General features: G+C 45.9%; 48 protein-coding genes and 1 rRNA gene. 22 read left to right on the forward strand and 27 right to left on the reverse strand.

Annotated elements, in window-relative coordinates:
• Window positions 1–75: ribosomal RNA gene (locus NE536_RS04580) — 16S ribosomal RNA — on the reverse strand; the annotation flags it as partial.
• Window positions 76–740: 665 nt separating this feature from the next.
• Here NE536_RS04580 and NE536_RS04585 point away from each other — a divergent pair.
• The gene (locus tag NE536_RS04585) at window positions 741–1,205 is read left to right on the forward strand and encodes an RNA-binding protein (RefSeq protein ID WP_006083618.1); all 465 of its coding nucleotides are present in this window, start codon (window positions 741–743) and stop codon (window positions 1,203–1,205) included.
• 37 nt (window positions 1,206–1,242) lie between these two features.
• Here NE536_RS04585 and murI read toward each other — a convergent pair whose 3' ends face one another.
• Window positions 1,243–2,067, reverse strand: a complete 825-nt coding sequence (gene murI / locus NE536_RS04590) for a glutamate racemase (protein WP_012588812.1) — start codon at window positions 2,065–2,067, stop codon at window positions 1,243–1,245.
• 242 nt (window positions 2,068–2,309) lie between these two features.
• Between murI and trmA the strand changes: the two genes are divergently transcribed.
• Window positions 2,310–3,407: a tRNA (uridine(54)-C5)-methyltransferase TrmA gene (trmA, locus tag NE536_RS04595; RefSeq protein ID WP_115335998.1), complete on the forward strand. Its 1,098-nt coding sequence runs from the start codon at window positions 2,310–2,312 to the stop codon at window positions 3,405–3,407.
• A gap of 125 nt (window positions 3,408–3,532) precedes the next feature.
• On the opposite strand, the gene fabR is transcribed toward trmA, so the two are convergent.
• Entirely contained in the window at window positions 3,533–4,147 is a 615-nt protein-coding gene (gene fabR / locus NE536_RS04600; protein WP_261271922.1) for an HTH-type transcriptional repressor FabR, read from the reverse strand.
• A 144-nt stretch (window positions 4,148–4,291) separates the two neighbouring features.
• Here fabR and NE536_RS04605 point away from each other — a divergent pair, with 144 nt between their 5' ends.
• From NE536_RS04605 to mnmH, 3 genes are all read left to right on the forward strand, one after another.
• Entirely contained in the window at window positions 4,292–5,398 is a 1,107-nt protein-coding gene (locus NE536_RS04605; RefSeq protein ID WP_261271923.1) for an acyl-CoA desaturase, read from the forward strand.
• A gap of 95 nt (window positions 5,399–5,493) precedes the next feature.
• The gene (selD, locus tag NE536_RS04610) at window positions 5,494–6,552 is read left to right on the forward strand and encodes a selenide, water dikinase SelD (protein ID WP_220777780.1); all 1,059 of its coding nucleotides are present in this window, start codon (window positions 5,494–5,496) and stop codon (window positions 6,550–6,552) included.
• Window positions 6,552–7,658: a tRNA 2-selenouridine(34) synthase MnmH gene (mnmH, locus tag NE536_RS04615; RefSeq protein WP_261271924.1), complete on the forward strand. Its 1,107-nt coding sequence runs from the start codon at window positions 6,552–6,554 to the stop codon at window positions 7,656–7,658. Before selD ends, mnmH begins: the two co-directional genes overlap by 1 nt.
• 76 nt (window positions 7,659–7,734) lie before the next feature.
• Here the strand turns inward: mnmH and NE536_RS04620 are convergent, their stop codons facing one another.
• The 11 genes from NE536_RS04620 to NE536_RS04670 form a co-directional block, all read right to left on the reverse strand.
• Complete coding sequence (locus NE536_RS04620; RefSeq protein WP_261271925.1) at window positions 7,735–9,597, reverse strand: MFS transporter; 1,863 nt, start codon at window positions 9,595–9,597, stop codon at window positions 7,735–7,737.
• Complete coding sequence (locus NE536_RS04625; RefSeq protein WP_261271926.1) at window positions 9,588–10,199, reverse strand: TetR/AcrR family transcriptional regulator; 612 nt, start codon at window positions 10,197–10,199, stop codon at window positions 9,588–9,590. The genes NE536_RS04620 and NE536_RS04625 overlap by 10 nt, the downstream gene beginning before the upstream one ends.
• A 298-nt stretch (window positions 10,200–10,497) precedes the next feature.
• On the reverse strand, window positions 10,498–10,941 hold the full coding sequence (locus NE536_RS04630; RefSeq protein WP_261271927.1) for a GNAT family N-acetyltransferase: 444 nt from the start codon (window positions 10,939–10,941) through the stop codon (window positions 10,498–10,500).
• Between the two features lie 7 nt (window positions 10,942–10,948).
• Window positions 10,949–11,761: a 3'(2'),5'-bisphosphate nucleotidase CysQ gene (cysQ, locus tag NE536_RS04635; RefSeq protein WP_261271928.1), complete on the reverse strand. Its 813-nt coding sequence runs from the start codon at window positions 11,759–11,761 to the stop codon at window positions 10,949–10,951.
• Window positions 11,762–11,832: 71 nt separating this feature from the next.
• Window positions 11,833–12,384 carry an ADP compounds hydrolase NudE gene (gene nudE, locus NE536_RS04640; RefSeq protein ID WP_261271929.1) on the reverse strand — a complete coding sequence of 184 codons (552 nt, stop codon included), beginning with the start codon at window positions 12,382–12,384 and terminating at the stop codon, window positions 11,833–11,835.
• A gap of 236 nt (window positions 12,385–12,620) precedes the next feature.
• Window positions 12,621–20,645, reverse strand: a complete 8,025-nt coding sequence (locus NE536_RS04645; protein ID WP_261271930.1) for an Ig-like domain-containing protein — start codon at window positions 20,643–20,645, stop codon at window positions 12,621–12,623.
• 114 nt (window positions 20,646–20,759) lie between these two features.
• A complete protein-coding gene (locus NE536_RS04650; protein WP_261271931.1) occupies window positions 20,760–21,356 on the reverse strand; it encodes a phage tail protein in 597 nt (198 codons plus the stop codon).
• A gap of 220 nt (window positions 21,357–21,576) precedes the next feature.
• Window positions 21,577–22,074 carry a GNAT family N-acetyltransferase gene (locus NE536_RS04655; protein ID WP_261271932.1) on the reverse strand — a complete coding sequence of 166 codons (498 nt, stop codon included), beginning with the start codon at window positions 22,072–22,074 and terminating at the stop codon, window positions 21,577–21,579.
• Window positions 22,064–23,224 (reverse strand): sulfotransferase domain-containing protein, encoded by a 1,161-nt coding sequence (locus NE536_RS04660; protein ID WP_261271933.1) that lies wholly within the window; start codon window positions 23,222–23,224, stop codon window positions 22,064–22,066. The genes NE536_RS04655 and NE536_RS04660 overlap by 11 nt, the downstream gene beginning before the upstream one ends.
• Window positions 23,224–25,269 carry a phytanoyl-CoA dioxygenase family protein gene (locus NE536_RS04665; protein ID WP_261271934.1) on the reverse strand — a complete coding sequence of 682 codons (2,046 nt, stop codon included), beginning with the start codon at window positions 25,267–25,269 and terminating at the stop codon, window positions 23,224–23,226. The genes NE536_RS04660 and NE536_RS04665 overlap by 1 nt, the downstream gene beginning before the upstream one ends.
• Window positions 25,247–25,846, reverse strand: coding sequence for an aspartyl/asparaginyl beta-hydroxylase domain-containing protein (locus tag NE536_RS04670; protein WP_261271935.1), 600 nt, complete (start codon window positions 25,844–25,846; stop codon window positions 25,247–25,249). Before NE536_RS04670 ends, NE536_RS04665 begins: the two co-directional genes overlap by 23 nt.
• 167 nt (window positions 25,847–26,013) lie before the next feature.
• On the opposite strand from NE536_RS04670, the gene yrfG reads away from it, so the two are divergent.
• Entirely contained in the window at window positions 26,014–26,676 is a 663-nt protein-coding gene (gene yrfG, locus NE536_RS04675) for a GMP/IMP nucleotidase (RefSeq protein ID WP_261271936.1), read from the forward strand.
• A 67-nt stretch (window positions 26,677–26,743) separates the two neighbouring features.
• Here the strand turns inward: yrfG and NE536_RS04680 are convergent, their stop codons facing one another.
• The 12 genes from NE536_RS04680 to gspC all read right to left on the reverse strand — a co-directional run bounded on the left by NE536_RS04680 (window position 26,744) and on the right by gspC (window position 38,355).
• The gene (locus NE536_RS04680) at window positions 26,744–27,505 is read right to left on the reverse strand and encodes a type II secretion system protein N (RefSeq protein WP_261271937.1); all 762 of its coding nucleotides are present in this window, start codon (window positions 27,503–27,505) and stop codon (window positions 26,744–26,746) included.
• Window positions 27,506–27,519: 14 nt separating this feature from the next.
• A complete protein-coding gene (locus NE536_RS04685) occupies window positions 27,520–27,996 on the reverse strand; it encodes a type II secretion system protein M (protein ID WP_261271938.1) in 477 nt (158 codons plus the stop codon).
• Between the two features lies 1 nt (window position 27,997).
• Window positions 27,998–29,185, reverse strand: a complete 1,188-nt coding sequence (gspL, locus tag NE536_RS04690) for a type II secretion system protein GspL (protein ID WP_261271939.1) — start codon at window positions 29,183–29,185, stop codon at window positions 27,998–28,000.
• 137 nt (window positions 29,186–29,322) lie between these two features.
• A complete protein-coding gene (gene gspK, locus NE536_RS04695) occupies window positions 29,323–30,321 on the reverse strand; it encodes a type II secretion system minor pseudopilin GspK (RefSeq protein ID WP_006084934.1) in 999 nt (332 codons plus the stop codon).
• Entirely contained in the window at window positions 30,318–31,091 is a 774-nt protein-coding gene (gene gspJ, locus NE536_RS04700; RefSeq protein WP_063881980.1) for a type II secretion system minor pseudopilin GspJ, read from the reverse strand. The genes gspK and gspJ overlap by 4 nt, the downstream gene beginning before the upstream one ends.
• The gene (gene gspI / locus NE536_RS04705; RefSeq protein ID WP_006083643.1) at window positions 31,072–31,440 is read right to left on the reverse strand and encodes a type II secretion system minor pseudopilin GspI; all 369 of its coding nucleotides are present in this window, start codon (window positions 31,438–31,440) and stop codon (window positions 31,072–31,074) included. Before gspI ends, gspJ begins: the two co-directional genes overlap by 20 nt.
• Window positions 31,427–32,002 (reverse strand): type II secretion system minor pseudopilin GspH, encoded by a 576-nt coding sequence (gspH, locus tag NE536_RS04710; RefSeq protein WP_115335981.1) that lies wholly within the window; start codon window positions 32,000–32,002, stop codon window positions 31,427–31,429. Before gspH ends, gspI begins: the two co-directional genes overlap by 14 nt.
• Before the next feature lies 1 nt (window position 32,003).
• On the reverse strand, window positions 32,004–32,438 hold the full coding sequence (gspG, locus tag NE536_RS04715) for a type II secretion system major pseudopilin GspG (RefSeq protein ID WP_006083645.1): 435 nt from the start codon (window positions 32,436–32,438) through the stop codon (window positions 32,004–32,006).
• A 63-nt stretch (window positions 32,439–32,501) separates the two neighbouring features.
• Window positions 32,502–33,725, reverse strand: coding sequence for a type II secretion system inner membrane protein GspF (gene gspF / locus NE536_RS04720; protein ID WP_115335980.1), 1,224 nt, complete (start codon window positions 33,723–33,725; stop codon window positions 32,502–32,504).
• A 3-nt stretch (window positions 33,726–33,728) separates the two neighbouring features.
• Window positions 33,729–35,294, reverse strand: a complete 1,566-nt coding sequence (gene gspE, locus NE536_RS04725; protein WP_261271940.1) for a type II secretion system ATPase GspE — start codon at window positions 35,292–35,294, stop codon at window positions 33,729–33,731.
• Entirely contained in the window at window positions 35,287–37,401 is a 2,115-nt protein-coding gene (gene gspD, locus NE536_RS04730) for a type II secretion system secretin GspD (RefSeq protein ID WP_261271941.1), read from the reverse strand. The genes gspE and gspD overlap by 8 nt, the downstream gene beginning before the upstream one ends.
• 24 nt (window positions 37,402–37,425) lie before the next feature.
• Entirely contained in the window at window positions 37,426–38,355 is a 930-nt protein-coding gene (gene gspC / locus NE536_RS04735) for a type II secretion system protein GspC (protein ID WP_261271942.1), read from the reverse strand.
• A 253-nt stretch (window positions 38,356–38,608) separates the two neighbouring features.
• Between gspC and hslR the strand changes: the two genes are divergently transcribed.
• The 4 genes from hslR (at window position 38,609) to NE536_RS04755 (ending at window position 43,441) form a co-directional block, all read left to right on the forward strand.
• On the forward strand, window positions 38,609–39,007 hold the full coding sequence (gene hslR / locus NE536_RS04740; RefSeq protein ID WP_011848177.1) for a ribosome-associated heat shock protein Hsp15: 399 nt from the start codon (window positions 38,609–38,611) through the stop codon (window positions 39,005–39,007).
• Between the two features lie 14 nt (window positions 39,008–39,021).
• On the forward strand, window positions 39,022–39,882 hold the full coding sequence (gene hslO / locus NE536_RS04745; protein ID WP_261271943.1) for an Hsp33 family molecular chaperone HslO: 861 nt from the start codon (window positions 39,022–39,024) through the stop codon (window positions 39,880–39,882).
• Window positions 39,883–40,092: 210 nt separating this feature from the next.
• Window positions 40,093–41,634: a phosphoenolpyruvate carboxykinase gene (locus NE536_RS04750; protein ID WP_261271944.1), complete on the forward strand. Its 1,542-nt coding sequence runs from the start codon at window positions 40,093–40,095 to the stop codon at window positions 41,632–41,634.
• A 247-nt stretch (window positions 41,635–41,881) separates the two neighbouring features.
• A complete protein-coding gene (locus NE536_RS04755) occupies window positions 41,882–43,441 on the forward strand; it encodes an AbgT family transporter (protein ID WP_261271945.1) in 1,560 nt (519 codons plus the stop codon).
• A gap of 107 nt (window positions 43,442–43,548) precedes the next feature.
• Here NE536_RS04755 and NE536_RS04760 read toward each other — a convergent pair whose 3' ends face one another.
• Complete coding sequence (locus NE536_RS04760) at window positions 43,549–45,012, reverse strand: OmpA family protein (RefSeq protein ID WP_261271946.1); 1,464 nt, start codon at window positions 45,010–45,012, stop codon at window positions 43,549–43,551.
• Window positions 45,013–45,225: 213 nt separating this feature from the next.
• Between NE536_RS04760 and NE536_RS04765 the strand changes: the two genes are divergently transcribed.
• The 12 genes from NE536_RS04765 to NE536_RS04820 all read left to right on the forward strand — a co-directional run bounded on the left by NE536_RS04765 (window position 45,226) and on the right by NE536_RS04820 (window position 57,345).
• The gene (locus tag NE536_RS04765; RefSeq protein WP_261271947.1) at window positions 45,226–47,433 is read left to right on the forward strand and encodes an MSCRAMM family adhesin SdrC; all 2,208 of its coding nucleotides are present in this window, start codon (window positions 45,226–45,228) and stop codon (window positions 47,431–47,433) included.
• Window positions 47,420–47,674 carry a hypothetical protein gene (locus NE536_RS04770; protein WP_261271948.1) on the forward strand — a complete coding sequence of 85 codons (255 nt, stop codon included), beginning with the start codon at window positions 47,420–47,422 and terminating at the stop codon, window positions 47,672–47,674. Before NE536_RS04765 ends, NE536_RS04770 begins: the two co-directional genes overlap by 14 nt.
• Window positions 47,675–47,676: 2 nt before the next feature.
• The gene (locus tag NE536_RS04775) at window positions 47,677–48,093 is read left to right on the forward strand and encodes a Tim44 domain-containing protein (RefSeq protein ID WP_261271949.1); all 417 of its coding nucleotides are present in this window, start codon (window positions 47,677–47,679) and stop codon (window positions 48,091–48,093) included.
• A gap of 198 nt (window positions 48,094–48,291) precedes the next feature.
• The gene (locus NE536_RS04780; RefSeq protein ID WP_261271950.1) at window positions 48,292–49,014 is read left to right on the forward strand and encodes a hypothetical protein; all 723 of its coding nucleotides are present in this window, start codon (window positions 48,292–48,294) and stop codon (window positions 49,012–49,014) included.
• Between the two features lie 380 nt (window positions 49,015–49,394).
• Entirely contained in the window at window positions 49,395–50,231 is an 837-nt protein-coding gene (locus NE536_RS04785) for a hypothetical protein (RefSeq protein ID WP_261271951.1), read from the forward strand.
• 60 nt (window positions 50,232–50,291) lie between these two features.
• A complete protein-coding gene (locus NE536_RS04790; protein WP_261271952.1) occupies window positions 50,292–50,969 on the forward strand; it encodes a hypothetical protein in 678 nt (225 codons plus the stop codon).
• Between the two features lie 270 nt (window positions 50,970–51,239).
• The gene (locus NE536_RS04795) at window positions 51,240–51,671 is read left to right on the forward strand and encodes a hypothetical protein (protein WP_261271953.1); all 432 of its coding nucleotides are present in this window, start codon (window positions 51,240–51,242) and stop codon (window positions 51,669–51,671) included.
• Between the two features lie 36 nt (window positions 51,672–51,707).
• Window positions 51,708–52,499 (forward strand): hypothetical protein, encoded by a 792-nt coding sequence (locus NE536_RS04800; RefSeq protein ID WP_261271954.1) that lies wholly within the window; start codon window positions 51,708–51,710, stop codon window positions 52,497–52,499.
• Window positions 52,500–52,501: 2 nt separating this feature from the next.
• Complete coding sequence (locus NE536_RS04805) at window positions 52,502–52,966, forward strand: hypothetical protein (RefSeq protein WP_261271955.1); 465 nt, start codon at window positions 52,502–52,504, stop codon at window positions 52,964–52,966.
• 197 nt (window positions 52,967–53,163) lie between these two features.
• Window positions 53,164–55,134 carry a hypothetical protein gene (locus NE536_RS04810; protein WP_261271956.1) on the forward strand — a complete coding sequence of 657 codons (1,971 nt, stop codon included), beginning with the start codon at window positions 53,164–53,166 and terminating at the stop codon, window positions 55,132–55,134.
• Window positions 55,135–55,358: 224 nt separating this feature from the next.
• Window positions 55,359–55,865, forward strand: coding sequence for a hypothetical protein (locus NE536_RS04815; RefSeq protein ID WP_261271957.1), 507 nt, complete (start codon window positions 55,359–55,361; stop codon window positions 55,863–55,865).
• A gap of 157 nt (window positions 55,866–56,022) precedes the next feature.
• Window positions 56,023–57,345 (forward strand): hypothetical protein, encoded by a 1,323-nt coding sequence (locus tag NE536_RS04820; RefSeq protein WP_261271958.1) that lies wholly within the window; start codon window positions 56,023–56,025, stop codon window positions 57,343–57,345.
• Window positions 57,346–57,671 lie beyond the last annotated feature (326 nt).

Consider the following 57,671-nt stretch of genomic DNA (forward strand, 5'->3'; position numbering starts at 1 on the left):
CCGCTGCCGCTCGACTTGCATGTGTTAGGCCTGCCGCCAGCGTTCAATCTGAGCCATGATCAAACTCTTCAATTAAAGTTTTGTTGCTTCGGTCTTACGACTTCAGCGGCTCAACGAATTCTGTTCGACTCCTATTTATTCGAAAATAAGTAGTAAGTCTTTGTACATATTGCTATGAACACTCATCACTCTCGTGAAAGAATTGGTTGATTTAAATTTTTGACTGCCAACCCGAAGGTTAAGCAGTTTCGATTAACTCAACACCTGTGAGTGTCCACACAGATTTGCTTGATAAATTGTTAAAGAGCGTTGACCACACACTGAGTTTTCAGCGGGTCAGGGCTGCGTATTCTACGCATTCCCGTTAGTGCGTCAAGTAGTTTTTTCAACTTTCTCAACACTCATCGTTTAGCTCGCTAACCGATGAACTGCTTGGCTTTCTTTGCTTAACTTGCGTTACGCTGTCTGCCGTGCCAGTGGATGCGCATTATAGGGAGATTGAGAAAGTCCGCAAGGGCTTTTTAGCGATCATTGAATCGTACGTCGATATTTTAAACGTTATGACCATTTTTTAGCTTGTAGACCTTATTTATCGGAGATAAGTCAGCTTTTTTAGCTAATAATTGATAATTCACGCTCAATATTTCAGCAATGGTCTAGTGTAAAAGTAAATAATTCATTACCATATACTTGCTGTTAACAGTTATTTATCAATTTTCCATTCATCAGAGAGCATTCTTATGCAAAAGTCATTTCTTATTGTTTTGATTGTCGCCATTGTTGGCGCCTTTGTGCTATTTCAGTTTGCACCTACGCTGCCGGCTTATATTGCCTTCGTTGCAGGCGTTATTGTGACTAGCCTTATCTTTAAACTTGTTCCAGAGACTTCATCATCTCATGCTACAGAAGAACAATATGTTGGTCCTACTATGACCTTATATGTAGGTAACCTGCCTTATCGTGTCCATGAAGGTGAAGTAAAAGTATTGTTTGGTGAGTTTGGCCCAGTAAACTCTGTGCGTTTAGTCAGAGATCGTAAGACTGGTCGTCGTAAAGGTTTTGGTTTTGTGGAGATGTCAGAGTCTGGCGCTCAGAAAGCCATGGTTAAACTGAATGACTATAGCTTCCAAGAAAGAACCTTAAAAGTAAGAGAAGCAAAAACACAAGATTCGGAAGCTGCCGACCGTACTGGTACTGACGAGTAGTATTGCCGTTTAAACTGTTTTGTTTGACGTTGTAAATTTAGTTGGTTGTGGTGATTCGTTCGATAGTTGAAAAGCCACAATCAATTAATGTTGTTGTTAAGCCTTCACTGATTTCCGCTTTAGTATAGAACGCCTGCATTGCTGACTCCCCTACTGCTTCTCTCTCATTTGTTACTCTGCGCTGCTCCACAATAAAATTCTGTTGCGTTAAAAGAGTCACGACTCGCTTAGCTATCGCAGCGCCAGAATCCATTAGCGTTACGCCCGCACCGAGCACTTGTTGTAATTCAGCTTGGATCATCGGGAAGTGAGTACAACCCAGTACGAGCACGTCCAATTGCGCGGCAACGACTGGCGCCAGTAAATCTGCCAGTCTGTGCATGTCCATTTCACCTGTCGCTATTTTCTGCTCCGCCATCATGACTAATTCAGAACAACCAAAGAGTTCGACATGGCAATCATCGGCAAATTGACTGATGAGCGAATGGGTATAATGACGCTTAACTGTGCCTGGTGTGGCCAAGAGTCCAATACGTTTACTCTTAGACATCTGTGCCGCGGGTTTGATAGCGGGTACAACGCCCACAACAGGAATACTGAGGTTTGCACGTAATGCCGGTAGCACAACAGTGCTCGCGGTATTGCAGGCGACGACCACTATCATTGCATTGGTGCGAGCTACAAGATCACATACTAATGCGACACAGCCAGCAATTAATACCTGCTCTTCTAACTCGCCATAGGGCAACCTAGCATTGTCGAAAAGATAACAATAATCGCTATGGGGCAAACTCTTGCGGATTTCGGCCAATACGGATAGGCCACCAATCCCTGAATCAAACACTAATATAGGTCGCGACAAGCGAGTCTCCCGTTTCGGTTATATCAAATTGGCTATACAGATTGAACGCATTGCGACATAAGTGATTCGATGTTTGATGATTGGATGAATCCAACCAAATATTCAAAGAATACCCATAGAATCACACTCAAGCGCGCGGATTTTCCCACAGCTTTGCGTAAACAGCAAAAGCAAGATGCTGGACATTCGTGTCACCTAGTATAATATTTGCGCCCCAATTTACAGCAACGGTGAATCAAACAATGAACTTAGCAGCAATGGACCCTCAGACTTATGATACGCAGTTAGAACACAAGCGTATCAAGCTAGAACAAGCCTTTGCCCAATTTGAAACACCGAGTGTTGAAGTTTTTGCCTCAGAGCCTGCCAACTACCGTATGCGTGCTGAATTCCGCATGTGGCATGACGGTGACGACTTATACTATTACATGTTCGATAAAGTATTGAATGAGAAAGTGCGATGCGATCAATACTTGCCAGCCAGCGTGCTCATCAATCAAATGATGTCGGCCTTAATCGCCGAACTAAAACCGAATCCTAGTCTAAGACATAAACTGTTCCAGGTGGATTTTTTGTCGACCTTAAGCGGCGAGATTTTAGTGTCCTTGCTTTATCACAGACAGCTTGATGACCAATGGCGCGCCGATGCGGCTGCACTAAAAGCCAAGTTAAGTAGCCAGTTTAACGTCAACATCATCGGCCGTGCCCGTAAGCAAAAAATCGATTTAGATAAAGACTTTGTGGTCGAGTCATTACAAGTAAATGATAAAACCTTCTTATATAAGCAAATCGAGAACAGCTTTACTCAACCGAATGCCAAAGTTTCCGTAAAAATGTTGGAGTGGGCTATCGATGCGACTCAAAACAGTCAGGGTGATTTACTAGAACTCTACTGTGGTAATGGCAACTTCTCTATCGCACTGGCGCAAAACTTTAATCGCGTATTGGCCACCGAACTCGCTAAGCCTTCAGTCGATGCGGCACAATACAATATCGAAGTGAATGGTATTGAGAACCTGCAGATTATTCGCATGTCGGCTGAAGACTTTAGCGATGCCATGGCGAAGAAACGCAGCTTTAGACGTTTAGAAGGTATCGATCTCGACAGCTATGTGTGCAACACCATTTTTGTCGACCCACCCCGCGCAGGGATTGATCCTGATACGTTGGCGTTAGTACAAGGTTACGAGCGGATCTTATATATTTCCTGCAACCCTGAAACCTTAAAAGACAATCTGCAGCAACTAAACGAAACCCATAAAGTCACTCGCTTCGCCTTGTTTGATCAGTTCCCTTATACCGATCACATGGAAACAGGTGTCCTACTAGAGCGTCGTTAGTCACCTCAAATACATTGAGCTCGGCTGCATAGCAGTTAAACGTAGCTAGAACTCAAACATAAACTTGCTAAAAATAATGGAGCCTCAGGCTCCATTATTTTTAGCGATTCTGAATATCATTCAGATTAGCGGTGTTCAACCTTATGCTGCAAAGCCTCGGCGCCTTTGGCGACCATACGCAGTTGCATGACTAATTGATCGGCAAGGATTTTACGATCTGCACGTTTCATATCTAATGCGGAAGCGCCGGCGTTAAACACCAAAGTGACTAAGGCTTCTGCTTGTGCCCGAGCTAATAACGGAGTTCGGCCCGCTTTCGCTTCAGTATAGTGAGCCAATTCAGAAATAAAATGTTCAATTTCGCGGGCAACCGCCGCACGGAACGCTGCCGAGGTTCCTGAACGTTCATGTAATAAGATACGGAATACGTTTGGATTAGAATCAAGCACTTCCATAAAAGTATCAACAGAAATACGGATCACACTGCCACCGGCTTCGGCTCGCTGACGGCCTTTGCGCATCATCTGCCTGAGTGCTAACCCACCCTCGTCCACCATAGTGAGACCGAGTTCGTTCATATCTTTAAAATGGCGATAAAAAGATGTCGGCGCAATATTGGCTTCCCGAGCAACCTCTCGCAAACTCAGACTTGAGAAACTGCGCTCAGCACTTAGCTGATTAAAGGCCGCATCGACTAAAGCTCGACGAGTTTTCTCTTTTTGCTGTGCTCGAATACCCATTCTTAAATCCGCTAACTGAATGTAATGACGCGATAATACCGCTTTTAGGCATTAAACACAGCCCCATCGTCCTTGACCAAACAATATAGCTAGGCTAAATTAGCTTACAGATGTACGCTCAAAAGCGAATTTTGGAAACCTATAATGAAAAAACCCCCTATCATCTGGCTTAATGTCAGTCTGTTTGCCATCACTTTCCTCAGTGCGGTGATCTTAGTTCCATGGCGCGGTATTGTTCACGGCTATGGTGCTAGTGAATGGATCGCTTTTATTGTCTTAGCCTTTGCCAGTGGTCTGTCGATCACCGCAGGTTATCACAGACTATGGTCACACAAGGCCTATAAAGCCCATTCAGCCGTGCGGTTTATGTATGCACTCGGTGGCGCTTTAGCATTACAAAACAGTGCATTACACTGGGCATCCGATCACAGAGTGCACCATAAGCACGTCGATGATAACGACAAAGATCCGTACTCAGCCAACATGGGATTCTGGTACAGCCATATAGGTTGGATGCTGCGAGAGTATCAGTCGCAACGCTATCATGATTATCAAAATGTGCGCGATCTGCAAAATGACCGTATCGTTATGTGGCAACACAAACATTACCTCGCACTTGTATTGCTGATGAACATTGGACTGCCTGCCCTGCTCGGCTGGTTAAATGGCGACGTGCTGTCTATGTTATTGATGGCGGGTTTACTGCGTTTAGTGGTGGTGCATCACTGCACTTTCTTCATCAACTCTTTAGCGCACGTGTGGGGCAGCCAGCCTTATACCGATAAGAACACCGCCCGCGATAATGGCTTTCTCGCCATGCTGACCTACGGTGAGGGCTACCATAATTTCCATCACATCTTCGAAAATGACTATCGTAATGGCATTAAATGGTGGCACTACGATCCAACCAAATGGTTGATTAAGTCATTATCTTGGTTGGGGTTAGCCAAGGACTTGCGTACGAGTCCACAGGAACGTATCGAGAGCGCACGCTTGCAGATGCAGCTGCTGCGGACCAAGAACAAAGTCGTGCACTTACCCAATGCCGATGAAATTATTGAAAAAGTCCAAGCTGAGTATGAATTACTCAAACTGCACTTAATGGATTACTACCAAGCACAGAAAACCTTGCTTGAGGCCAAACGCAAGCAACTTGTCGATCAGCAGCTATTGCAGCAAGTTGAAGAGCTAAAGGCGCGTTTTTTAGTCCAGCAAAAACATTGGCGCAGCCTAACCGCAACTTATAGCTAAACCACAATTCTGCCCGAAAGTCATACGGCCACCTTGCATGGTGGCCGTATCTGATTATGATGATGCCTTAATCACTTAAATAGGCTGTTGAGATCATGTCAGATTCCCCAGTTACACTCCCAGAATCAATCAAACTAACAGAATATAGTCATGGTGCAGGTTGTGGCTGCAAGATATCCCCTAAGGTGCTCAGCACTATATTAGCCTCGCAATTACCCGTGTTTACCGATCCTAATCTGCTGGTCGGCAATCAAAGCCGTGACGATGCCGCAGTGTATAAACTCAATGACGACATAGGCATCATCAGCACTACCGATTTTTTCATGCCAATTGTTGACGATCCCTTCACCTTTGGCCGCATCGCTGCGACCAATGCGATCAGTGATATTTATGCCATGGGCGGCACGCCTATCATGGCGATCGCTATTTTAGGCTGGCCAATCAATAAGCTACCTGCAGAAGTCGCACAACAAGTAGTCGATGGCGGCAGACAGGCCTGTATGGAAGCCGGGATCATGCTAGCCGGTGGCCACAGCATAGATGCACCCGAACCGATTTTTGGCCTCGCGGTTACCGGGCAAATTGCCTTAACTGATTTAAAACAGAATGATACTGCTAAAGCGGGCGATCGTTTATATCTCACTAAACCTATCGGCATTGGCATTTTAACCACAGCGCAAAAACAGAAAAAGCTCAAAGATGAAGACAATCTCATTGCGGTCAATGCCATGTGCCAGCTGAATACTATAGGCACGACGATTGCCAAAATTAGCGGCGTAAACGCCCTGACCGATGTCACAGGATTTGGACTAGCGGGACACCTGCTCGAAATGTGCCAAGGTGCCAAGCTCACGGCAAAACTCAAATTTGATGCGGTGCCGTTACTGCCACGCGCCTTAGATTACTTAGCCTTAGGTTGCGTTCCTGGCGGGACTCACCGAAATTACGACAGTTATGGCGAGCATCTCCCCGAGCTCAGCGAGCATCAAAAAGCGATACTGTGCGATCCGCAAACCAGTGGTGGCCTGTTAGTTGCCGTCTCGGCCGAAGCCGAAGCGGAATTGATTGCCCTTCTCGATGCGCATCACATCGCCCCAATTTGCATTGGGTCACTGGAAGCCCCCACCACTGCAGCGAATGTGGTGTTGTGCTGATGCCAAGCGCTATTGTAGCCGCAGAGCAATATCGGGAAATTTTCCTCAACCAACATCCCATCATGGATGTGCGAGCACCCATAGAGTTTACTCGAGGTGCGTTTCCCAACTCGACCAACTTACCCTTGATGCTGGATAGTGAAAGGGAAAAAGTCGGCACTTGTTATAAGCAATCAGGTCAGCAAGCCGCGATTGCATTGGGTCATTCACTGGTTAATGGCCCCATCAAGCAACAGAGAATCGAGGCTTGGGCTAGCTATGTAAAAGCCAACCCCAACGCCTACCTTTATTGTTTTCGTGGCGGCTTACGCTCGCAACTCACGCAAAAATGGCTTAAAGAAGCGGGGATCGAAGTCCCCTATATTCAAGGTGGCTATAAGGCCATGCGCCAATATCTTATTGGCGTGATTGAAGCGGCACCAGCTCAGCAACCGTTATTAAGTTTGAGCGGGATGACGGGCTGCGGTAAAACTGATTTTCTACTGCAGCGTAAAGAAGCAGTTGATCTTGAAGGGATAGCCAATCACAGAGGCTCTAGCTTTGGTAAGAATATCGACCCACAGCCAACGCAGATTAACTTTGAAAATCAACTCGCCATTGCCTTGCTACAGCACCAAACGAGTGACGCTGCCTGTTTACTGCTCGAAGATGAAAGCTTCCTGATTGGGCGTTCGGCGCTGCCGCAGACATTTTACAATGCCATGCAAGCCGCCAATGTCTTAGTGCTAGAAGAGTCAGACGATGCGAGGCTCGAACGCTTACGCAATGAATATGTGCATAAAATGTATAGTGGCTTCTGTGAGCGCCTAGGGCCAGAAGCGGGTTTTGCGGCATTTAGCGACTATCTATTGCAAAGTTTAGTGAGTATTCGTAAACGTTTAGGCGGGAAACAACATCAAGAACTGCAAGATTTGATGCAACAAGCACTCGATCAGCAAATCAACCAGAATGACACTTCGCTGCACTTAGTTTGGATAAACCTGTTATTACATAAGTATTACGACCCTATGTACCTATACCAATTAGATAAAAAGTCCGAACGGGTGCTCTTTAAAGGTTCGCACCAAGCCATGCATGAGTGGCTGGATAGCTATCAGACACGATAAATCGCCACCCTGAAATAAGATAACCGCGAACATTAGCTTCGCGGTTATCATTTTATTTCATACTGCCATAACGGATTTAAGACTTACCCAGCAGGCTCGCCACTTGGACTCGCAAAGAATCCTTATTCACAAGCTTGCCATCGACGGCATCCGTTAAATCCACCGACACCCTTGACCAAAAACGCTTGGGCATTTTAGCTAAGGCATGTCCGCCCTTGTGGCTAAAGTAAGACCCCCATAATCCGTGTAATGCCATGGGAATAACAGGCACAGGATCTCTGGCTAAGATCTTATCGATACCGGGACGGAATTCACCTAATTCACCGTCAGGGGTGAGTCGCCCCTCAGGGAAAATACACACCAATTCGCCATTTATCAGCGCTTCGTGGATAGTCTCAAACGCTTGGTTATAAGTGGTTTCACTCTGTCTAGGGGAACAGATAGGGATCACTCCAGCGTGACGGAATAAATATTTCAGCAAAGGAATTTCACTGATGGACTTATCCATTACAAAACGAATAGGCCGAGTCGATGCTCCCATAATAATCAAGGCATCCACATAGCTCACATGGTTGCAGACTATGATGCCGGCCCCTTCCTTTGGAATTCTCTCTCGGCCAGTTACAGTCACGCGGTACATAACATGACTCAATAAGTAACTGATAAATCGCTGAGTAAATTCTGGCACTTGTGAATAAACATAGAGAGCGACGACAAAGTTCATCACGGCAAGCAGTAGGAATAACTGCGGAATCGTCCAACCCGCAACGCCAAGCAGCAAGATAGATAGCAGCGCCGAAGCCACCATAAACAGAGAGTTCATAATGTTATTGGCAGCAATCGCCTGAGCACATTCGCCCTTGGCCGAACGGGACTGAATAAAGGCGTATAAGGGAACGATGAACAAGCCGCCGCTAACGCCGATCATAAAGAAATCTAGCATCACCCGATAATGTTGCGACTCGGCAATAAAGGCTTTTAATCCATAGACAAAACCAGCATCCACTGGCACAGGTGGAATCGCCCAAAGCAAATCGACACCAAAGATAGTTAATCCCAATACCCCGAATGGCAGCAAACCGAGTTCCACATGGCCGTAGGAAAAACGTTCACAGACGAAGGAGCCAACAGCGATTCCGATGGAAAACATGCCCAACAATAACGACACCACAGTCGCACCAGAATGCAGGTGCAGCTTGGCAAAGTTAGGGAATTGGGTCAGATAGGTCGCACCTAAAAACCAAAACCAACTGATAGCGAGGATAGCCATCCAGATTGAAGGTGTTTGACGGGCTTTTTTGATGCTACGCCAAGTGCCTGATAACGGTCTGAAACGTATTTTTTCGATAACGCCCTGCGGTGGTAAAGCAGGAATAGCTCGACTCGATAGGTAGCCTGCTAAGGCCAATACGGCAACGGTAATGGCAGCCCAAAGCGTACCGTTGACTTCAGAAACTAAAATCCCCGCACTCAAAGTGCCCACCAGAATAGAGAGAAAAGTGCCCATCTCAACCCAAGCATTACCTGTCACTAACTCATCGTCTTTCAAGGCTTGGGGCAGCAGGGAATATTTTACTGGACCGAAGTAAGCCGACTGACTACCGGTTAAAAATAGCAGCAATAACATCATCATGTAGTTCTCGCTCACTATCGCGATAGCGGCGCAGGACATAATAATGACTTCGAGTAGTTTTAATCGACGGATAAGTTTGGCCTTATCCATATTATCGGCAACCACACCCGCGTGGGCCGAAAACAGGAAAAACGGCAGGATAAACACCCCTGCAGCCAAATTAACAAACATATCGACGCTTATGGGCAAGTCTTTGACTTGACTGAAAGTCACTAATAGCAGCAACACATTTTTATAAATGTTGTCATTCAAGGCGCCTAAGCACTGAGTCGCAAAATAAGGTAAAAAACGTTTAGTTAGCAGCATGATAGTTCCCTCTGGTAACCCATTCCTTGTAGATAAGCCTGCACATGGCTCTCGAGTAAATCCCGCAGTGATAACGATTCAGCAAAGAGCTTATTATCGAGGGATAAAGCAGTTAGTCCATGAATCCCACCCCACAACACACGGCTCATAATGAGATGCTGCTCCGGAGTCGCCTCAGGGAAGATCTGCGCTAACTCACGTTCAATCAGTATGAATAACCCTGCGATCAATTGCCCTTGTGATTCCGGCAGCGACTCAGAATCGAGTAACTGCAATTCAAAAACCAGCTTGAAAGCTTGCCGCCGCTCATTAGCAAACTGACTATACTCCCACGCCATTGCAATGATTTTACGCAAACTGTCGGCAGCGCAAACACCCGCTAATCTGTCATGTAAAGCCCTAAGCGTTGCCTCAGAAACCGCCAGCAGCAAATAGTTATAACTACCGAAAATATTGATCAAGGTGCTAGGGACATAGCCAATTTGGCTAGCCACTTTGCGTAAGCTCAGCCCTACAACACCTTGTTCGGTCAATAACTCAGTTGCCGCTTGTATTGCCATAGCGCGAATTTCATCATGGCTGTGTTCTTTTCGCCTGGCCATAGGTCTCACTCCCTGTTGGATAGCAAGAGACTAACAGCAGTCAAAATAAAAAACAACGTTCAAAATAAGTTTGTTTTACGTACAGTCGCGGGTAAATAGTGAAGGATATCATTAAGAATGATAAATAAGGATAGACGCTCGAAATCGATTCACTCAGTAAAACTGAACTATATATGTGGGATTACACCACACAAAATAACATAAAAAACGGCGCGCTCAGTCAGCACGCCGTCCATTATTTTGGTTTAAAAATCATTCTTAATTCAAAGGTGTTTTTAATTAAAAGTGACCATGGAATTTAAGGCCTGCGATAAGTCATCACCACTCTATCTGCGCCAGCGCCAAAATAATCGGCCTCAAAAGCCGAATCAACAAAACCTAAATGCTGATATAAACCATGGGCAGGGTTACTCGGATCAACGGTTAAACACACCCGCTCAACTGACACGGGCAGCTCGGCTAAACATTGTTGCATCAAACGCTTGCCGAATCCCTTCCCGCGAGCATTTTCACTCACTGCGACAGATAATATCCACATGCAGTTAGGATCGCTACTCTGGGCACTGAGCAAATAGCCTTGTAGCTGATTATCTGCATCCACGGCAACTAAAAATTGCTCTGGCCAACAATCAAATCCCTGACGAAAGAAGAAATCAGGATAGCTGTGCTCGCCAAAAATAGCCTGTTCGAGCTGATAAACCGCGAATAACTCTGACTTTAATACCGGACGTATAGACTGCATTCGAAAATCATTCACCTATTAAAATCTTATCCCAGTCTAAGTTGGGGGCGCCCACTACGATGAAGTTAGGGTTTTCTAACGTCTCACGCTCATTGTAGGTTAACGGTTGCAGCTCAGTATCCATCAGCTGTCCACCCGCTTCCTCGACGATAATTTGCGCGGCTCCCGTGTCCCACTCACCCGTTGGTCCGACTCGTACATAACAATCGGCTCGACCTTCGGCAACGAGACAACTCTTTAACGCTGCGCCGCCCATAACAACTAACTCGCAGTGTTTGGGATGGTTGAATAGGGTCAACACAGATTGAGGGTCCTGACGGCGACTTACGGCTAATCTTAGGGATACCTTTTCACGGTGCTCAATTTGGCGGCTGCTGATCCGCACTTCCTGTTTATCCGTGCGTTTGTATGCCCCTAAACCTGCAATCGCGTAATAACACACTTGCGTCATAGGCACATACACCACGCCCATCACGGGACGATTGTGCTCCACCAGTGCAATAATCACCGAAAAATCACCACTGCCAGCAATAAACTCACCCGTGCCATCGAGTGGATCGACCAACCAATAGCGCTTCCAAGATTCACGCACGCTCAGAGGAATATCGGCCGCCTCTTCAGATAACACAGGAATATCAGGCGTTAAAGCAGTTAATCGGTCACAAATGATCTGGTTCGCCGCTAAATCTGCGGAAGTGACAGGGGTATTGTCAGACTTCATTTCTCGCTCAAAATTACCTTTGAGATAAATGTCACGGATAGTTATCCCTGCATCGGTCGCAATCGCAATAACTTCGTCGATCAACTCTTCTGGCTTCATAACAACTCCAATCGCAAAGTTCGCGAATGTTTTGCAAGCGTTTCAGCTTTGAACGCTTAAAAGGAAAAAGATTATTTAAGGTATAAATACTTTTGCGCTAAAAACAACGCACTCACACTACGGGATTCGGAAAAATCGACATCATCGAGCAGGGCCTCCCAATCGGCGAGCGCCCAAGGCACCACATGAATGGGCTCTGGCTCATCACCTTCAAGGCGACTCTCATACAAATCTTCTGCAAGAAAAATTTGCATCTTACTGGAGAAATACCCCGGCGCTAGGCTAAGTTCTTTCAATAGCGTGAGCTTATTCGCCCCAAAGCCAATTTCTTCCTGCAATTCACGGTTAGCCGCTTCGACTGGCGATTCACCTGGGTCGATAAGACCTTTAGGAAACCCGAGCTCGTAATTATCTGTTCCGGCTGCATATTCCCGCGCCAGTAGCATTTGCCCTTGATGAATAGGCACTATCATCACAGCACCACGGCTGCCGCCTTTCATACGCTCGTATTGGCGTTCGACACCATTTGAGAACTTAAGATGCACTTGCTCAATTTGAAATAATCGGCTTTTCGCGACAACTTCGGTATGCAATATTTCCGGCTTATTCTGCCGCTGCGACATAACTGCCTCTAGATAAAAAAGCGATAAATTAAATAAGATAAGTGACAATCTTACTATCCTGTCTTTAATCTACAACCTGAATTTGTTACATGCTCCTAAGGGTAAGCCACAAATCCTTTGCGACATGCATCACAAACCAAGCCCAGCCTTAAGTGAACACCTTCAAAATATTCTCAAATATGATGTTTTTATTAGAGAGTAAAAAGGGGCGAATGCCCCTTTTGATATGCTAACGCTTAAAATTGATAACGTAGATTAAGCTGGTAACTGAGGAAGTCATTCGGCTCGATATCCACATACTGATACCCCAAACCAACTGACCAAGCGTCACTCACTTGATAACTAAACCGCAAACCCGCATACCAATCAGTACCATCGAGTTCTGTGGTTAAACGGCTATTGCCCATAGTGCTACTGATATCCGCTTGCCATCGAAATAATCCAATGGGTACTTCAAACCGCCAAGCATCATGCTGCAGTAAGGTTAAACGCAATCCCAACATCACGCCATCAGCCAGTACGGGGGTCACAGCTTTGACCTGCTCATGATATTGCGCCGGAGTCAAACTTGCGCCCTCAATCCGCGCACTTCCATTACCAAAGTCGGCATAGCCTAATTCGATTGCCACCATGGGAGTCCATTGATAACCCACACTTAAGCCAAACGCAGTATCTTTGTCATCAACCGATGTCACTACGCCCGCTGCAGCGTCAGACTGTAACTCTCGTCTGCCGCTATCAACCTGAGCTTGGCCGACAAAGCCCTCGACATACCAGTTATCAGCGGCATTCGCTTGAGTCACTGTGCTGGCGAGCAACACAGCACCCAAGACCACGTTATGTAATTCACGGCGGCGAATTAAACCCGTCGCAACGATCAAGCCTAATGCCCACAAGGCCATACTACCTCCTCCCGACTTGTTATCAATCACCACTTCTTGATAGGCTTTAACAGTAATCAACACTTGTCCTATTGCCTCACCACCCAGCCCATCACTAATTCGATAGCTCACAGTATCGACACCATCGAATCCTGTTTTAGGGATATAACGCAGCTTGTTAGTCTCCATGGATACTGTCCCTTGCTGCGCGGTTGCGCTGACTAAGGTTAAAGCATTGCCATCTGGATCGCTGTCATTACTCAACACATCGAGTAGCAAGCTCGTTCTGTCGTCGGTTGCGGCGCTCTCGTTGACTGCCGTTGGCGCGGTATTGCCACTCACTATCACAGTCAACTCACTACTTGCAGTACCACCTTTACCATCAGTAATGCTATACACCAGCACATCCGTACCGATGAAATCGGTTGCTGGCGTGTAACTTAGCTGCTGATTAGCCAAGATGACGGCGGTGCCGAACTCGCTGGTCACTTGAGTGACCGTCAGCGTATCACCATCGCTATCGGTATCATTGGCGAGCACATCAACATCGAGGCTCTGATTCCAAGGTAAAGAGGCCGTATCTGGGTTCGCCACCGGTAAATGGTTGCCATTGAGTATTACTGACACGCCACTTGGATCGACGATAGTACGGTTAGCGACGCCATCGTCATCGTTTGGACCGCCATCCTCTAGGGTTAACTGCACACACCAATGGCCTTCAGTTAATCCAGAAGTCCAACGACTGTCTCCGGGTGGAGGACAGAAACCACGCTCACCTTCACTACTGGCGACACTGTTGCGCTCATTCAGGACAAAATCCTTCCAACCATTTTGGGCTTGATACTTACGATATACCGCATTGGCTGGAATTGGCGAACGTTGTGGTATCACTAGACTGTAACTCTGCCCTTGTTGTGGCAATCCCGTCGCGATGAAGTCAAAAATACCGCCGACATTGGCCGCTATGCTGTCTTCTGGGACAAGATCAGGTAATAGTTGAATACCACTTTGCTCTTGCATCAGTGCAATATTACCTAAGCGTAAGCACACGCCAGCCTGCCCTTCAGCCAAGAAGTACACAGGCTGTAATTCACCTTCGGGCATAATGTTACAGTCGTTAATCGCATCCAAGTAATCAGGAATACCGTCATCATCTGAATCAGTAAAGCCTTCTTGAACATCTGGGATCAAATCACCGTCTGTGTCTGCGCCTGTCAATATAGGTAGGCTTGAACGTACAACAATGTAGACTTGCTCTGTGGTTGACTGCGCTGGCAAACCATTATCAGTAACCGTCACACTCACAGGGTAAATGCCCGGCAGGACAGATACTGGAGAGAAGAACATGCCCGCGTCATCGGATTGTAAGTTCAGCGAACCACTTGCCCATGTTGACGTTAAGCTATCCTGCATATTGGCGTCAGTGATATCAGCATCAATGCGTACATCACCGCCATTTTGCGCCACAATAAATTGGTGTACTCCCGCTTGAGTCACATCCAACGTTACCTTAGGCGCAATATTCGCTTCGGTGATCAACACCTGGGTTTGCTGCTTACTGGCCAAGTTCAAGCTAGGATCTAGACTAATCAGCACATCCTCATCCACTTCGACCTCACCATCTTCAAAGGTGCTAAAGCGGATCTCAGCTTGTTGGCCCGATGTCACTTCGACCACCCCATCAACCAAATCATGATCACCGCTACCTGCAGAGCCTGAAACGGTATAAGGCACAGAAAGTGGATATACGGGTGCGGCGCCATTAAGGTGCACGCTCACCACCACCTCATTGCCCTCACCGACAAGTTGATCTTTACTCAAGGAAATCAAAGGATGCACTTTCACCTTTTGTGCTTTAATCGCCTTATTACCATCACGATCTACAGCTTGCCAGTAAGCTAAGTAGCTGCCGGGTGCGAAGAACAGACTCTTATTCACCAGAGAAACGGGCAATGGATGACCGTTACGATCGACCGCTTTTGCGAAGCCAAGCTTAACGCGAGTAAATAGCCCCGTTGCATTCACATCGACATCGTCAGGCAAAGTGATCACTGGCTGATTGTCCGACTCAGTGCCTTCAATCAATACATTCACTTTGGCACTTGCACGCCCCTTGTTACCATCACTGATGGTATAGCGAAGCGCCACAGGCCCGACATAGGCTTCAGGCGCAGTAAAGCTCAAGCCCTCACTGGTGATTTGCACACTGCCGATATCCGCAGCCGCACCATCAATCGTTAAGGTATCACCATCGACATCAACATCGTTCGCGAGCACCGCAAGCGCATAAATATCATTGGCGGTACTTGTTAAGGTGTAGTCGTCATCAACCGCCTGCGGATCATCATTCACTGGCGTGACATTAATAGTTACAGTTGCAGGCTCGGAACTCAGCTCGGCATCCTTAGCAATAAAGCTAAACATGTCTGTTCCATTGAAATCCTTCTCAGGGGTATACAGCCAAACAGTGCCATGTTGCTCTAAGGTGCCGGATTCTGGCTGACTCACCACTTCATAGGTGAGCGGGTCGTTATCAGCATCTACGGCCGTTAGGGTTATCGTTACAGAACCGTCTTCTACCAAGGTCACAGTTGAGCTTGTCGCTACAGGCGCATTATTGGTATTGGTCACTGTGATGCTGAAGCTTTGCTCTGCCGTTAAGCCATCCGTGTCCGTCACTCGCAGTGTCACGGGGTGTGCGCCCACATCCGCATTGCCTGGCGTGCCACTTAACAGTCCAGTGGCAGCATTGAAGTTCAACCAACTCGGTTTAGTCACCGCGCTTAATGTCAGTACATCGCCGTCATCGGTATCCTCGGCCATGAATGTGTAGCTGTACGCGGTATCTTGAGTGGCGGCTGTGATGGCTGTTGAACTGATGATCGGCGCGTCGTTGACGTTCACTACAGTTAAATTAAATGCCGGTAAACTCGCTGACAAAGTGCCATCAGAAACACTAATAACAATCCCGTTAGTTACACCAACATCTTGATTGGACGGTGTACCTGACAGAGCTCCTATTGCTGGGTTAAAAGTCGCCCACACTGGTTTATTTAGGATGCTAAAGCTTAGTGTATCTCCCGGAGAATCAGCCGCTGTAGGCGTAAACAGATACGAAGCATCTTGGTTAATGGTTAATGTGGGTGAGCCCGTAATAGTAGGGGCAGAATTGGATGGCTGAGGTGTCACACTGTTTGATGCCGCAGAAACAGCACTTGTTCCTGCAGCATTAGTTGCGGTAACGGTAAAGGTGTATGCGGTGCCATTCGTCAAGCCTGAAAACGTGATAGGCGAAGCAGTACCATTCACAGTTGCGCCCCCTGGACTCGCTATCAAGGCATAGCTCGTAATTGCAGAGCCGCCGGTAGAAATTGGAGCTGTAAACGAAACAGACGCTGAACTATCACCCGCGACCGCAGTAACAGCAGTGGGCGCGCTAGGCTGTACAGGATTAACCGCAAATGTTCTGCTCACCTGTGTAGCAGGTAAATAGCTACTATCACCTGCTTGATCTGCATTAATAGTACAGCTACCTGCCGTCACAAAGGTCAGCACACCACCGGAGGTAATAGTACAAACGCCCGTAGTGGATGAAGTAAAGACAGGTGTTAAGCCTGAATCAGCTGTCGCCGTCAGTGTTGGCGTAGTACCAAAGTTTTGTGCACTAGGAGCTGCAAAAGTAATGGTCTGGGTTGCTGCCGGAGTAATCGAGTTAGATGCAACCGATGCCGCACCTGATCCAACTATGTTATTTGCTGTTACTGTAAAAGTGTAGCCCTGACCATTAGTTAAACCCGTTATCACAATTGGAGAAGCTGTACCATTTACCGGCGCCACATGTGCTGGGTTTGTTGTCACTGTATAACCTGTAATCACAGAGCCACCAATATTTACCGGAGCCACAAACGCAATGCTGGCTAGGGTATCGCCTGCCGTAGCCACTACCGACGTCGGCACACTGGGAGCAACTGGGTTCACGCTGAAAGAGCGGCTCACTTGCGATGCAGGCAGGAAGGAGGAATCTCCGGCCTGATCGGCATTAATGGTACAGGTGCCGGCAGTAACGAATGTTAGTGCACCACCGCTGGTGATGGTACAAACAGCGGTAGTCGATGACGTGAACGTTACCGCATAGCCAGCGCCAGCTGATGACGTAGCCGTCAACGTCGGCGAAGTACCAAAATTCTGCGCGCCCGGATTATTAAAGGTTATGGTCTGTGGCGCCGCTGGTGTAATGGAGTTTGAAGCCGCAGATGCCGCGCCAGGGCCTGCTGAGTTGGTGGCCGTAACGGTAAAGGTATAGCTAACACCATTAGTTAACCCAGTTACCGTAATCGGAGATCCCGCCCCGGTGCCGGTAAAGCCGTCTGGCGAGGACGTTACGGTATAACCGGTAATATTGGCGCCCCCTGCGCTGGCGGGCGCGACAAAGCTGATACTCGCCTCGCTATCGCCTGCGGTTGCAGCGCCGATAGTCGGTGCGCCCGGAACGATGGCATTAACGGCAAAAGATTGGGTAACAGTTGTCGCCGCATTGGTTGCGGCATCACCCGCCTGGTCGGCGTCAATCGTGCAGATGCCCGCTGTTACAAAGGTTAGGGCGCCGCCGGTGGTAATAGTACAAACCCCGGTAGTTGCGCTGGTAAACGATACAGCGTATCCGATGCCTGCAGATGAAGTTGCTGTTAGTATTGGTGCTGTACCAAAGTTTTGCGCACCCGGGTTGTTAAAGGTAATAGTCTGATTTGCTTTAGGTGTGACGGCATTCGACGCTGAAGAAGCAACGCTGGGACCCACACCATTGGTTGCGGTAACAACAAAAGTATAGGCAGTACCGTTAGTCAGCCCACTTACTGTAGCGATGCAGGCAGCAGGCCCAGCACAAGAACCAAATAAGCCGCCAGGGCTAGCGGTAGCGGTATACGTGGTGATCGCCGAACCACCGTTACTGCCAGGAGCGGTGAAAGTTACATCCACCTGGCCATCACCTGCGGTGGCTGTACCTATGGTTGGAGCATCCGGTGCGGTAAGAATTGACACTGAATGAGTTGAACCACTGGAGAATGCCGCAACAGTATTACCAGCATCATCCGCAACGTTGGTTGAAGCATTCAGGTTTACTTTCAAATCACCAGTGCCAGAGATGCTGGCGATATTCACATTAATCGCCGAACCGGAAGCTGCCGACACACTGGCAATGCTGCCTGCTGCCGAACCAGTACCCACCAGGGTAAAGTCATCTGTCGATACATTCGCTACCGATTCACTGAAGTTGGCGGTAAACGCCATGCTGGTATCACCCGAACCGGGTGAACCGCTGACCACAATACTGCTTACTGATGGCGCAATATTATCAACCGTGGCGTTTGTCGTATCTGAGGTTGCGGTGGTATTACCCGCGTTATCCGCTGCCGTCACCGATACATTCAGGTTGGTCGTATCAATCGCACCAGCCACAATCGGGTAGGTCGCAGTCCAGGTCCCACTGCTATTCGTTGCCACCACTGCAGCGCCGCCGCCAAATTGTGTGAAATTAACGGTGACGGAGCTGATGGTATCGCTATTGTTGTCGCCCCCTGCAGTGTTGTTCCAGGTCGCGGTGACAGTATCGCCAATTTTATAGGCACCGCTGGTTCCTGTTGCACCGGAAATGCTGATGCGTCCGTCGGTAACGGTAGGTGCCACGTTATCGACAGTAGCATTGCTGGTATCTGCAGTAGTAGCCGAACCATTCGCATTGCTGGCGGTGATGCTGACATTACGATTGGTAGCATCAATGGCACCTGCTGCAATGTTATAAGAGGCGGTCCAGATGCTTGCGTTATTGGTTGCAGTTACGGCAGCACCGCCGCCAAACTGGGAAAAATCGACCGTAACACCGATAATGCCAGCGTTATTATCACCACCTGCGGTATTGTTCCAGGTTGCACTGACAGTATCGCCGATTTTATAAGCGCCACCGGTGCCCGTGGCGCCGGAAATGCTGATATTGCCATCGGTGACGGTTGGCGGCGGAGGGGGTAAAGCTATAAAGCTACCGCCAGCAGTTCCCACACTTGTCGTCGTAGCTCCTGTGTTGTCGCCACTCCAGTTACTCACATTGGCAACCCGGTTAAGCCAGGTAGCTTTGTCAGCAGATGTCGTTGGGCCCGTGTATTGCACGTTATCTTGCTGGCTGGCACCGCCCGGCAGCCCAATGGCGTTGGTGCCATTTGTTAGCGCATTTTGACTACCAGTACCACCTGGCAATGTTGAATCCCGGAGCAACGTAAAACTGGCTGACGTGTTCCAGTTATTTGCATCAATATTTGTACCTGAGCTGTTATTTATGCCGAAGATGAAATAGGGATTATTGTCAGAATCCTGATAGATAAAGATGCCATCGCCTGCTAAGTTCATCGGGTCAGAAACTGAGTAGCCAGTGATAGCGATATCGGTTGTAAGGTCGGTGGATGTTGTGACGTTGGTTAGGGTTGTGGTCTGAGCATCACCCGTTCCACCGAGAAACAAATTAAATATTGCCCCCGCATTAATACTGCTGCTGGTTGTCCAGGTAATCAATCCATCACCCGTTGTACTTCCGGTAAACGTATCACCGGTGGCATTCCAACCCCAATCAGTAATCTTGATCACGGTGCCAGCAGGTAAACTGACCAATGTAGCAAAAGTGACGGTGTCATTGGTAGCGTTCCAGCCCAGAACAACCATGTCGCCTGCGTTAATGGTGTTTAACAAGTGCGGATAGGACTTATTGAGAGGTATCGTACTGACCTGTACAGAACCAATAACAGTTTCCAGTTGCCAGTTCCCGCCTTGTTTTGTATCGCCGGTCCAATCATCAGAGGCGGCAACACTGGCATTGGTTATACTGGCAATATTATTTAATAATGCTTTACCTTTTACCCCGGCTGCAACCTGACAGCCATAAATGTAAATACTGCCATTGGTGGCTAAGGCTTCACCTATAAAAGCTAAGTGATTGCGGGCATTATCAATATTGTCAGCCGACAACCAGGTATTTCCCGCCTGAATTTCACCATCGCGGCCATGAGAAATTAAATGAATTTGTGCGATATGGCGCTGATCGTAAAGCTCTTCGGCAATCTGGCTAACACCGTCGCGGTCTGCTTGCAGGATTCTTAGTTCAGCATCTGCAGGCAGGTCGCCGATCAGTTGCTGATAATCTTTAACTGCCGGGTCAACAAAAACCCATGTTGTTTTGTTTGTCGGCAGGCTTGGTTCTGCAGCCTGAATAGAGAACGACATTGTTGCCAGCGACAAAATGCTAAGCAATAAATAGCAAATCAAGCCACTTATATTAAATGCGATAGCAGCAAAATTTTTCATCCGGGAACAAAAGCTGTGATCAGACCGTGACATAGTATTTCCTTAATAAACAATATAGATTTTCGCTGGCGGGTATCCTTTACCCGCCGTCAAAAAAATAAAACATAGTGTTAAAGCCACGATGTTTAAAACCGCTCTATATCAACTTTAATTACGTGATGGATAAACACCCGTTAGTGCAATGATAAAGTTCATTCCAAGGTAAGGGCTGCGTGTCGGCACAGGTTGATTTGTGCCAGTGTATGTGCCCTGCGCTATTATATTTGCATTAAATGGCGCTAAGGTAGTGGAACTACCTGAATTCAGCGGTGCATAAAGGTCAACTTCAGCGCCTACAGCGGCATCGACAGCGGTGGACAATACACTGTTACTTGTTGGAGTTTTAGATGTACCGTCACTGGTATTTGCTGGTATAGCGATAGCTGCGGTACCAGTCAGTGAGACATAAAAACTGGGAAGTTGCGTTTGGTATAGCGTTACCTGTTCTGTGCCTAACGCCTCACCAAGTTGTATATCGCTTAATCCAGAGCCTGTGGGACGTGTGCTTATACCCACTGGACTGCGGCTTTGCAGGTTCGGCAATGCAAAAGTCGTTTGGCCATCGCCACCATAAATAGTGCCTAGAATTGAAAAAAGTGCGGTATGTTGCGAGATAGAAAGTAATTGCCCATTACAAAAAGCCCAGCCACGGGGAGCAAAATTACCTGCAAACATAGTGATTTCACCAATAAATGGATCTGACATTGTTTTTCTCCTTAAAATAACGATTTTGTCTAGTTAACGATTTAATTACTCACGACATTTAATCGACAGCGAGTTCCTTTAGCTGATTGCAACATCATCCACATCAATAAGAGGACCACTTAGATTGTAAAAACAAGAATAAAACAAAATAATTACAATTAAACATACATTAAAAATTGATAAACACAATCGGGCCCCAAAAAAATCAAGGTAAATGCTTTCACGTCAGTCCATCCCATCGCATCAACTCGTGGGTCTCAGAACAACTTTCAAACTTGAATCCATGCTGTAGGTAAAGCTTCTTCGCTCGCGTATTTTCCGCCTCCACTGATAAACCGACAGGTAAATGGCGTTTAATCGCCTCTTGCTTAATGTTTGCTAGCGTTGCCGAGCCAAAACCTTGTCCTCTCATGCTAGGTATCATAATTAAATCAACAAGATGGATTCTATACTCACTGATATCAAGCATCACTTTCCCGATGGTTTGCTGTTGATAGAACAAGATATAAGTGTTGGCATTTGGATATTGTTCCCGATAAGAGGCTTGCTGCAGTTGATATTGTTGCGCCAACATAGTGTCAACCACTTCACGGGGTAAACCCAGTCCATAAAAGAAAGGTTTTGTAGAATAAAAAAGCTGCGCCATAAATAGGTTGTCGTTTGCATTAGCGGCTTTAGCACTTAAACCTATTCGTGAATTGAACTCATCAAATATCATGCTTTTTATCCCAATATAAACGCTGCAACAGTTGGTTATAGGTCATAAATAATTGCTGCCACGATGGGCTTTGCAATTCACGAAGAGGGACTGGTTCATTTGATACAACAGGCGTAAATAGTTGCCCCTGCTGTTTTGCATCAAAACGCCAATGGTGTTGCCAGCGCTCAATCTCACCTTCAGATAATGGCCATCCTAAGATGGTAGAGAATGTTGTGGGTTTAAAATCTTTTAATTGATGATAATCAAGTAGAATAGCTCGAGAAGATTGGTATAAAGCGGCAGATAATTGCGCAAAATGCTGTAAGACGGTGGTACGAAATTCATCTAAGCTAGGCTCAGTATTTTCCATCTGTTGAGTATGCAGTTCAGTTGGAAGTAAACTTTGCCCTCCAGCCATATGTCTCCCTGCAACTCGTTGATGAGAAAACATAATATCCTTAGGATTGCGTATCAAGCATAACACTCGGCTCTTAGGGTAAAGTTCGAGTAACATGGGCCAGCAGGCCAGATCCCATGCATTCCACTTGATCACTAACTCACGCTCGCCCAGCCTCAATCGCCCCTGTAGTCTTAAGCATAAATCGACGAGCTGAGGTTTTAGTTCCAAAGGCCAATGGTCATCATGCATAACATCGCTGCATAGCATAGGTTCGGAGAGCACTCGGCAAGTTTCGAGCAGGGCAAAGCTGCTCGACACTAGTGTCGAACCACAACGGGACCAGTGAAAAATCATCAAACTTGGATTTACGATAGGCAAACTTTCGCGTTGGGATAATAGGGGTTCGAGCAAAGTTTTAGGTTGGATAAAACTGGCGAGCAAACAACGACGAGCATCACTGATATCGTCCTCTAAGAAGGGTTTAGATAGCCTATGAAATGCCGGAACCCAACTCACCGTTTTATGTTGTGAGTGATAACGACAAGGGAACCAGGCTTGACTGAAGCGATCTAAATCTGGAATAAAGCTATCTTGCTGCAAAGCAATAAATGCGAGCATGTGTTCCAAATTAAGCTCTGGCCAAGCAAGAAAATCCGTCATCAGCGCGATAAAATGCTCTACATCATTCGCTTGATGCAGTAAAAACAATGACTCAGGTTGATGTAACAATTGCCAATAGCGTTGCTGTTGTTCTTTAAAATCAACCATTAGGAAGCCATAGGGTAAAAGTTAATGTATTGCACCATACGCGGTAACGTCCCACGATTAGGACTGGCGCCGTGGGGCAAGGCATGGTGCCAAATGATTAAATCGCCCGCTTTAGCCGCTATAGGTTTTACTTGCCAGCGATGCCAATCCTGTTGCTGAAGCTCAATATCAGGCTTGCTCTGTTCGAGAAGCCACTCCTCTATCTTGAGATGAAATCCGGGGACACAACAGAATGCGCCTTGTTCGGCACTGGTATCGGTTAAATAAATTAACCCTTGAGTCGCAAACTTAACGGGTAGCTGTAGCGGCATATCCCAGTGCATATCAGGACCGGGGAAATGCCAAGTTGGCGTTTCAGGTGGATTAAAGCTGACTCTATCGGTTGTCATTACTAAATCAGTTCGCTGCCACAATTGTTCAAACACTTGACGGATTTTGGGGACTTGTCGATTCGCATCTAGTTGCGGATGGCGAAACAGTTGCAGCATTATTTTCTGCATAAACTCATGAGGTTGATACCAAGTGGTGGGATCTTGTTCATTGGCTCCTAACTGCTGCCAAATAAAATCTCGAGTTGCGACGCATTGCTCTGCCGTGAGTACTTGCGGGATCACTAAGTAGCCTTCACTTTGCCAAAAATTGAGTTGTGACTCACTGAGTACTGCCGCCGGATTTGAGTCTTCAACCTCTGCTGAATTGAAGTCTTCGACTTCTGGTACTGTGACCGATGGCGTTAATCCATTGGAAATAGCGCCTAATTGCTGATTAATCCCTGCAATATCCGCGGCTGTTAGCTTGGCGATTTGCTGAATGTAAGCGACAAAAGCTGACTGATGATCGTTTTGATATAAAGCTCTCAGACCCGGCTCTAGCCCTATTCCACAAAGATCCAGCAAGGTTTTATCTAAGTGCCATTCATTAGCCAGTTCAGTGAATGGCACTCCCCGTTTGCGTAGCTGTATCTTTTGCCAAAGCCGCTGCAAATGATAAATGCCTAAGCAGCTCAGATCGTCACTCGACACCAGCACTGGTTTTTGCTCTATAACATCAAATACAAAATCGGGATGAGTACCCTGCTCATATCGAAAAGCAAGGCATGAGAGTGGCTTAAGCCAATGTTCACGTCGATATCGAGGTAACGTGAGTTGAGATTGGTATTCGCTCAGCATGGAATTACCATAGACTTGAATGGAAGTCGTGAACTTAAGCGTTACCGCACTCGGGCTGAAATCGGGCAATAGTAATGTACCAGCCAAGAAACTGCGGTCTCCACTGGCAAGCAAGCGTGCTGTTTGTAGGTTGAGCGCGAATAACGGCCCTAAATAATGCGTCTCCACAAAATCCTGCACAGTACGACACTCAAGCCAAGCTTCTAACTCAATATTTTGCGGGATGAGCACACCATCATCTGCAAGATACGCCTGTAAATGGGTAAAAATTTGCACTTGCGGCTCCTGTTGCAACAAGTGCTTCATGGTTTCGGAAAGAATCACATCAAACTTTACGACTGTATTTGGCTGCCAAAGCGTGGCATCCGCACAGACACTCTCCACCACACGATCAGCCAAATCAAAGTGTTCAATAAGCTTAGTGACTTTATCTAACGAGGCTTGATGAATGTCGAGCAAGGTCACTTGAATTTGACTCGCAGAAAATAACGGCAGCAGAGGTAATAATAACCAAGCAAAAGGCCCTGTCCCCGCATATAAGATGTTCACAGTCTGCCCGGGATGAGCCTTTAGACGATCTTGTATTGCTTGATAAATCCCTTGTATAAAGACTCGGCCCCGCTCGGGATCTTCGGCACACTGCGCTGCGGTAGTGAGTGACACCGCCTTACCAAAAGGCGTATGGCTCGCCTCAGTATCCAAAAAAGACTCGGGGTGTAACTCCACTGCCGCTATTTGGCACAACTGCTTCAGCATGGGATCAATGAGCCGTTTAGACTCCCCTGCTGAGGTCGACAGCAGTAGCGAATTAGCAAACTGAGTTAATACAGCTACATCCAAACTATGCCCTAATTCAAGCTCTGATCTTTGCAGCATCGATTAACTCCCTTAACCAAGTATTGACCTCGCAATCAATCACTAAATTGATCCGCGCATCCTGCCCTTTATTTTCAACCCAATGGACTTGGTCGGCATTGATATACCAAAGCTCTCCGGCCTGCATGGGTACACGTTTATCGTCCACGTAAAAGTTGAGTTGCTCATTCGTTTGCAGTGGCAAATGTAATCTTGCCTCGCCTTGTTCTAGGCAGAGTCCTTGATCTCTATGGGGCTTTATCTCTGCCCCCGCATGTAAGCGCATCAAGCGCACGGATTTCACCGGACAGGCTAAAGATTTGATCACACTGAGTAGCGCAGAGCTAGATTCGAGGCAAGGCAGATCTTGCCAGTACTCCTGTGTAGCTATGGAGAAGGCTTGCAAGATAGGATGCGCGGCTTGATACTCAGCGGCGCAGCGCAAAGCGAGCACATCCCAACCGCCCAGCTCCCCTTGCCGATAATCACGCTGATTTACGTGGGGTAGCCAATTTTGTCGCAGCAAAGCATTAAGCTCTTGCTGTAAACTTAGGGAGTTTGGAACTTGAGCTAATAGGGCAAAAGAACAGATATCCATATCCAACCGCTTAATTTTCAGACTAAAAATAATTAGTCATCCAAGACTAGCACAAAGATATGAGCATACAAGTTGCGTGAATAATCATAATGACAGCCGTTGAAAATCACCCTGCTCACGCGTCAATCGCAGGCGTTGTTCAGCATGCAAAGAATAGGAAATACCCAATGTTTAACTGGAAGACTATCGATACAGTTCTGCTCGACATGGACGGCACTCTATTGGATTTGCACTTCGACAACCATTTTTGGCTGAGTTTAGTGCCGCAGGAATTAAGCAGGCAACGGGGTCTGAGCGAGGACGAAGCGCAGCAGTTAGTCGTAAATGCCTATGAAAAAGTCGTCGGCACACTCGATTGGTACTGTCTCGATTATTGGCAGGAGCAGCTACAACTCGACATTATGGGTTTGCATCGCACTTTGGTGGATCGCATTCAGCTGCGCCAAGACAGTATGCCGTTTTTGGCGGCCTTAGCCGCTGCGGGTAAACAGCGGATTTTGGTGACCAATGCCCACCCTAAGAGTCTCGCCCTAAAGCTTGAACATACCGAACTAGCAACAGGGCTCGATGCCATGATTTCCAGCCACGAGACAGGTTACCCTAAGGAACACCCACAATTTTGGCTCACCATATTTGAAAAGTTTCAACTTGAGCCAAGTCGCTGCCTCTTTATCGACGATAGCGAACCCATACTCAAGGCTGCTAAACTTGCCGGCGTAGGTCATCAGTTGGGGATTGCTAACCCAGACAGTAAAAAGCCAGTCAAAGTCTTTCAAGATTTCCCCGCGATTACCGACTATCACTCGCTACTCAAGGATCTAACACAATAAAAAAGGCACCTAAGGTGCCTTCGTTTTCATTCATAGTGCAGATCTATCATTGCGCGCTGAAACAGCGCTATAGCCCAGGAATACGCCCCTGATATATCACAGGGAAATAACCGTCGCTACCGCGTTTGCCTAGCATATCCAGTGACTTACGCATATCTTCTGGTTGCTCAGCCGTTTCTTTAATCTTAGCTGCTACTTTGACCATATTGCCTTCGTCTAACTGCAAAGTGCCGACGATACCGAGCTGGTTTTTGGCTTCATCTGTGGCTAATTGCGCTTTGCCATCAACGCAACTCAGGCCAAGTTCGATATTGCCTAGTGGATAATTGCCAAACTGGTTTTTAACGTTGGTTTGATTCAAAAACAGCTTACCAGACAACTGCTCGCACCAAGGTTTACCTTGCTCTAACGTCTCGACTAATAGGCTGACTTCACCGGAGATTTCGGTTTTAAAGGGCAGTTTTGCATTGCCGAGTAAAAAGCTATCTGGCGCTTCGAAACGTAACCCCTGCGCACTTAAGCCACCCATGGACCAAGAGATTAATCCCTTAGCACTGACAGGCGTTGCACGGCTGCCCACTTGAAAATCAACTTTCACTTTACCTAACAACAAGGCCCAAGGGCTGAGATCCCAACGCACTTGTTCTAACTGGCGTTGCGGCATACTTAAGGTTTCTATGCTGCCAGACCAAATACTGCCGCTCACACCCGAAACACTGATATTGGCAGGTAATGGCGCTAACGCTATCGCAATCTTAGCGGGAAATAGAACGACTAAAAATACTAAATAAATCAGTACGCCTATGATGACTTTTTTTATCAAACTCACAGCTACACCTTAATTTATTGCGACAGTTGGATACGTCTAACTTTGACATAGCCAGGGGCATCGGCCTCTGCCAAATCAACACTTTCGAGTGAAAGTCCTTTTTTCTGCACTAACTCACTCAAATAACCTAACAAGGCATCAAAAGGAACATCGTCCATCCACACTTGGATCTTATCGCCTTGGGGCTGCATGCGAGTAATCACTAACCCATAATTGCCCGCAGCCTGGTTAACCACTGAGCTTAAACTGCCCGACATAGTCTGTTTAGCACCGTTCTGCTTCAAACCCGCAATTTTATTCGCCGTTTGTTTTACATAGTTCAACGTCTGTTGCTGTGCAGTAAGGTTACGTAATGCATCGGCTTCGGCAGTGGCGATTGGCGTCCAAACACCCCAATAAAAAATACCTATGACTAAGAATACCGAACAAAAACCGACTAACTGCTGCTCGCGCGATGCGAGCCCTTGCCACCAAGTCCGCAAATTATCCATCTTATTTGCTCCTCAAGGTTAAGGTACTGGTTACTTGATCTTCACCGCTATTCATAGTGCCGCCGTCGAGTTGGAAACGACGACCAACGATCTCTTTAAACTTCTCGATTTGCGCGTAGTTTTTCGCACTCACTTGCATGCGGATCTCGTTACGTGCGCTTTCGAATCTTAAGCTATTAGGTTTAAGTTCAGGCACTTGCTTAAAGGCATCCTGCAAACCATCGAGCATGGCAAAAAACTCGGCGCCACTGCCCTGTCCCTGCAATGCGCGTAATTGACTTTCCATCTGCGAACGCAGGTTAACAATGCGCGAATTCCCCGGCACCACTTGCTGATAAATGGATTCGCTCTGAGCTTTAAGATCGGCAATCTGACCATTGACTTGATGTATGGTCAGCCCTTTATTCACTAAGGCCAGCACACAAGCGATGGCGATAACGATGGCAGCGCTCTTCCACATCATCAACTGTTTGCTGTATTCACGCTTAGGCGTGTAAACGCCGCCCAGTAAGTTAACTGGCGCATGCAAAATACCGCGGGCTAACACTAACATAGGTAGCTCAAGTGACTGCGGCTTAAGCTCAACACCTTCGAGTTGCATATCGGTATAACTGGCGACAGACACTTCGCCCTGTGCGGGCCTAAGTTGCTCCAGCGCAATCGGTAACCAAGGCAAAGGTAAACTCTGGCCTGTGGCTAATCCGGTACGCAGTAATAGTTCATTACCAAAATTCATTGCCGCCCATTGGCACTCTTGCAATGGTAAGGCTAAGCAGTCGGGTACGATGCGCTTCACTTTTAAACCCGCCTCGGTCAAACAACTCAGCCAAGTCTGCATTTGCTCATGGGCCACGGCAACCACGCTTAAGGCATCGCCATCACGCGGGCCGACGGTAAAATGCATGGCATCGACGTCCTCGGCTAAAGCTTCTTCGAGCATAAAGGGCAAGGCTTTCAAGGCTTGGCGTTGGCCTTTTTCGGGTAAATGCACGCTAGTGAGTGTCATTGCCGCGGCGGGCACTAACACATCGACGGGACGGTTACCCGCACGCTCAGTTAAGGTCGACAAACCTTGGGCATTGGCGAGCTCGCCAGAGGCGATAATTTCCTGTTCTTGCTCAGACCAAACGAGCCATGAGCATGCTTGCTCTGCTGTTCTGCCCAAGCGAATAAATAGCCGTTCACTCACAGTTTTTCTCCACCAGTCCCAGTCAAGAAAGCGTGACTGAGCTCGTTGCTATTATTTTTGTCCACCAGATTCTGCCGGGTGAGCACTTCCATTACTTCTGGCCACCAACATCAAACCCTGCCGGGTGAGCACTGCCATTATTTTTGTCCACCAAACTGACGGGTGAGCACTTCCATCTTGTTGCCGCCGCCCTTTTTGAGCACGCTTTCCATTCTAAACACAGCGTTATCGACTTTCGCCCCCGAGGCCAACAGAAAATATTGGCTATCGATGACAAAACTCGACTTCATGGCACCTTCCCACTTGATCGAGCCCATAGATGAGCTTTCATAAAAATCTTCGATTTTGTCAAAACCATCGCCGGGGCGTTGGTTGATGATACTTTCTGCTTCGCCGACCGAAATCTGATTATCGAGCATGCCAGCTAACAGCGCCGCTTGCTCAACTTCCACAGTATTGACGTTAAGCAATTGCCTATCATTGCCTGGGATCACACAAACATAGGGCAAGAGTTTCAGATAGATATCTTGGGTGTATCCCATCACAGCGCGTAACTCACTGCGATGATTCATCAGCGTATTGGCCGCACGGTAAGGCACATTACGCGATTCATATTCAGCATCTTCGGCGCCGTAGGGGCTGGCCGTCATGTCTTCGTCGATATAATCTTTTAAGGTCTGAGTCAGGCGATCCGCACTAAAGTCGTCCATCCCTAAGCTCACCAACAAAGCCTTATATTGCTTCGCCGCCAAGGGCAGCTTAGGTTGACCGTTTTCCACCTCTTTCGTGGTCGCAGATAAGGCATTTAAGTTGAAACAGGCGCGCATATCGGTGATCTTGCCCGCGATTTCACCGTATTCCGCTGGAAACACCACATCGGCCATGGCCCAATATTGTTGCCTGTGGACTCGACCTTCAGAGTCATCTAAATCTTGTTTTAAAATCTTCTTCGCCAATTCTTCGGCGGAAATCGCATACCAATAAGCTTGATCGTACTGAGCCAAGTTTAAGGTTCGGCGCATGGACAACTGATTACGCCCAGTGATATTTGTCGCGATGATCACCACCATAGCCACTATCAAGAGCACAACGATCAGTGCAACACCGCGCTGTTTAGACCGAGATTGGGTTCTCATTCGCGGCCCTCGGCATCAGGATCACCGTCTCCGGTATCGCCAGAATCTGGGTCACCGGAACCATTGCCTGTTCCACTGCCGTCGTCGTTTTTATCTTTGTTAGCATCGTCCGGATTTTCGTCTTTATTATCATCATCCTTAGACTTTTCAGGTGCGGCAGCGCCTAGCGGCAGCAAGAACTTACGTTGGATCTTGCCTAAGCCTTCAATCTCAATCTCCATGGCGATCGCTTTAGGCAACTTAGTCGCCTCGACTTTGCGCTCCCACTTGTCATCCATAAAGAAGGAATATTCCACCGACAATACTTTATCTATGACTACTGTCTTAATCGGCTCGGCGCCAAATTCAGGCTCAGGATAAGGAAAATACCAACGCTCCAGTCGCCCTTCGTGCACCACATACGCCACAGACTGCAAGCTGCCCCGCGGTAATAAACCGTCGGGATTTAACCAACCTAAACGGTAAAACACTAAGGCTTCTGATTCCGAGTCTAAGATATCATTGCCCGTTTGGAAGACGGTCGAACCTCGACCCCCTTCGAGTAATCTGGGTGTACGCGCCACCATTTGGGCGAGATCACGCTCAATCGCACCAAAGCCTTGCTGCAGGGCTTTAAGCCGAGTCGAGAAAGTGCGCGTCACTTCATCGTTAGTCAGCACAGTGCTGAGCACGGCATTAGAAGCCAAACCTATCATGGCGAAAATCGCGATGGCGATCAGCATTTCTAGCAGGGTAAATCCCCGCTGCGCACTAGTCAGTTTTAAGGACATAACTGCTCACTTGTGCTGCAATACGCTGATATCGTTCGTCTTCACTCACGCTAATCCGGATCATACGAAAATTATCGTCCGTGGTTTTCACCACTTCCTTACGCCAATACCAATCCTTTCCTGCAAGTTCGACTTGGCCTTCTTTTTTACCGATTTCAGGAAACTGCGGCTCGAGTCTGGCATCGACCATCTGATTGTCGGCTACCCACTGTGCCAAAGTGCGCGATTCCAGAATTGGCATGTTGGCCATCTGCTCGCCCAAACTTTTAGTGATCGACACGGCCGCAATCGAAAACACGGCAAGGGCCACAATCACTTCGAGTAACGTCATGCCCTTAGCGCGTTTCATCGGGACGCCCTATGGTTAATCTGCCCAGCGCATCGCCGACCACTAACGCTTCGACCTGCTGACCTTTGTCAGTTTTGGTGATAAACGTCAGCTCAAAAGCGCTCATTTCACCGCTCGGGAATAGCATGACCTGTGGCTCAGGATGTTTCTTCTTGTCATCGGCAGAGGGCTCAATCAGTGGTTCTTCAAACCAAGAATCGTCTTCTTCATCGTCTTGTACCAAGGGCAAACCATCGAGCACTAAGTTCATCACGACACCCGGCTCCATCTGCTTTTCAGACAAGAGTCTGTCTTTATCCAAAGGCTCCCACTTACCGTCTTTATAAAAAACAAACTGATAACTGGTTTTCTCAATCACAATACCAATAAATTGGCCACTCAAAACGGTCTCATCGAGCACCATTTCAGTGGCAGCGATAAACTGCCGCGCCGTTCTATCTAGGGCCTGTTGTGGGCCCGAATTGCCGATAGACATAGTCACAGCCGCTGCCGTGAGTCCCATCAACAAGATCACTAGCATCACCTCCATTAAGGTGAAACCAGCGTGGCGCAGCTTTAGCATCTTATTGGAAATTCTGTAAATTCCAGTTACCGATGTCATCTTCGGTACCTGGTTGACCATCTGGGCCTGCTGTGAATATATCTAGCTTGCCGTTTTCGCCAGGGCTGAGCAGCAAGTACTTATTGCGCCATGGATCTTCTGGCAGACGTTTGACATAACCATCTTCACGGTAATTACGTGGCTCAGGTGAAATCGTTGGTTTTTGCACTAAGGCTTCTAAGCCTTGCTCGGTCGTCGGGTAGATGCCGTTGTCTAACTTATACATGTCTAAGGCATTTTCGAGTGCGACTATGTCAGATACTGCTTTTTGTTGGTCAGCTTTATCTTTGTTACCCATTAAGTTAGGCACCACCATAGAGGCTAAAATCCCTAAAATAACAATAACCACCATCACTTCGAGTAAGGTAAAACCTTGATGTTTCTTGTTCATTTGCATCGACTACTTCTCCTAAAAAACCCTATGCCAATCGACTTGGTCATAATCCATAAATTCAAAAAATTAACCGCTAATCAAGTTATTCAAGGCTAAGATTGGCTGCAGAATCGCCATCACGATAAACAGCACCACACACGCCATACTCACCACCAGCATAGGTTCAAATACCCCTAACGCTATATTGACGTTGCCCTCGAATTCCCTGTCTTGGTTATCGGCGGCGCGTTCTAACATTTGCTCAAGCTGGCCACTCTTTTCGCCCGAGGCAATCATGTATAACATCATTGCCGGAAACAACTTAGTATTAGTCAATGCCGCACCTAAGCTAGTTCCTTCACGCACCCGCGCAGTCGCATCATCCACTGCGGCCCGTACTCGCACATTCTGCAATACTTCACTGGCGATACGCATACCGTCAAGCAAAGGCACAGAGCTTGCGGATAAGATACTTAAGGTCCGTGCAAAACGTGCCGTATTTAAGCCCTTACTCACGCGGCCAACAACTGGCATGCTCAATAAAAAATTGTCGTACTTCATTCGAAACGCAGGCGACTTTAACATGCGCCGAAAGAGCGCGAACAGCATCACTAGGGCAATGACCACAAACACACCGTAGTTTTGCACAAAGTCAGAGGCCGAAATCAAGAAGCGGGTCGAAGCGGGTAACTCGGCGCCCATGTGTTCAAACTGGCCAACGACTTTCGGCACCACCGCAGCCAGCAGGATGGAAATCACCCCAATCGCCACTGTGGTCAATACTGCGGGATAAATCATGGCTTGGGTCAGCTTAGATTTAAGCTGTTGGCGTCGCTCTGTGTAATCTGCTAACCGATTAAGCACCACTTCTAAGTGACCGGATTTTTCACCCGAAGCCACCATGGCACGATATAAATCATCGAAAATATGCGGAAATTCAGCCAAGGAGTCGGCCAGACTATAACCTTCCACCACCCGCGAACGTACCGCCATAATCATACTTGCAAGGCGATCTTTTTCGCATTGCTGACCAACGGCCTTGAGGGATTCTTCAATCGGTAAACCCGCGGCCACTAAGGTCGCGATTTGACGGGTGATCAAGGCTAATTCAGCAACCGAGATACCCCGTTTGAAAAACGCAAAGCTGCTGCTTTTGGCTTTGGCTTCTTTTTCAGAAACAGGCAGAATTTCTAAGGGCATCATGCGCTGATCGCGCAACTGGCTGCGGGCGTGTCTGGCGGTATCCGCCTCGATTACACCCTTAAGCTGCTTTCCCTTTGCATCCAATGCCTTATATTCAAATGCTGGCATAAATTACTCCTCGCGAGTCACACGTAGCACTTCTTCGAGAGTGGTGATGCCCGCGAGCACTTTGCTCATGCCATCGTGACGAATGCTCGGCACAGACTGACGGATATACTTTTCGATAGCTAACTCACCGCGGCCGCCATGGATCAATTCGCGTACATTGTCATCAACCAGCAATAACTCATGAATACCCGTTCGACCACGGTAGCCATTGTTACCACAGGATTTACAGCCATTGGCACGGAAAATACGTCTGTCGTCATCGGCTGCTATGCCCAGTAACTCACGCTCACGCGCATCGGGCACGTGCTCAATTTTACATTTTGGACAAAGGGTACGGATCAAACGTTGCGCCAACACGCCAAGCAAACTCGATGATACGAGGAATGGCTCAACGCCCATGTCTTGCAGACGCGTTATCGCGCCAGACGCTGTGTTGGTATGCAGGGTTGAAATTACCATGTGACCAGTGAGTGATGCTTGCACCGCAATTTGCGCGGTTTCCAAGTCACGGATTTCACCTATCATCACCACATCGGGATCTTGACGCAAAATTGCGCGCAGACCACGAGCGAAGGTCATGTCAGCCTTAGTGTTAACTTGGGTTTGACCGATACCGTCTAGCTCGTATTCGATTGGGTCTTCGACAGTAAGTATGTTGGTGTCTTTTGAGTTGATCTCAGTCAGACCCGCATACAAGGTGGTACTTTTACCCGAGCCCGTTGGGCCAGTCACCAGAATAATACCGTGGGGGCGACGGATAAGATCTTCAAACTTAACGCGAATACTGTCGGTCATCCCCAATTGCTCTAAATCGAGGTTGCCAGTATTTTTATCCAGCAGACGCAGCACGACGCGCTCACCATGGCTCGATGGCATGGTCGATACCCGCACATCTACCGCACGACCAGCAATACGCAGGGAAATACGGCCATCTTGTGGTACACGTTTTTCGGCGATATCGAGGCGCGCCATCACCTTAATCCGCGACACTAACAGCGACGACAGCTTACGGTTTGGCTTAAGCACTTCCTTGAGCACACCATCGATACGGAAACGCACTATGAGCTGTTTCTCGTAGGTTTCGATGTGGATATCCGAGGCTTCTTCTTTAATCGCTTCAGATAACAAGGCATTAATCAGTTTGATGATAGGCGCGTCATCATCACCTTCGAGCAAGTCTTCGGTCTGCGGCAGTTCTTCGGCAAGGGTGAATAAATCCATCTCGTTGCCGATATCTTCCATCAACTGCTGCGCTTCAGACGAGTTCGCCTGATACGCTTGAGTGAGTTTGGCCTCAAACTTCGCGACTTCGAGCTTAACCAAAGGCAAATCAACACCCGAATAGCGCCGTGCTTCGAGCATGGCCGTTAACGGTGTTTTGCTGGTATAAAACAAGCTCAAGTCGCCCGTTTCACCCGGCGCGAGCACCACATCGTGGCGATGGGCGAAGGCAAAGGGTAAGCGCTCTTTACTGCTCGAACGAAACACCTCATCACCTTCAGCTTCCAGACCTAGCTCATTGGAGACTTGGCTGAGGTCATCGACTTGGGATAATTGTATTTCACTCATTGGTTTTATCTTTATTCTTGTTTTCTTCCAGTGACTTTAAAGTCGGATCTGTTTTACGCATCTGAGTATCTAGGCCTTTGCCTTCTTTATAACGCTCTAAAATCGCGTTAACTTCTGGCGGCAAATACTCTGATTGATTCCATTCTTCCAACACAGGCACTTTAGTATTTGGCATTAAGCTGACGCCACGTTCTTGCTGCTCAAGTTGTAATGCTCTGAAATAGTTGTATTTGCGCCCAGCAATCCCTTCCATAGTCACACCATCACGAATAATGGTTGGTTTGATGAAGATCATCAGGTTTTTCTTGGTCTTTTTGCTCGAAGAAGATTTGAATAAATGTCCCAAAATAGGAATGTCACCCAAGAAAGGCACTTTTTGCACACTTTCTTGCACTTCTTCGTTGATCAAACCACCCAGAACCACAATTTGCCCTGAATCAGCCATAACGGTAGTGGTTAAACGTCGTGTCGCAAAGGAAATATCCACACCTGTATTACCGTTAACTCCTGATACTTCCTGCTCAATCGTCAGCTTAACCGCATTGCCTTCGTTGATCTGCGGCACCACTTTCAACTTAACCCCAACCTCTTTACGTTCAACGGTTTGGAATGGGTTGCTATTGTTAGAGCTGGCGGTAGAGCCCGTCAGAATAGGCACTTCATCACCGACGATGAAAGATGCTTCTTGGTTATCCAAGGTAGTAATAGAAGGTGTTGCCAGTACGTTTGAGTTTGTGTCACTGGATACGGCTTGGATCAGCGCACCAAAGTCACCCATGGCCACACCCCATGCCATACCGTTCACTTTACCTAAAGCTTGGGCAAGTAAGGTAACATCGCCCTTCGTACTCGGGTTTTGACCTATCACCTGACCAGTACTCGGGTTAGTGATGAATGTGCCTTCTTTATCTTGCGCCTGCCATACACCAGCGCCAATCTCACCTATGGTTGGGCCTAAGTTATTAAACTGAGTGCCGCCGCCCGCTTTCGCCGCCCATTGCACCCCAAAACCGACACTGTCGCCTTCGGCAACTTCGACAATAATGGCCTCTACGAGTACCTGAGCACGGCGAATATCGAGCTGATTAATCACGCTCTCGATAGTGCGCATTTGATCGGGCTCGGCGCTGATCACTAAGGCGTTGGTTTCAGTATGTGCCATGATATTGATTTCGTTACGGCGTTTACCACCAGCAGCCTGAGCGCTTGGGTCTTTATCACCCTCTAATTTTTGGGCAAACCCTGTCAGCACTTCAACCAAATCTTCGGCCTTGGCATAACGTAAGTAACGCACCTTAGTGTTGCCCGTGCTGGCTTGCTCGGCATCGAGACGATGAATAAGTTCGACCACACGTTGGCGACTCTTTTCATCACCGCTAACAACCACAGCGTTGATGCGTTCGTCGGCAACCACTTTTGGCGCTTGGCCAGGCAATTGAGCCTGGTTAGCCGTGGAACGGTAAAGGGTATCGATAATTCGTACCATTTCCCCCGCAGAAGCGTATTCGAGCGGCACGACTTGTACTGAAGTATCGCCCTGCTTATCTACGCGGCGGACAATTTCAACCAACTTATTCACCACGGCAGCACGGCCAGACAACATCAAGACGTTGGAGGGATCGTAGTTCACTACGTTACCGCCACCCGCGTTATCATTTAATTGGCGTAACAAGGGCGCTAATTGTTTGGCCTCAGTGTTATATAAGGCCACGATGCGGGTGACCATTTCATCGCCCATGCCGGGTTCGTTATCATTTGCCACTCGGATGGCTGCGGTTTTGGCGTCTTTGTCCTTGATGACTTTAATGACGTTATTTTCCATCTCAACGATGGCATAACCGTAGACTTGTAAGACGTTGAGGAAGAACTGGTAATACTGTTCATCATTCAGCAGGTCATAACTGCGAACGTTGATTTTGCCACGGATGGTTGGGTCGACTATGATGGTCTTATTCAGGTTTTTACCAACGATATTGATAAACTCTTGAATATCTGTGCCCTTAAAGTTGGCCGCATATTGTTCAGACCAAGCGAATTGGGAGGAGAACATGGCTGCACCCGCAACAACCCCAGCAATCAGCTTGCGTCGAATCCTTTTGTTATTCATTCTTTTTCTTTCCTCTAACGCGTGTTATTGCGGCAAACTAAACATGATTTCAACCAATTGTCCTTCCCGCTCAACCATAATGGACACTTCAGTTAACTCGGGTAATTGGCTCATCATTTCTAACGCCTGACTCATTACGGTCAAGTCGTATCCATTAATTGATTTGGCTAAATCATTGGCTTTAAAACCCGCCTGCTTAAACAAATTGGCGTCTTTCCCTGGATTCAAACGATAACCCGCCACAGAATCACCTTGTCTCACGGGTGAAATGGCAATGTAATCGGTGATCTTACTGGGGTCGGCTAACAATTCGGTGCGAGATTCGGCGAGTTCTTGGGAAATTTCGGCATTTTTACGTTGATCGACACGGCTCACTGCCGAGTCCGCCTTATTGCTTTTAGCTTGTTGTAATTGCTGATTAGCAGGGCTTTGGCTGGTATAGACTAAGCCATCGAGCATTAAGGTCTCGTAACGGCCAGCGTTAGTGATGATGATACGGTCGGCATAGACTTCTTTGAGTGATGCAGAAGTGCCCTTGATCTTATCACCTAAACTGTAGGTTTCTTGGCTGCCGTTGGACTCAATAATCGCTAAGCCTTTTTGGTCGGCCGTCGATGCGACAACCCCAGTCAGCTGAATTGAAAGTGTAGTCTTAGGTGCGTCGGTCACAGTCTCAACGACTTCGACTTTAGGCTTATCAGATGTCGCATCCGCCTTACCAAAGAGTCCAAGCTGCTGCAGACCTGCGAGATCAACCTGACCGGCACCTTTGCCATTCACGCTTACGGGCGTTGGGGACCAAGCACTGGCAGATGAGTGAGTAGGCACTAATTTCCATGTAATTTGCGCAGCTAACAACATGATCACAATAAAGCCCAACCAGAAGACAATCCGGCTTAAGGGCTTATGGGGCATGCCAATGGCTTTTGCGATAACTTTATCTAATAAATCCATATTTTATGTGGACCCTCGATACAGGTCTCTGTTCTGATTATAATAATTAGGCAATAACCGCCTCATGCTAACCTAGGCTGCATTTGGCAACAAGCCCATAACAGCATTCAAATTGGCGAAAATAGGCCAATTATGCTAACTTTGCCCGCCACAAAAGGGTGTGAAGCACGCCACCCTTTAACATAATAGAAATGCACTTCACGCATTTTCTTGCTCGGCATGTGAACTCATCGATCTTTTAGCTGGAGACACTATGACTCAAGGTCAAAGCGACAAAACAGACATTCGACTCGATAAGTGGCTTTGGGCTGCACGTTTCTATAAAACCCGTGCCATCGCCAAAGAAATGATTAACGGCGGCAAAGTACATTACAACGGCCAGCGCGCCAAATCTAGTAGGAATGCCGAGATAGGCGCCGTCCTTAAGATACGCCAAGGATATGACGATAAAGAGATCGTCATAAAAAAATTATCGCAATTACGCCAAAGTGGTGCGATTGCACAAGAATTGTACGAAGAAACCGCGACAAGTCTGGCTAAACGGGCCATTAATGCTGAGCAACGACGTCTCCACATGCTCAATAACCCGATACCCGATCAGAAACCAGATAAAAAGCAACGACGTCAGCTCATGCGCTTTAAAGACCTTTAACAGTGAGATACACGATGAACCAAGATACTTTACACCGCTACTTGTTCGACAATGCCGATGTGCGTGGTGAACTGGTGCAGTTACAAGACAGCTATCAACAAGTGATCAGCGCCCAAGAATATCCAGCCGTACTGCAAGTGCTGTTGGGTGAATTAATGGCGGCCACCTCGCTATTAACCGCGACATTAAAATTTAGCGGCGATATCAGCGTGCAGTTACAAGGCAACGGCCCTGTTTCTTTAGCAGTGATCAACGGTAACAATCTACAAGAGTTACGCGGTGTGGCTCGCTGGAATGCTGAACTTGCCGATGATGCTAGCCTTACCGATCTGTTCGGTCAGGGCTATATGGTCATCACCTTAACACCCGATGAAGGTGAGCGCTACCAAGGTGTGGTCGCACTGGACAAGCCAACACTTGCTGCCTGTGTTGAAGAATACTTCAATCAATCTGAACAGTTACCAACAGGCATTTGGTTATTTGCCGACGGCAAACAAGCGGCGGGCATGTTCCTACAAATTCTGCCAAGCCAGCAAGATCACAACGCCGACTTCGAACACTTGAGCCAACTAACGTCGACCATCAAGGCCGAAGAGTTATTTACTCTTGATGCAGAAAGCGTATTACATCGCCTCTATCATCAGGAAGAAGTGCGTCTATTCGATCCTATCGATGTGAGCTTTAAATGCACCTGTTCCCATGAACGCAGTGCCGGCGCAATCAAAACCTTAGATCAAGCTGAAATCGAAGCCATTCTCGCCGAAGACGGCAAGATCGAAATGGGCTGCGAATATTGCCACGCAAAATACACCTTTGATGCCATAGACGTAGCGGCATTATTTGCGAACGGTCAGACGTCAACAACCCAGCAATAATCGGTTAAACGGTTCATCAAAGCTAAACAATATGGGCGCCCGATTCGGCGCCCATTTTTTATTCATCCCCACAATCCCCTCACACATTGCACTCGGCTTAGGCTACAATCGCCTCACTTTGTTACCTAGCAAAGCTTAGGTGATAAATAAAATAAAATCGGCAGACGATCGATATTAAAATAACCTTACAAATCAAATGGAGACCTCACTATGGCGGATGGATTAAACCGCGTTCACTTTAACCCCTCAACAGCACAACTTGTCGAATTTGCCCTGCTACGCGGCGAAGGTGAATTGACAGCCAATGGCGCATTAGTCGCTAAAACAGGCGCTCGCAGTGGTCGCTCACCCGGCGATCGTTTTATCGTAAGAGAACCCAGTTCAGAAGCAGAGATTGAATGGGGCCCTGTCAATCAAGCTTTCGACCCTGGTGCTTTTGAAGGTTTATGGGCACGTGTTGAAGCTTACCTAGCCGATAAAGAACTGTTTGTATCTGACCTCGAAGTCGGTGCCGATACAGAGCATTACCAGCCAGTACGTGTGACCACCCAATACGCTTGGCACCAACTGTTCGCCCGCAATCTATTTATCATTCCTGAAGAATTTAATCGTAAAGACAAACCTGTGTGGCAGATCATCAATGCCCCTGACTTTGTTTGCGATCCAGCGCGTGATGGCACTAACTCAGATGCGACCGTGATTTTAAACTTCGCCGAACGTAAAGTGCTGCTCGCGGGCCTGAAATACGCTGGCGAAATGAAAAAGTCTATGTTCTCAGTGCAGAACTTCCTACTGCCAGCCCAAGGCGTGCTACCTATGCACTGCTCGGCCAACGTAGGTAAAGATGGCGACACTACGCTATTTTTCGGTTTATCTGGCACAGGTAAAACCACACTCTCTGCCGATCCAAAACGCTTCCTGATCGGTGACGATGAACACGGCTGGGCACCTGGCGGCGTATTCAATATTGAAGGCGGTTGCTACGCCAAATGTATCGATTTAAGCCAGAAGAATGAACCTGTTATTTGGGATGCGATTCGTTTCGGCACTGTACTTGAAAACGTCGTAATGGACGAACACCGCGTACCCAACTACAAAGACAGCAGCCTGACGGAAAACACCCGCGCAGCGTATCCGCTGGAGCACATCGCCCAACGTAAAGAAGATAACTGCGGTGCCGAGCCACATGCCGTTGTGTTCTTAACCTGCGACGTATCTGGCGTATTACCACCAGTTTCTATCCTGACCAAAGAACAAGCGGCATACCACTTCTTGTCTGGCTACACCGCGAAAGTGGGTTCGACTGAAATCGGCTCAACCTCAGCGATCCAATCGACCTTCTCAACGTGCTTCGGTGCACCTTTCTTCCCACGCCCTGCAGGCGTGTACGCAGAACTGTTAATGAAGCGCATTGAGTCCTTCGGCAGCCAAGTGTACTTAGTCAACACTGGTTGGACTGGCGGTCCACACGGTGTAGGTAAACGTTTTGACATCCCAACCACCCGCGCCATCGTCGATGCGATTGTCAGCGGTGAATTGAAAGATGTAGAAACCGTCCACTTAGACACCTTGAACCTCGCCGTTCCTGTGGCAGTCACAGGCGTAGACAGCAATTTACTCAACCCAATCAACACTTGGGACGATAAAGCGCAATATGCCGAATACGCCCAGAAGCTGGCCGAAGCTTTCACTAAAAACTTCGCTAAGTATCAAGTGTCAGACGCTATCCGTAACGCTGGCCCAAAGGCATAAACGCGTAGCGGATTCATTTAGATAATGTAATCAAACACATTGTTGAGTTAAAAAGCGCGGATTCAGTCATGAACCCGCGCTTTTTATTTGCCTGTTGATTTGATGACTAATAGCCTGCCGCACTAAAGTCACTGCGATAGATTTTTATGTGTTTTATTTCTTATCGATTAGTTAAACCAAGCTTAAATTAATGCTGCGTTTTTATAATCGCCGATAACAATCATCATTTTTAGGAAGCGGCACCCAAATGGAAAATCATAAACCTGTCACTGGATTCCAGCGATTTCTCAATGGCGTCGAAGTTGTCGGCAATAAACTGCCCGATCCGGCGGTGTTATTTGCGATGTTTCTGGGCTTAGTCTGGCTGATCTCCTGGGGATTATCGGGTGTCAGTTTTGATGAAATCGACCCTCGTACTGGCAACCCCATTCAAGTCGTGAATATGCTCGAAGGCGGCGCACTGACTGCATTTACCTCGAACATAGTCTCCACCTTTGTGACTTTCCCACCGCTCGGTGTCGTGCTGGTTGCTATGCTGGGGCTTGGCGTGGCTGAGCATACCGGTTTTATTAATGCGGGGCTGCGCTCGATTTTATCGGTGACCCCCAAGATGTTACTCACCCCGGTATTGATCGCCGTGGGTATTCTGAGCCATGTCGCGGTTGATGCGGGTTATGTACTGGTTATCCCTCTCGGCGCGGTGATCTTCTATGCCGCGGGTCGTCATCCCCTAGCCGGTATTGCCGCCGCTTTCGCTGGCGTATCCGGCGGTTTTTCTGCAACCGTAGGCGTGCCATCGAGCCTTGATCCTATGTTAGCAGGCTTAACTCAGGCAGCGGCAAGATTATCAGCCGATCCCGCGGCCGCCACATTAACGATTAACCCACTGAATAACATCTTTTTTACTTCGGCTTCTGCCATTTTAATTATCTTAGTTGGCTGGTTCTTAACGGATAAAGTTATCGAGCCGCGCCTAAAAAACACTACTGTGAATGGCGATCCCAGCACGCTACCAACGCTTGATGAGCTGGCGCCCCATGAGCGCCGCGGACTCAAATTCGCCATGGCCGCCATGTTGTTGTGTGCCTTAGGACTGGTGTTTACTGCCTATGGGGACAACTCTGCTTGGCGTAGTACTGACGGCGCCTTAACCAGTGCTTCAGCGCCATTAATGCGCTCCATTGTGGCGATTATTTTTGTGTTCTTCCTCGTGCCCGGCATAGTGTATGGCTATGCCGCTGGCACGGCAAACAACCACAGAGCCATTATTGAAGGCATGAGTAAGTCCATGAGTGGCATGGGTTATTACATCGTCATGGCTTTTTTCTGTGCTCAGTTTATTTATGCCTTTGGTCAATCCAATTTAGGCGCATTAATGGCGATTAAAGGCGCGTTGGCGTTGAAAGAATTGGCCCTTCCTATGGGCGTAACATTAGTGGGGATTGTATTTCTCACCGCGTTCGTCAATCTATTAGTCGGCTCGGCATCGGCCAAATGGGCCTTGATTGGTGCCATTATGGTGCCGATGTTAATGGAGCTGGGCGTATCGCCCGATTTGACTCAAGCCGCTTACCGCGTTGGCGACTCGTCGACCAATATCATTACCCCGCTGATGCCTTACTTTCCGTTGATTGTGGTGTTTTGCCAAAAATACGTTAAGGAATCAGGCATTGGCACCCTAGTGGCGCTGATGTTGCCGTTTTCAATCAGTTTTCTGCTGCTTTGGAGCGGTTTCTTACTCGCTTACTGGGCCTTAGGTCTGCCATTAGGAATTGGCAGTTCACTCTCCTTCCCGGCACTATCTTAGCCTTAGTATAAATATCGCTTGGCTGAGCGATCGCAGATAAACAAAAATGGCGCCAACTCGATAAGAGCTGACGCCATTTTTATATCTATTGAATCAAACGATTGGGCTTACTTCGTATCCGATCTCAATACTAACTCGACACGGCGATTCTGTTGTTGCCCCGCCTCATCACTGTTGCTAGCAACGGGAGCATGTTCACCTATCCCTACGGCTTCCAATTGTTGAGTTTGAATACCATGGCTCGTGGTTAATAACTTCACAATTGCCACCGCGCGGCGCTGGGATAGACCTTGGTTATAGGCTTGATTACCTTTGTCATCGGTATGACCCACCACATAAAATGCACGCTTAGGATTTGCCTTTAAGTAACTCGCAAGCACCTCGACAACGGGCTGCGCCTCGGGCAGCAACTTGTCACTATCGTACTCAAATAACAGCCCTTCTAAGACAACATGCCCCTTAGCTTCGATTTGGTCGGTCAGCGCCTCAAGATTGATCCCCACGCGATCATCCTTAAGCTCAGTCTCCTCTAACACCCGCAAGTCGGTCCATAAACCATCAATATAACCAAGGGTATAAGTGCTCACATGCACATTCCCCTCGGGGCGCGTTAAGGTATACCAAGCATAAAACTGGCTGTCTTCGTTACCAATGTTCACTAGAGAATCGATGGCTTTGATAAACCTATCCTCCCTACCACAGGCCTTTCCCTGACACTCAAATTGCGTCTCGAATCCGAGTTTAGTCAATGCCACCTTGTAGTTAGTGAACACCTCGTAACCCGAATATTCCTTTGGTATTGAATAGCCATTTTGAGTCAACTTACCCTCACGCTCCAGCAGCACAGGCTTATTGCTTGCATCCATTGAAGACACAAAGTCAGTGCTCGCAAAGCCTTGGCGTTTAAAGTCCTGGATATAGCTTCCCTTTAAGCGGCTGATAAGCGGATGATCCTCAGCGCCATTCGTATCCTTCTTTTGATTATCTTTAAACTCGATTTGCTTAGGCGCCTGCTGTAAAAATGCGGCATTAACCGTGACTAAATCTAGCGGCTCGGGGATCACCTCGAGCGTTGTAATATGAAGACCCGCAGAATCATCCATAACAGCTGCTTGTATGGCGGTATAAAACTCTTTTTGCTCATTCTTCACTCGAGCAAACAAGTAACCACTTTCAACACCAATTACGCCATCCAACAGGGCAATTTTTTCTCGCAATAAGCGAGAATCACCACAGGCCTCAAGCAGACACTCGAATAGGACTTCGCCACCAAGCTTTTTAATCTGCTCACGGTAATTATCGAGAATATGCGCAGGGCTATATTCGGGCGCTAATTTGTATTTTTGCTGATGGACCTGACCGAAGATAGGCTTAAAACGATAGTCAGACCTTTGTTCACCCGCGCTGATAATAAAGGGATATTCGGCATAATGGCGCGTCAATTCATCCTTTAATTTCGCCGTAGGAAAAGGCGTAAATAATCCCTCATCCGCCGCCATTAACGACAAAGGCATTAGGCTCGTCGAAATTGCCAACAACCCCGCTAAATAACTCCGCTTAGAAACACGCATCAATATTTACCCTCCATAGAAAAACTGCGGCGAAAAGTAACACTAAACGGATTGCGAAATAACAAATATGAAACAAGTTAATACTTTAGCGTGATTGAGGAGATGGACTCTAGACGCAAAAATAGCTGACTAAAAAAACGACAGACTGACATTGATGTCAATCACTTAATCACTCTCTTCGCCAAGAGCCGCTTCATCACAAGGATGTTTATTTTGCGACCACCCCACTCAGCCCTTGCGCTATCCTTAATCACCTTTCTAGCCCTGCCGCTATTTACACAAGCAACAACTGTCACGCCCACAGAACACCATGGCACTTGGGCAAATAAAGATCAAGATGGTGATGGCGTACACGACGAATTGGACGATTATCCGTTTAATAAAGACAAACGTCATTTCTCAGTGGTTATTGAAAAAGAGTTCAATAATAACGTTGCACAAGCAACACTTGTCAATGAATTCCCATTCAGCGTAGAAGGAACAATCAGTGACTCAATTGATATTGATGACTTTAAATTCAACATATCTCAGGAGCTAATAGAAAAAAATTTTTCTATTAGTATAGTTCTATTTAAAGATGAGCCAAAATTTAATCCAAGAATGGCAATAATTACCGATAACGGAAATGTATTACAAACTCAGTCAATTGCTATAAAACACTCCGGCAGAATTGGTGATGCTATTATGTTTAGACCTACCATCGCTGGAAATTATAATTTGAGTATATCCGATAAAAATGGGAATAATGACTCAAGTTTCACATATAATGCCTTAGCATTTGTGGATAATGATAGGGATGGAGTAGATGATATAAAAGAGAAAGCTCTTGGCATGGATTCTACACGTCAAGATGCCGATAATGATCAGATCTTGGATGGTAATGAGTACCATGTATTCAAGAGTCGTACTGAACGTGATTTAGATGTGGATAATGATAATATACCAAACTGGTTAGATGATGACAGTGATGGCGATACAATTTCAGATCTGATTGAGACAGCAAGAAACTCGGATGGGGACAGATATCCTGACTTTGTAGATTTTGACAGTGATGGAAACGGTATCCTAGACAGTAATGATTTCGATAATGCTATAGGCTTTATGCAAGATACTGATAGCGATGGAATTCCTGATTATACAGATATGGATGATGACGGAGATCTGTTACTTGATACTTTAGATTCCTCACCAAAAGAACCATTGATAACATCAGAAAACTCTCTACTGAATGGTGTGGTATATCATATTTATGGTAATAGTTATGCCATGAACAAAATGATGCCTAAGGGAGCTATAACTATATCCGGTAAAAATCTGTCTGGTAGTTTGATGTATATTGTATTAAATAAACTAAATGACGATGGGAAACCAGTAAATATAAGAGTATCAGCCAAAAATAACGATACTATAGAAGTTGTCGTTCCAGATTATGCTAGCACAAATCTAGGAGGGGAAGAAGTTAGCCTATTCATGATAATTGACGGAAAAAAAACCAACACAATTAAAGTATGGTTAATGGATAAAAAAACACCTATTTTATATGATATTTCACCCAAATCAGCCAAACCGGGGGAGTTAATATCAATTAATGGCGATAAACTCTTTCAAGGTACCCAAGCAACTCTAGGAAATAGTAGTATACAATTGGAGGTTTTGGGACCAAACAATGCACAATTTACTTTGCCAGAAGATTCAACCTCTGGAAATTTAGCCCTTTCAAACCAGTATGGTACAAGCGAAACTATTTGGCTTAATGTTACCCGAACAATACCTGTGACGGTGAGTATTCCTGAACAATACAACGCATTAAATGGGCCATTCAAGTTATCCTTTTCGGATAAAACATATACAAATCTGAATGATATATCTGGAATAATGTATCAGATTCAACAAACTGGACCGGATACCATTATTATTTCTAACGCAAAAAACACTAGAGTTTTGAGCACTATTATATATCCTAATGATGAAAAAGTTTTATTTAATCTGGAAAGCACAATACAAGCAATTGCACTAACTGGATTTATACAAGACAAACCCAGTGAAGAAGTAAAAAGAATATTAGATCTACTTCCAAAGATTAATAGTTACAATAAATTAATTGACTATATAAAAAAAGGCATAGATAAGGATATAGAAGGAACTATGTCAGTAACTAATATGCAAGTAGCAGTGCTTATATATGATATACAACAGGAAATTAACAGCCAACTTTCTGTAAAGCCCAAGCTTTTATCTAAAGATCATCAAATTCAACCGTCTTCTTCTAATGATGAACAACGCCCGGCTATTACTCCAACCGAGTCTCAAGATGGTATCAAAGTAGAACCAACACGAGGTGGGCTTTCAGACTTATTTGATTATGATGGTCGACAGCTGGTGAGCGAAAGCGGACAAAAGAGGTATCATGACATCAAATGAGGTAAATTTGGAATTCAAAGGCATTACGGTTCCCGATTCTAGAGCAACCTATTATGTGTGCTTTTCAAATAATGTGAAGGTGCTGAGCGGGCAAACCTCTGCCAAAGTTGATTTTAATCCTGGGGAACAATTTTCCACCATTTTAACGATGAAAGTGGATTCTGCTGAGCCTTCTTCTCCGGTAGATTGCAACTATTTTGATCCCATCACCAATAAGGTAAAAATTTTATGGCAAGAATAACAATGAAAAATATTACAGTCATGGCACTTTTCTTTCCATTGACCGCCACAACAGCTGAAAATCGATTTGAATTTCATGCCACAGATAATCTAGACCCTGTGTTTTTGGAGCAATGTAAGGCATTTAGAAATGCATTAGATAATGGCAATTTGGAGACAATTAAATCCTTTACTGACCCAGACTTTTACGCCCACCCAGGGTTAACCACCGCTTTACGCAAATTGGTTCAAGGATACAGGAAAGAGGTAGACAAACCTGGTTACCAGCAAACAAGTTTTTCCCTAGCTAAGCTAGCCAATCCTGACAGAGCCCATGTAAGAATTCTTTATGAGTTTGACGCAGGAAAGGGACATGGAAATTCAGGCTGCACTTTTAAGCGTATTAAAGGGAAATCATGGGGTATTATGCCTGGTAGCTAAAGGTTAATTGCCGCCAATTTTATTCGTCACTAATGTTCGAGTCCGTCCCTAGCATTATCCATTAGTTCTAGGGGCAGACTTATGTTTGAAGCCCCTAAAAAATTGAACTTATTGACAATAATATTATTCAGTTGAATTAGTTTAATGGAGAAAAAAGTGCAGGAACAATCGCTTTCAAACGTTAAATAAGATATTCCCTTGAATTATTCTCCTGATAAAGTAGAACGCTTAGACCAAGAGAGTCTAGCTCGGTTTAAAGATATCCAACTACCTTTTTTCAAAGAGAAAATCCTCCGACTATTTCCATGTAATCTCTGGCAAATGCCTTTACCTGTCGCTAAACAGCAGCGCGCCTTAATCCCGACTTATACAGCTTTAGGATTGACTCTGCTTATCCTATATTCCACTCAGAATTGGATCGCCTCACTAGTAATAATCACTCTTGGCTTTTGCGCTACAATACTTTATCGACACCGTATCGCCTACAGACATTTCTTTCCCATGGGGTACGGAAAAGCTATTATTAAAATTGATGAAAACAAGATTTCATTACCCGGAATATATTTTGAGAATAATATGCCTCAAGATATAGATAAAAGTAAAATCAGAAACATTATTGTCTACTGGAATTGGTGTAAGGCGCTTAATAATATCTCGTACCATAATTACTATTCTGGTTATATTTTCTTATTGGATTTAGAACTGGAAAATGCTCAGCATATTCTACTCCCAGGCACATCATTCGATTGTAATAGATTTATGGAAACCTTGTTTCAACTCGGCTACGAAACACAACTGCTAAGAGTAGAAAAGAGGCCAATATTATGGAGGTTTATTTTGATAATTTCAGTAGCTTTTTATCTTTTATGGATAACGGTATTGGGATTTTATAAAATATTCAGTGGCGACCATTTGTTTTAATTACATACATTTTTAAAAATTACAATTCTCATCTGTTAGCTGTCGTGAATGATATGTTAACTCTCAACAAGAAAGGGAAAAACTTGCCGATGTCTGGGGCGTCTCACAGGTAACAAATGTTACCTATCTATTGACGAAAAAGGGTGCTGAAAAATTAGCCTATAAACTACCTGATAAGCATAACTTTGCGATCCACTGTTGGTTAACGCAATTTATCCGAGACTCATCCAACCCAATCTAAAACAAGTTAATACTTTAGCGTGATTGTGATGACGAACTCTACACGCAAAAATAACTGACTAAAAAAGCGGCAGACTGGTAATGATGTCAATTACTTAGTCAGTTAGCCAAACCCTGCTTACATCACAAGGACGTTTATTTTGCCATCTTCCCACACAGCTCGGATCCTATCCTTAATCGCCCTTTTAGCCATGCCGCTATTTACGCAAGCAACAACGGTTGCTCCCTTAGAAAACCAAGGCACTTGGGCAAACAAAGATGAAGATGGCGATGGGGTACCAGATGAATTAGATGATTATCCGTTTGATGCAAGCAGAAATAAATATCCAGTATTTATAGATCAGGAATCGAATGACAACCCATCAGTGGCCACACCAATCGAAATAGATCAAGGAGTCATAGTACGAGGGGTTATAAGCTCTGAATTGGACAAAGGAGATCTGTTTAAGTTTGTAACAACCGAGCTTAAACAATACACAGCTGTCTTCAAAACGTCATCAGCTCGATTTAAACCACAAGTGTATATTTCAAATAAAGATGGTCTTGTTATTAATGACATCTTTTTATATCAATACGCAAAACCAAATATCTACGTAGTAAGCTTTCCAATATATGATCCGGGTACATATCAATTAAGTTTAATTGATGAAAACTTTGCTGGTGGGCCAGATCTTTCCTACGAAATTGTATTTTTTAACGATACTGACGTTGATTCATTTGATGATATGAAAGAACGAGCAGTGGGTTCTGACCTACTAGAAAATGATATGGACAAGGATAAAATTTTAGATGGACTCGAGTTTATCTTCGGCACTATTAATAAAAGTATAGATATTGATAACGACTCTATTCCAAATTGGTTAGATTCTGACGCTGATGGCGATGGATTTAGCGATAAATTTGAGGGAAGTAATGATTTAGATAATGACGCCATTCCAAATTTTTTAGATCGAGATGCTGATGGCAATGGTACATGATTAATCTGCTCAAATAGCGGCAATCACTAGCTCCCTCAATTTAAAAGGAACCTGACAAGCATGGAAAAGCTATCCCTTGACGATACCCCCTGGTTTGGTACCACTGATTTCAAAGGGAAAAATCAACTCACTAGCGACAGTGACATTCGCCTTAAGTCATCAAGGCTACTCTACCCACTTCCCTTGCCTTTAGAGATGCTCTTTTTCATTGGGCCACTGGCATTGGCCATCTTACCCTTTATCAATCCCCAACTAATGCTCCCTGAAATCTGGTTGGCGCTGAGTATAGGCACCATCTTGGGTAGTCTGCTGCTCAAAAAGCTATTCATCGATAGCATTTATGGTCGGGTGAAAGAGCATGTCTGTCAGATTAACGCCAAACGACTCAATATCCCCGGCAGTCATCTTATCGAGACCAAAGCTGGTCCGATGGAAATTCAGCGACAAGACATAAAGCAAATCTGCGTTCGATTTTGGCCCAGCACGCGCGACCTGCGCACCACCTATGATGTCAGTGAGCTAATCATCACGCTGCAATCGGACAAATCAATCAGCTTAAAGAGCCTCTACTTTCCGATTAAGCCTCTGCTTTACCTGCTGGTCTACTTCGACTATCCAATCACGCTGCAAAAGCGTCGACACTCATTAACCATTGTCGCTCGCAGCATATTCGTCGCTTTTCCCTTAGTCGCCTTAGTGGCGGTAACAGGCTTGCTGTTTAAAGAGTATTTTCTGTAGATTTAACAGAAACCAAATCGACGAATGACTCTACTATAAAGTTACGCTATTTAGCGTTATGCCCACCAACTTAGGCAGGGATTTGGCAAGATGAATAAGCATTGTTGAGCAATGGCTAATTCTAGTTGTGAAGTTAATACTTTAGCGTGATTGAGGAGATGGACTCTACACGCAAAAATGGCTGACGAACAAACTGGTAAACAGGTCTAGTTGTCAATCACTTAGCCTGTCTGTTCACCGTGACTCACTGTTATTACAAGGATGTTTATTTTGCGACTACCCCACTCTGCCCGCGCTCTATCCATAATCGCCCTTTTATTTATGCCTCTATGTGTGCAAGCAGTAAATCAAAAATTAGACGATGAATTAACCCAACGCTGCTTAGGCACTTTCGATTTTATTAAGACCCAAAACCTAGCGGCCTTTATCGCTCTTATGCCGTACGCACCAACTCAAAAAGAACAGGAATATGCTGGCGAGATTTTGCAACGCTCCCACAAGCGCTGGTATGTTGACCGAACCATGGATGAAATTACTCCCAAAGGGGTGAGCTATAGCACAGCAGACGAATTTAAACGGCAAAAAGGCGCTATCCAAGAAGCAAGAGTTAACCTGCTGATCACCAGCCCCAATAATCAAGCCTCGGTCAGTTGCAAATTTGTCGAAACACCAAAAGGTTGGTTCCTCTCCAAATTGCCGTAAGTGACCTAAAACAGCCAACGACATAAAGGCAAGGTAGTGATGCAGTATTCGCAATTATCTAAAAAAGCTCAAAGATTTATCAATCCTGATGGATTACCTGAACAGCTTCGCCTTGCAACTAAGAGCCATTATGTTCGTCGAGGGTTAGCATTATTGGGACTATTGCCACTTTCGGCATCTCTTATCATGGCGATCACCCTCGACGGCGGTGAGCAGACTTTTTACCAGTTTGTGGTGGCATTGTTGCTACCTGTAATGCTCATTCTCTGGGCGCTCAAGCAGCATTTAGTGCTCGATAATCCAAGTCAGCAACGCTTTGTACAATCACAATTTTTGGGGTATCACTTCGAAAAAGCCTACCTAGCCCCACTGAAATCTACCGAGTTACTATTGCGCCACGATAGCTATAACAGAAATCAATATGAGCTTAAGTTGCACAATCTTGTGTACCCCATCGGCAGTTTAACCGATACCACTCAAGCTATGATGTTCTTTGCACAGACATTTAATCTTCCTGCCAAAGAGCAAATCACCCAATTTCCCAATATTCGTGAGTTAGACATACTCTCATCGAATGAACCACTTATCGCATCACTCTCGCTAAATGATCAGAATAAACCGCTAGTGCAAGAGGTCGACACCATCAACACAGTCGATGGATATAGCGCACAGGCGACTGACGTTAAAGAGAATGGCAACCTTGCTCATCGTCCGCTTTCGGCAGTTATCGAACCACTTTGGTCCCCTAAGTTAATACTTAAACTGTTTTATCCGCTGCCATTTATTATGGCGTTTGGCTTTGCGATGAAGCTTATTGGAAGCCAATAGCTATGCGCTTTAAACAACTCTCACCGACCATAGCAATCATGGCTAAAACTCGAGCGCAAACCATTGGGCGCTGGATTTTTGCAAGCCTAGTCGCTTCACTCACCTTATTTAACGCGCTAGGTTTTGAGCATTGGTCCTATGCCGAAGTGATTATCTGGTCGTTCATTGCACTTCTTAGTTGGCATCTACTATTTGCTCGTAGGCGTATTCAGTTTGATCTCGAACGACAACTAATCACCATTAACGTCAGTTCGCTCTATCCGCTAACCCAACAAGTCATCCCCATCAACCACATTGCAGCATTTCAAATACAGCAACGTCTCGGCCAGCCCCATGGGTATGATTTGTTGGTAGTGATGGATACTCAAATTGAACCATTGAAATTTCAATATGGTGACTTGCACCAAATAAAAAAGCTGGGGCAAGCACTATCACAGTTTTGTACAATTCCATTACTGAGTGATTAAAACCGGAAACGGGCAAGATGAATAATGCACTGATGACTAACGACATATTCTGGTCAGAAAGTTAATACTTTAGCGTGATTGTGATGATGGACTCTAGACGCAAAAATAACTGACTAAAAAAACGACAGACTGACATTGATGTCAATCACTTAATCACTCTCTTCGCCAAGAGCCGCTTCATCACAAGGATGTTTATTTTGCGACTACCTCACTCTGCCCTTGCTCTATCCTTATTCACCTTTCTAGCCCTGCCGCTATCGACACAAGCAACAACGGTTGCTCCCTTAGAAAACCAAGGCACTTGGGAAAATAAAGATGAAGATGGTGATGGGGTGCCAGATGAATTGGATGATTATCCGTTTGATAAATATAAAAATCAGTACGCCTTAGTTACTGAAGAAGAGTTCAATAATAATCAAGATGTTGCAAATCATGTCCAACAAATTCCATCGCGTATTTCTGGGGTTGTGCAACAAGTCAATGATCTCGATTTTTACCAGATAAAACTAGAGGCAGGCAAATCAGTCACGTTTTTATTATCTTCCCAAAGTCATGATTTCTCACCAGGTATGGCTGTGTTAGATAGCGAGGGACTAGCTATCCTTGCATGGGCACCAAACTATCAGCCTGTCGGAAAATATAAGCGCGCAATCCAAGTAAAACCGAGGACATCAGGCGTTTATTATCTGGTAATCAATGACAAACTTTTCCGCGGCAGGCCTGATTTTAACTACAAGATAGCGGCATTTTTTGATAATGACGTAGATGCCATTGATGACGCAATAGAACCAGCCTTCGGTTTTGAAGCTTATTCTCAGGATACTGATAATGATGGTATTTATGACGGGGAAGAGTTCTATGTATTTCAATCTGACAATCTGATGCTGCATGACGTCGATGGAGATGGCTTACCCAACTGGCTCGATGATGATACTGATGCAGATGGAATAAAAGATGGCTTGGAGGGTGCGACTGACTTAGATAATGACGGATTAGCAGCGTTTGCTGACCTTGATGCCGATGGAAACTCGGTATTGGATGCAATGGAAGTAGGTAAGAATAGTCAATCTCCGCTCAATTTTGATGGCGATGCACTGGCTGATTTCATCGATCTCGATGACGACGATGATCTTATTTTAGATGTCAATGATATAGAACCTCATTCACGAATAAGATCTGCGACCTACCCTTCTGAAAATTATACAGAAATTAGAACTATCTATTATCTACATGATGGACAGACTCCAATAAAAGACGTTTTAATTGCGAATAAAAAACATCGAATATTGGGTGATGGCCTGAGTGACGGTTTACTTGTATTTGCCCGTAAGTCTGGTGAACCAATTAATATGCCAGTCAAAGTCAATCAAGATGCAAGTGTGGATTTCATTTTGCCAGAGGACGCAACCGAAATGTATTTTGTTGCTTCAAATCTAATCAGCGCCAATGGTATTGATATCCTTTATCGTAATGAAAATATCCCCATAATACTCGAGCAAACAACTCTCCGTACTAAACCAGGCAGTGAAATATTACTGAAAGGCAGCCGCTTTAATGAACAGACTAAAGTGGTTTTCCTTGGACAGGAAATTGCGCCCCGCTCAATCAACCCAAGTGAATTAGTTTTTGATATTCCCAATAGCGCTGTTTCGGGAGAGTTATATGTCAAAAATACCTACGGCAAGAGCAATACCCTTAATGTACAAGTAGGTAGCTCAGTGTTACTAAAAATAGCCTCTGATGTATCCCTCAACGCCTCGACATTATCTGCGCTATCAATGGGTAGTGATAATGAAGACTCCCTCTTTTTTAGTGTTCAAAGAGAGTTACTACTGCCAGTCTCCAACAAAGGTTACGACCAAATATTGGTATTCTTAGGCGAACAACAAATACTTAATGCCGTCTATTATGGTCAGTCTGAAATCACTATTGATTATGCAACTACAGCGGTATCACGTGCTTGGCAATTTAGTGGCATTAAAAGCACGACATCCATCCCTGACTATCAATCATTCTTTGTACAAACCCAATCTCTACCCGAAGTTAAACAACTCGAAGACTATATTCGTAACCACATTACACAACCCGAAACGTTTAATCAGCCGCCTTTTTTTCAGAGGGTCGCAGCGGCAGGCGATGCAGTGAACAAATTACTCAGTACGTTATAGCGAGATAACTACCCGAAATGATGAGATACCAATTAGAACCATGGCGCACTCGCAAGCTGATGCAGTAACGCTATGTGATTATTTTCAATTACAGAAATACCTTCCCCTGTTTGTAACAGCACAGCGATGACAAGCAGAGAAGAAATCGCGTATTTCTTACGAAATATAAGTCAGCAATACGGGGCTCAACCCTGTGGCATAACACTCTTGATATTGGAACTCATATGAAATTACAGAAACTCTGCCTATTTAAACTCGGTAAACCTATATCTCTACTGCTAGGGCTTGCAGCGATATTCCCCATGTACGCCACTGGTTCAGAGTTACCTGCTGAATTAATTGCCGAGCTAAAACCCCGCTGTGACAAAATGATGCAGGATATTCGCGATAACAAAATGGATGCCATGATTAAAGAGTTTCATCCCATGTTACAGACATGGAATGAGGGTAAGTTAGCGAAGAAGATGGCCATGCTTAGCATCAATGGTTATAAAAATGAAATGTTCGGTCAAATTCCATTAGATAAAATCGTATTCTCCGAGCAAGAATCCAGTTTTCGAGACCCAAGTAAAGATAACATAGGGCAATATCCCGATATGACAAACATGGCAGATTTGCATTATAACTTTTACTTTGTGAGACCTGATGGCAGAAAACAAAAAGGAAGCGTGAACTGCATTCTGTTTGAAGCTGCTGGTAAATGGTATTTCGAAGATAATCTGCCGTTTTAACCAAACCTTACCTAACAAAAGTTAATACTTTAGCGTGATTGAGGAGACGGGCTCCACACGCAAAAATAACTGACTAAAAAAACGGCAACCTGACATTGATGTCAAACACTTAATCACTCTCTTCGCCAAGAGCAGCTTCATCACAAGGACGTTTATTTTGCCATCAGCCCACTACCCTCGGTTTCTCTCTTTAATTGCCCTATATAGTTTACTTGCCTGCAGTATTTTTCCTGCTAGCGCCGCGCTGGATAGAGATCAGGCTTTGGCGACTTTTGACAGCCAAACAGTACCACTCATAGAGCAAGCCATTGCATTAGGGGAAACAGCACCAGAGGACAGAATTGACGATGCGTTAGATCGCCACCAAGGTGATGCACTTGCCGTTATAAGGGAAGGCATTCCTCAACGTCTGGCGATTAAGGCAAAGCAACAACTTACGTTAGCGAATGAGTACCTTAGGTATTTTAAAGAATTACAGCAGCAAGTTCCGCATGCGAGTCAATGCCATCAACCAGAACTTGTGGCAGATTTCAGAGCACAAATCAAAGAGCTCAACGCCTATGTGGATAGGCTCAACACTTACCCTAAACTCCAAAACCTAGGCGACGCTTTTCCAGCCTTAATGGACATGAATATTAATCAGACACGGGTAAACACCTTAACGAGTCTGTTCCATCGATTTCGGCTCTGTGTTTTAGGCGATGATACACCGGCTATTGTCGATGGACTCACAGGCGAAAAAGGGGATGCAATAGCCAACGCCTTTATTAATGCATTTGCGGCTAAACAGGGCTTGCCCCACCCAACTGCATCACAAAATATGGCAGATGAAATGGCTGAAGATGATGCGCCAACACGCGATGATATGGGAGATGAACAAGCCCTCGAAGAGGATATTGAGCCAGACAATAGCGAGTCTGATGAGCCTGAAACGGAGCTCGCTACTGTAATTTCACAACCGATATCCGCCGTTAAATTCAGCAATATGCCACTTAATGACTGTATCCAAAAACAAACTAAACTCTTCGCTATTCAGCAGAGCCAAGAACTCAGCCTACTTAACTGCCAATTTAATCCCACTGACATAGTGACGTTGCAAGATCTCAGCGCCTTTAACAATCTCGACACCCTAAGCTTAAAAGGTGGCACGCTCAGCGCACTCGGTAATCTGAACAGTAATAATCTTAAAACCTTAATGCTGACCGATATGAAGGTAACTGACTTTTCTGGTAAAAACATAAAACTCGATAGCCTGTTCCTCAGCCGCATTAGCTCAAATAATTGGCCAAGCTTAATCGAACTTAACGTAAAGACCATCAGCATTGACAAAACTGTAAATTGCGCTGAACTCAAACCATTATTGGCATCAAAAAAGCTTATTCCTATCCATCCTGGCCTGAGTCCAACAGACATGGCTGAACGTATGCAACAAGCAGAAACCAATGGTATACCACTGTTAATGCTGGAATGTGCGATCTAACGGATATCGCACAATCAGTTCGATGAAGAGTTTAATGGCAGTATAGAACTACCAAAGAAGGCGAATTGCTGTTTAAGTCAGCTGGACTAGGAAATAAATGTATTCGAAAACCAATGTTACTGAAATGAAACGCTACCAAAGCGCAACAATAATTTACTGAGCGACACCTTCAACGACAAATCAGCACTCACTATAGCGTTGCTCAAGCAAGGGTAAAAATCACAATTCTTCAATCCAACCCTTAAAATCACAGCCTAAAATGAATTATATTTATTTTAATATGTATATTTTTGAACATTCATCACTTAACACTTATGTGATTTAGA

It is taken from the genome of Shewanella septentrionalis, assembly GCF_025370265.1.
GTDB classification, from domain to species: domain Bacteria; phylum Pseudomonadota; class Gammaproteobacteria; order Enterobacterales; family Shewanellaceae; genus Shewanella; species Shewanella hafniensis.

Excerpts from the sequence above, each read along its gene's own strand:
- NE536_RS04585 (WP_006083618.1), top strand. The coding sequence starts at position 741 with ATGCAAAAGTCATTTCTTATTGTTTTGATTGTCGCCATTGTTGGCGCC.
- trmA (WP_115335998.1), top strand. The coding sequence starts at position 2,310 with ATGAACTTAGCAGCAATGGACCCTCAGACTTATGATACGCAGTTAGAA.
- fabR (WP_261271922.1), bottom strand. The coding sequence starts at position 4,147 with ATGGGTATTCGAGCACAGCAAAAAGAGAAAACTCGTCGAGCTTTAGTC.
- NE536_RS04605 (WP_261271923.1), top strand. The coding sequence starts at position 4,292 with ATGAAAAAACCCCCTATCATCTGGCTTAATGTCAGTCTGTTTGCCATC.
- selD (WP_220777780.1), top strand. The coding sequence starts at position 5,494 with ATGTCAGATTCCCCAGTTACACTCCCAGAATCAATCAAACTAACAGAA.
- mnmH (WP_261271924.1), top strand. The coding sequence starts at position 6,552 with ATGCCAAGCGCTATTGTAGCCGCAGAGCAATATCGGGAAATTTTCCTC.
- NE536_RS04620 (WP_261271925.1), bottom strand. The coding sequence starts at position 9,597 with ATGCTGCTAACTAAACGTTTTTTACCTTATTTTGCGACTCAGTGCTTA.
- NE536_RS04625 (WP_261271926.1), bottom strand. The coding sequence starts at position 10,199 with ATGGCCAGGCGAAAAGAACACAGCCATGATGAAATTCGCGCTATGGCA.
- NE536_RS04630 (WP_261271927.1), bottom strand. The coding sequence starts at position 10,941 with ATGCAGTCTATACGTCCGGTATTAAAGTCAGAGTTATTCGCGGTTTAT.
- cysQ (WP_261271928.1), bottom strand. The coding sequence starts at position 11,761 with ATGAAGCCAGAAGAGTTGATCGACGAAGTTATTGCGATTGCGACCGAT.
- nudE (WP_261271929.1), bottom strand. The coding sequence starts at position 12,384 with ATGTCGCAGCGGCAGAATAAGCCGGAAATATTGCATACCGAAGTTGTC.
- NE536_RS04645 (WP_261271930.1), bottom strand. The coding sequence starts at position 20,645 with ATGTCACGGTCTGATCACAGCTTTTGTTCCCGGATGAAAAATTTTGCT.
- NE536_RS04650 (WP_261271931.1), bottom strand. The coding sequence starts at position 21,356 with ATGTCAGATCCATTTATTGGTGAAATCACTATGTTTGCAGGTAATTTT.
- NE536_RS04655 (WP_261271932.1), bottom strand. The coding sequence starts at position 22,074 with ATGATATTTGATGAGTTCAATTCACGAATAGGTTTAAGTGCTAAAGCC.
- NE536_RS04660 (WP_261271933.1), bottom strand. The coding sequence starts at position 23,224 with ATGGTTGATTTTAAAGAACAACAGCAACGCTATTGGCAATTGTTACAT.
- NE536_RS04665 (WP_261271934.1), bottom strand. The coding sequence starts at position 25,269 with ATGCTGCAAAGATCAGAGCTTGAATTAGGGCATAGTTTGGATGTAGCT.
- NE536_RS04670 (WP_261271935.1), bottom strand. The coding sequence starts at position 25,846 with ATGGATATCTGTTCTTTTGCCCTATTAGCTCAAGTTCCAAACTCCCTA.
- yrfG (WP_261271936.1), top strand. The coding sequence starts at position 26,014 with ATGTTTAACTGGAAGACTATCGATACAGTTCTGCTCGACATGGACGGC.
- NE536_RS04685 (WP_261271938.1), bottom strand. The coding sequence starts at position 27,996 with ATGGATAATTTGCGGACTTGGTGGCAAGGGCTCGCATCGCGCGAGCAG.
- gspK (WP_006084934.1), bottom strand. The coding sequence starts at position 30,321 with ATGAGAACCCAATCTCGGTCTAAACAGCGCGGTGTTGCACTGATCGTT.
- gspJ (WP_063881980.1), bottom strand. The coding sequence starts at position 31,091 with ATGTCCTTAAAACTGACTAGTGCGCAGCGGGGATTTACCCTGCTAGAA.
- gspI (WP_006083643.1), bottom strand. The coding sequence starts at position 31,440 with ATGAAACGCGCTAAGGGCATGACGTTACTCGAAGTGATTGTGGCCCTT.
- gspH (WP_115335981.1), bottom strand. The coding sequence starts at position 32,002 with ATGCTAAAGCTGCGCCACGCTGGTTTCACCTTAATGGAGGTGATGCTA.
- gspG (WP_006083645.1), bottom strand. The coding sequence starts at position 32,438 with ATGCAAATGAACAAGAAACATCAAGGTTTTACCTTACTCGAAGTGATG.
- gspF (WP_115335980.1), bottom strand. The coding sequence starts at position 33,725 with ATGCCAGCATTTGAATATAAGGCATTGGATGCAAAGGGAAAGCAGCTT.
- gspE (WP_261271940.1), bottom strand. The coding sequence starts at position 35,294 with ATGAGTGAAATACAATTATCCCAAGTCGATGACCTCAGCCAAGTCTCC.
- gspD (WP_261271941.1), bottom strand. The coding sequence starts at position 37,401 with ATGAATAACAAAAGGATTCGACGCAAGCTGATTGCTGGGGTTGTTGCG.
- gspC (WP_261271942.1), bottom strand. The coding sequence starts at position 38,355 with ATGGATTTATTAGATAAAGTTATCGCAAAAGCCATTGGCATGCCCCAT.
- hslR (WP_011848177.1), top strand. The coding sequence starts at position 38,609 with ATGACTCAAGGTCAAAGCGACAAAACAGACATTCGACTCGATAAGTGG.
- hslO (WP_261271943.1), top strand. The coding sequence starts at position 39,022 with ATGAACCAAGATACTTTACACCGCTACTTGTTCGACAATGCCGATGTG.
- NE536_RS04750 (WP_261271944.1), top strand. The coding sequence starts at position 40,093 with ATGGCGGATGGATTAAACCGCGTTCACTTTAACCCCTCAACAGCACAA.
- NE536_RS04755 (WP_261271945.1), top strand. The coding sequence starts at position 41,882 with ATGGAAAATCATAAACCTGTCACTGGATTCCAGCGATTTCTCAATGGC.
- NE536_RS04760 (WP_261271946.1), bottom strand. The coding sequence starts at position 45,012 with ATGCGTGTTTCTAAGCGGAGTTATTTAGCGGGGTTGTTGGCAATTTCG.
- NE536_RS04770 (WP_261271948.1), top strand. The coding sequence starts at position 47,420 with ATGACATCAAATGAGGTAAATTTGGAATTCAAAGGCATTACGGTTCCC.
- NE536_RS04775 (WP_261271949.1), top strand. The coding sequence starts at position 47,677 with ATGAAAAATATTACAGTCATGGCACTTTTCTTTCCATTGACCGCCACA.
- NE536_RS04790 (WP_261271952.1), top strand. The coding sequence starts at position 50,292 with ATGGAAAAGCTATCCCTTGACGATACCCCCTGGTTTGGTACCACTGAT.
- NE536_RS04805 (WP_261271955.1), top strand. The coding sequence starts at position 52,502 with ATGCGCTTTAAACAACTCTCACCGACCATAGCAATCATGGCTAAAACT.
- NE536_RS04815 (WP_261271957.1), top strand. The coding sequence starts at position 55,359 with ATGAAATTACAGAAACTCTGCCTATTTAAACTCGGTAAACCTATATCT.